Genomic DNA, 57671 nt, shown 5'->3' on the forward strand with positions numbered 1-57671 from the left:
GCATGAGCTGGGGCATGACCATTCGCCGCACCATTCTGCCGCAGGCGATGCGCATCATCATTCCGCCCACGGGCAACGAGTTCATTTCGCTGCTGAAGACCACGTCGCTGGTCGTGGCGGTGCCCTACACCGCGGAGCTGTACGGACGCGCGACGGACATCGCCAACGAGCTGTTCCTGCCGGTGCCGATGCTGCTGGTCGCCGCCACCTGGTACCTGGTCATCACGTCGATTCTGATGGTCGGCCAGCATTACCTGGAGAAGCACTTCGCCAAGGGCGCAACGCGCAATCTCACCGCCCGCCAGCTTGCGGCGCTGGCCGATGCCGAGGGCGTGCCCCCGGTCAACGCCCGCGTCGTGGAGAAGTCCGAGCGCGCCAACTACGAGGAGGATCAGCGATGAGCCCGGCCACCGCACACGGCCCCGCCACCGGAGGCACCGGTGCCGAACGTCCCATGGTCGAGGCGCGCCACGTGCGCAAGTCCTTCGGCCGCCTGGAGGTGCTCAAGGGCATCGACCTGGAGGTGCCCCGCGGCACGGTCACGTGTCTGATCGGCCCGTCCGGTTCGGGCAAGTCGACGCTGTTGCGCTGCGTCAATCATCTGGAGCGGGTCACCGCCGGCCGCTTGTACGTCGACGGCGAGTTGATCGGCTACCGCGAGCGCGATGGCGTCCTGCATGAGATTTCGCCGCGGGAAGCCGCCCGTCAGCGCGCGGACATCGGCATGGTGTTCCAGAACTTCAATCTCTTCCCGCACCGCACGGTGCTGGGCAACATCATCGAGGCCCCGATGCACGTCAAGGGCGTCACGCAGGGCGCGGCCTCGGAGCGGGCGATGGAGCTGCTCAACCAGGTTGGTCTGGCCCACAAGGCCGATGCGTACCCGGTGCAGCTTTCGGGTGGCCAGCAGCAGCGCGTGGCCATCGCCAGGGCGTTGGCCATGGATCCGAAGCTGATGCTTTTCGACGAGCCGACGTCCGCCCTGGACCCCGAACTCGTCGGTGATGTTCTCGCAGTCATGCGCGGCCTGGCCGATGACGGCATGACGATGATGGTGGTCACCCATGAGATGGCGTTCGCCCGCGAAGTCGCCGACCGGGTGGTTTTCATGGACGACGGCACCGTCGTCGAGTCGGGAACGCCCGACGAGGTTCTGGGAAATCCCCGCGAGGAGCGGACGAAGTCGTTCCTGTCGTCGCTGTTCTAGATGTACTGACCGGGGAGGTTAGTTAACCGGGACACCGGTGAAAGACCCCCACACGCGGAATGGGGCCGGTGGTGATTGTAATCGTGCAGCCACCGGCCCATTGTCACTGATGACCCGGGCGGCGACCTCGGAGATGGGATCGCCGTCGTCGACGACGAGGCGGGCTACTTGAAGTCGGTGTCGGGGCGTGAGCGCTGCGTTAGGGTGAGCCACAGAAGACCTCCTGTGTGGCTGGGTTGGATTAAGGCACTTCCCATTCCACATTGGAGGTCTTCGTCATGTGGTCGGATCGCATAGATTCGACCAACGTCTCCGGCCAGTACACCTAGCGGCATGATGACCGAATCCAGCCGAAGCGCTACATGCCGCTTATTGCACCAGGACACACAGCCTATGAACTCATACCCTCCAGCCTGGCGAACGTCATTTCCAACGAAGGAATACTTGCGCAGAAAAAACCAGAAATAGCGAGAGGAGCGCTAGAGCCCCGATGTGATTATCACCTGCAGCAATATTATAGTAAACAATTGTACCAACGGTAACCATCGCAGCTATCGACGCAAGAACCAGTTGCAATAATTGCACGTCACGCAGGCGCCCCATAGCGATCAGGCCAGCCACAAGCCAAAAACAACACAATACAGGCACCATTTCGACACTATCTAAGTAATCACCTAAAATCCAGAAGACACCAGCAGTCAGGGTAGCCAGGGTAAAACTGATCAGAATTTTCCTAGACATCTCGAACCACAATGCCCTAACACTTAACATCTCGCCGACACGGGCAATATCGAACTCCCCATTCGAGAAACCAACTCCTGGCCGATTTTCCTATCCCCGCGCTTTACATCGCGGATATCCGGATCAGTCGGCACCATAGATGACGAATCCCCTAAACCTGATGCGAACCTTCTTAGGAGAAAGATACTCCCAAATAAAGCCGCAGCACAACGGGCGAGGCTCCCCTCGTTGAGGGTTCACGTGACTTCGTGCCCCCAAGGTCCGGAAAGATATTTCCGGTCTCCGAAGACTCTGCTGCCTCGGTACTTTCGGGCGGCGGTCGCGCCTGCCACACCCCCTGGGTTCGATCGCGATCTCGAACAACCGGAAGGCCGCAGCTCGGATCTTCTACTGCGGTTTCGTCATCCTCAACACTGAACTGACCTGACTACACCGAGTCGGAGACATTCCCTAAGCCATCCCCACCAGGCCACGGACCAACGTCACCGCCGCTCCGGTGGAGGCGACGATCAGCGCCAATCGGCGGGCCTTGCGCACGTCGGTGCGCTTGGCGATGGCGGTGCCGACCTTCAGTCCCACCACCATGCCGACGACGCCGATGACCCAAACGTGCCACGGTGCCTGCGGGATGATCGGCTCGGCGGCGGACAATTCCTTCACGGTCAGCGACAGGGCCCCGGAGACGAAGAACAGCGGCTGCAACGTCGCCGCGAACGTCTTCTGCGGCCACCGGCTGGCCTGCGCGTAGACGGTGATGGCCGGCCCGGCGATGCCGGCCAGGGTGTTCATGAACCCGCCGACCGCACCGGAAGCCATCGCGTAGCGGCGGCCGTCGATGCGCACGTGCTCGGGCATGACCGTCGTCACCGTCAGCCCCAGCAGCACGAGCCCGCCGACGATGACCTGCAGCGGCGCCGTCGGCGTGTTGTGCACGACCCAGGCGCCCGGGATCGCCCCGACGAGCATCACCGGGCCGATCAACCAGAACTTCCGCCAGTCGACGTTGTCGCGCACCGACAGCGTCTGGAAGATCGCGTTGACGGTCGCGAGCACGTTGATGATCAACACGCCCGCCACCGGACCGACGATGAGACTCAGCACCGGCGCGCCGATGAGCCCGAGCCCCATGCCGGACACCCGCTGGAGGCACGCCCCCACCAGGGCGACAACGGCGATGACGAGCAACGCCCACGTCGAAAGGTCCATGGCCGGGGATGTTACTCCCCGGCCCGGGAACCGTCCGACGCGGGCGCGGGTCGCGGTGAAGCGGGAAAACGCTAGATGATGCCCTGGGCGAGCATGGCGTTGGCGACCTTCTTGAAGCCGGCGATGTTGGCGCCGACGACGTAGTCGTCCTCGCGGTCGTAGGTGGCGGCGGTCTTGGCGCAGTTGTCGAAGATGTTCGACATGATGCGCTGCAGACGCTCGTCGGTGTACTTGAAGGACCAGGAGTCGCGGGTGGCGTTCTGCTGCATCTCCAGGGCGGAGGTGGCCACGCCGCCGGCGTTGGCGGCCTTGCCCGGGGCGAAGTGGATTGCCGACTTGCGGAAGTACTCCACGGCCTCCGGCGTCGACGGCATGTTGGCGCCCTCGGCGACGTACTTGCAGCCGTTGGCGGCGAGCTTCTTGGCGTCGTCGCCGTTGAGCTCGTTCTGGGTGGCGCAGGGCAGCGCGACGTCGCAGGCGACCTCCCACACGTTGCCCTTGGCGTGGAACTCGGCGCCTTCGGCCTCCTCGGCGTACTCGGCGACGCGGCCGCGGCGGACCTCCTTGACCTCGCGGAGCAGCTCGACGTCCACGCCGTTGGGGGTGGAGACGTAGCCGGAGGAGTCGGAGAAAGCGACGACGGTGGCGCCCAGCTGCTGGGCCTTCTCGATGGCGTAGATGGCGACGTTGCCGGAGCCGGAGACGACGACCTTGGCGCCGTCGAGGGACTCGCCGTGCTCCTCCATCATGCGCTGGGTGAAGTAGACGCAGCCGTAACCGGTGGCCTCGGTGCGGACGAGAGAGCCGCCCCAGGTCAGGCCCTTGCCGGTGAGGACGCCGGACTCGTGGCGGTTGTTCAGGCGGCGGTACTGGCCGAAGAGGTAGCCGATCTCGCGGCCGCCGACGCCGATGTCGCCGGCCGGCACGTCGGTGTACTCGCCGACGTGGCGGTGCAGCTCGGTCATGAAGGACTGGCAGAAGCGCATGACCTCCAGATCGGACTTGCCCTTGGGGTCGAAGTCGGAGCCGCCCTTGCCGCCGCCGATGGGCAGGCCGGTGAGGGAGTTCTTGAAGATCTGCTCGAAGCCGAGGAACTTGATGATGCCCAGGTTCACGCTCGGGTGGAAGCGCAGGCCGCCCTTGTACGGGCCCAGCACGGAGTTGAACTGAACGCGGAAGCCGCGGTTGACCTGAACCTGGCCCTGGTCGTCGACCCACGGCACGCGGAAGATGATCTGACGCTCCGGCTCGCACAGGCGCTGGACCAGACCCATCTCGCCGTACTCGGGGTTCTTGGCGAGGACGATCTTCAGGGATTCGAGGACCTCGGACACCGCCTGGTGGAACTCGGGCTCGCCCGCGTTCCGACGCAGCACGAGTTGGTAGAAGTCGGAGACTCGATCGTCGACGTTCAACTTTTCGCCTTTCTTCGCTCCCGTCCGGCGCACCTGCGTTCGCGGCGGGCCTGGGCCAACCGAAGCGCGGGACCGCGCGCGAGGCGCCGGCCGGGACGGGGAGATGGTTTCTTGCCAACCGGCATTCTTCCACGCTCGTCGCCCCCACGGAAACGGTCGGCGCACTCCGACAGCGCGCCGCCCCCTACCGTCACCCCCATTGTCAACATGGTCAAAACCCGGGGAAATGGACGGATAACGGCCATGAAACACGGGCGTAACATCCGGGGCGGCTGCGGCGGTGCCGTCCGGGGCTTTCAGTGCTTGACGACGACGCGAAGTGATCCTCGTCACCCGGGGCCCGAATCAGGGCCGGACGGCGACCATCCAGGGGTAGCGGGCGACGTTTTCGAGCATGTCGTCGAACTGGCGGAGCACGGGATCGTCGGGAAGCGGGGCGGCGGGGGTCAGCAGACGCGACAGGTCCATGGTCAGGGCGTTGAGGGAGCCCTGCAAGCCGGCGAGGTCGAGCGTGTAGCGGCGCATGACGCGATCGCCGACGGGCTCGTCGGGGTTTTCGCGTTCCCACTGCTCGATCAACTGCTCGTCGACGGGGGCGTCGGAGACGATGACGTCGGCGTCGGAAATCTTGCCCTCGGATTCCAGCTGGCCCAGCCGCGCGGAGAAGGCGCGGGCGAGGTCGTCGGAGTCGGCGGGCGGAACAAGGCAATCGAAGACGATGGCAGGCATGCCGGTAAGGGTACCCTCACTCGGCGCGGTGCGCCATGATGGGGCCATGGACACCAACCCCGCCGTCGACCCGGAGTTCACCGTCATCTGTTGTCCGGACAGTTTCAAGGGCACAGCCACCGCCGACGAAGCCGCCGAGGCGATGGCCGCGGGCGTGCGCGACGCGGGCGCGACGGCGGTCACCGTGCCCATGGCCGACGGCGGCGAGGGCACGGCCGAATTGTTGGCGCGGGCGTGGGCGACCGACGAAGCGGTGGCCCACGACGTCGACGCCGTGGATGCGATCGGCCGCCCGATCACGGCCCGCTGGTGGGAACCGGCGCCGGGCCGTGCGGTGCTCGATCTGGCGTCCGCGTCGGGATTGCCGGCGGTGGCCGACTCCCCCGACGCCCTCGGCGCCTCGACGTTCGGCACGGGTGAGGTGATCCTCGACGCGCTGGACCACGGGGCCACGGACCTCACGCTGTGCCTGGGCGGTTCGGCGACGACCGACGGCGGCGCCGGAATCGCCGTTGCGCTGGGTGGTCGGATCGTCGATGCGTCGGGCCGCGCCGTACCCAGGGGCGGCGGCGCGCTGGCCGGAGCCGACCGGCTCGACCTCACGGGGTTGGATCCGCGCGCCCGGCGCGCCACGTGGACGCTGGTCCTCGACGTCACGACGCCGCCGCGCGACGCCCCGACCGTGTTCGGCCCGCAGAAGGGTGCGACGCCGGAACAGGTCCGCCATCTCACCGAGGCGCTGGTGAATTGGTGCCGCATCTGCGGCGTCGACCCGGATGAAGCCGGGTACGGCGCGGCGGGGGCAACGCCGGTGGGCATCTCCGCGGTGGCGGGAGCATCCCTTTCCACCGAAGGGGGCGCGGCGCTGCTGGGACGCGCCACCGGCCTCGACGAGGCGATGTCCGCCGCGTCATGCGACCTCATTCTCACCGGCGAAGGTTCCGTCGACGCCCAGAGCCACGTGGGCAAGGTCGTCGGCTGGGTCGTCGACCACGCCGGCGCGCCGGTTCACGTCATCGGCGGAGTGGTGGATGAGGAGGCGGTCGTCGTCAAGCACGCGACGGGGGCCACGGCCCTGCCGGGCCCGATGGAGCACACCCGGAAGCAACTGCGCGCCGCCGCATACGAGGCGACGGTGCGGGCGGCGCGGAAAGCGGGGCGGGCGCGGCGGCCGTAATCTGGTGACATGCAGGAAATCGGAACGCCCTTGGTCACCCTGGCGGACGGCACCGTCAAGCAGCTCAACCCCTTCTCCGGCACCCAGGTATGGACCGTCCCCGGTCGCGGCAACCGGCCGCTGGGCATCACCCGCCCCGAACCGAAACCCCTGACCGACGCGGACTTCACCTCCCGCGACGCCTTCGGTTCCGCCAACGCCCTGCAGACGCCGCCGGAAAAGGCCCGCGTCGTCCGCGACGATTCGTCGCCGTCCGGTTTCCGCACCATCTACGGCGTCCATCCCGGACAGCTCCACGAGACGCAGGCGGAGTTCCGGCGCGTGCCCAACCTGTTCGAGATCGTCAGCTACGGCTATTGGGCCGCCAACTACGGCTTCATGCCCGACGACGAAACCCGCCAACGCATGGCCGACTACCTGGCGGACCCGGCCGGCCGCGACCACGTGCTGTCCATCGTGCGCACGCGGCTGAAGGCCGGCGGCATGGCGCCCGAGGCGATCGCGGAACTCACCGACGGTGAACTGCTCGAACACGCTCCGGGGTACTTCGCCGGCGGACACGACGTCATCATCGGTCGGCGGCATTTCGTCGATGGCGCGACCCACGACGACCAGCTGGCGTCGTCGGGCACGCTCACCGTCGACGAGCACCGGGCGTTCATCGACTTCACCGTCGAGTCGATGGCGGATCTGTACCGCCGCAACCGGTACGTGCGCTACGTCGTGGCGTTCCAGAATTGGCTCAAGCCCGCCGGCGCCAGCTTCGACCACCTGCACAAGCAGCTGGTGGCCATCGACGAGCACGGCGAACAGCTCGAGCAGGAGATCCGCCGCCTGCGCGCGAACCCGAACATGTACAACGAGTTCGCCGTCGACTACGCGGCCCGGCACAACCTGGTCATCGCCGAAAACGACCACGCCGTGGCGTTCGCAGGCTTCGGGCACCGCTACCCCACCCTGGAGATCCACTCGAAGTCGCCGACGTGCGAGCCGTGGCGCCAACGGCCCGAGGAGATCGCCGGCATGAGCGACCTCATCCACGCCTGCCACGCCGCCGCCGGCCCCGACGTGCCCTGCAACGAGGAGTGGCATCACCGGCCCATCGACCTCGACGTGCGCATGCCGTGGCGATTGATGATCAAGTGGCGCGTGTCCAACCTCGCCGGTTTCGAGGGCGGCACGAAGATCTACCTCAACACCATCTCCCCCCAGGATCTGCGCGACCGCGTCGTGCCGCAGTTTTACAGGCTTCGCGACGAGGGCCGCATCGCCGGAGACATCCGCATCGCCGTCGAATGCTCCTGCCGCCCCAACTCCCTGCGCTACAACCCGCAGGTGTCCAAGGAACCGCGGCTGTAACGCGGGGCGACGGCGTTCGGGCAGGGTTTCGGGTCCCGCTTTTCGCTTGACGACGCCCGTCGCCCTATTCGTCACTCACCATCTCAATGCCATACCGGGACTTCAGGAACCCGATGAATTCGATTAGCACTCATGGACGCGTCCTCTGACGCGCTCATACAGACGCCCCCATCGAAAACATGTGATCACCCAATGCGATCATTACTCATGATCAGATTGACAACCACCTACCGACTTCAACAAATGAAGCCTCCCCCTTAGACTATCGACCTCTTCCTCCTCGACATCGAGGGACTTCAAGGATTCAAGCTGCTCCGCACTAAACCATACCCTTTCCCAGGCATCCTCATCACTAATTTCAAATACCCGCCGAACGACGGCAAGATTATGGATCACCTCCCCAGTATTCCAATTCAAGGAATCAATGAGGAATCCAACACCCTTAATGTTTTTCGACTCCTCGAGGAGGCGCCGGACAACTGCACAACGATCGATCGCCCAAACTTGAACATAATAAGCATCGATCACATTCTCTTTGGTGAATTGAGAAACCGATTGGGGATCTCCATACCGAAGAGTGCCGAACACATTCCGCGCCCACCTCACTTCCCCCGACGTAATATCTCGAAGAGCTTCAACCCCAAACGTGCGCGCCGCAACACGGTCCGCGCGCTTCGCCAAACCATAACTCCATACGGAGTAAACGATTGCGACCATTCCGACAATTGTCGCAACATCGGCGAAGACCTCGATGACCTTCGTCATCCCACCCTCCAACCTGCACACAGGAATCTCGACTTTACTTCTTAAAGAAGACAGTCCAACGGTCGTCATGTCAAGAGGCTCACGCGGCGATGAATGTACCGATCGGTACACTGGCGTGAGCAAAAACCCCGCCCGGAAACGAGGATCACCGACTCCATGTCCGTCACCCCGCCCACCGACGTCCGCTTTCGCCGCACGGTCCCCGAGGTCATCGCGGACCACGGCGCCGACCTGTCCTGGCAGCAGTCGGTGTACCGGCACCTGCACGCCAACCCGGAGCTGTCGTCCGTGGAGGAAGCCACCGCCGCGTACCTGGCCGATCGGCTGTCCGAGTTCGACTGCAGCATCACCACCGGCATCGGCGGCCACGGCCTCGTCGGCGTGTTCCGCAACGGCGAGGGCCCCACGGTGCTGTTCCGCGCAGACATCGACGCCCTGCCCGTCGAGGAGGCCACCGGCGTCGATTACGCGTCCGTCGCCGACGGCATCTCCCGCGAGGGCGTCGCGTCGAAGGTGATGCACGCCTGCGGCCACGACCACCACATGACGGCCCTGCTCGGCGCGTGCGCCATCCTCGACGCCAACCGCGACGACTGGTCCGGCACCTTCATCGCCCTGTTCCAGCCGGCCGAGGAAACCGCCTGCGGCGCCCAGGCCATGGTCGACGACGGCCTGACCACCATGATCCCCCGGCCCGACGTGTGCCTGGGCCAGCACGTCGTCCCCGGCCCCGCCGGCCGCGTCATGTCCGCCGCGGGCCCCGTCCTCACCGGCTGCGACACCATCACCATCGACATCACCGGGCGTTCGGCCCACGGTTCCATGCCGCACAACGGCATCGACCCGACGTACATCGCCGCGGCCATCGTCATGCGGTTGCAGGGCATCGTCGGCCGCGAGGTCTCGCCCCACGAGTTCGCGGTGATCTCGGTGGGCACGCTGTCGTCGGGCAACTCGAACAACACCATCCCCGGCCACGCCCGCATCGTCCTGAACATCCGCTACTACTCGGACGAGGTCCGGACGATCCTGATCAACGCCATCGAGCGGATGGTCCGCGCCGAGTGCGCGGCCTCCGGCTCCGACGTCGAGCCCCGGTTCACGTACTCCGACCACGGCAACGTCACCGACAACGACCCCGAGGTCTTCGCCGACGTCCGCGCCGCGTTCGACGGCGTCTTCGGCGACGAGTCCGTCACCGCCGAGCGGTGGACCGCCTCGGAGGACTTCTCCGACATCCCCAACGCCTTCGACTGCCCCTACGTCTACTGGACCGTGGGCGTGACTCCCCGCGAGCTGTGGGACTCCGCCGTCGCCGCCGACCGGGTCCTGGAGGACGTGCCCTCCAACCACATGTCGACGTTCCTGCCCGACTACGAGCCCACCGTCGACGCCACCACCCGCGCCGCAGCAGCCGCCGTCCTGGCCTGCCTGCGCAGGTAGTCCTCCTCCCCCGGTTTCCCCTCCCCGGGCCCCGGGGACGACGTTCGCCCCACGGAAAGCGCACCGCCATGCCCCTGCACCTGCCCACCGACCGGATGACCATCGGCCTGGCCGAACCCCTCGCCGGCGGGCGCGGGCCGGTGCCGGATCTCGACGTGCTGCTGCGCGACACGGCCGCCCTCGCCCGGCACGCCGAGGACGCCGGGGCCACCGCCCTGTGGTTTCGCGACGTGCCGCTGCTGGTCGACGAGTTCCGCGACGCCGGGCAGATCCTCGACCCGTTCACGCACATGGCGTACCTGGCGGCGCACACCTCCGCCATCGGGTTGGCCACCGCGTCGACGGTGTTGACGCTGCGCCATCCGATCCACGTGGCCAAGCAGGCCGCCAGCGTCGACCGGCTCTCCGGCGGGCGCGTCGCACTCGGCGTGGCCACCGGCGACCGGCCCGAGGAGTTCCCCGCCTTCAAACGTCGCCGCGCCGACCGCGCCGAGGACTTCCGCCACGCCGTCGACTACGTCCGCGCCCTGTGGCGCACGGGCACGCCCCGCACCCGCGCCAACCGGTGGGGCGGCGTCGACATGGGCATCGAGATGCTGCCCAAGCCGGTCGGCGGCGACCCCATCCCGCTTTTCGTCACCGGCTTCTGCGGCCAAACCCCGGACTGGATCGCCGAACACGGCGACGGCTGGATGTACTACGGGCAGGACCTCGACACCACGGCGAAGCTCGTCCGCGGCTGGCGCGACGACGTCGCCCGGCTATGCGGCACGGATGCGTCCGGCCGCGACGTCGTCAAGCCCTACATCACCACCTTGACCCTGGACCTGCTGCCCGACCCGGACGCCGAGCCGAAGCCCCTGCGCTACGGTTTCCGCGCGGGCCGGACCTTCCTGCTGCGGTACCTCGAACGGCTGGCGGGACTCGGCGTCGACCACGTCATGCTGGGTCTGCGTGCTTCACGACGACCCGTGCCCGACGTCCTCGACGAACTCGCCGAACACGTCTTCCCCCTGTACCCGCGGTAGCCGCCCGGCGCGACGTCAGGCGTCGTATGCCAGGTAGTCGACGTAGCCCTCCGGGCCCTGCGCGTAGATGGTGTCGGGGTCGACGTCGGCCAACGGCAGACCGTCGCGCATGCGGCGCACCAGATCCGGGTTGGCGATGTACGGCCGCCCGAAGCCGACGAGGTCCACCAGTCCGGAGTCGAGCCACTCCTGCGCCGACTGCGCATCCTGACCGCCGGTGAAGATCACGGCGCCGCCGTATTCCTCCCGCATGTGCTCCATGAACCCGCGCGGCACGCCGGGCACCACGACATCGCCCGTCGTCGACGACTGGTCGGCGACGTGGATGAAGTCGACGCCGCGCCGCCCCAGCTCCCGGGCCAGGGTGACGTAGGTGTTTTCGACGCCGTCGTAGAGCGGGATGTCGTTGACGGTGCCGTACGGGGAAATCCGCATGCCGACGGCGAAGTCGACGCCGGGTTCACGGTCGGCGTCGCGCACCGCGGCCAGCACCGCGTCGGTCACCGCCAACGGGAACCGCAGTCGCTTGTCGACGGTCTGCGCACCCCAATCATCCGTCCGGTCATTGACGCCGGGGTTGATGAACTGCTGGATCAGATAGCCGTTGGCGGCATGGATCTCGACGCCGTCGAAACCCGCCTCCACCGCGTGGGCGGCCGCTCGGGCGTAGTCGGCGATGGTGGCGGCGATGCCGTCGTCGTCAAGCCCCACCGGGTCCGAGGCACCCGTGAACCGGGCCTCGCCGCGAGAATCGAAGATGTAGCACTTCGCGCCCCGCGCCGGCGTCGACGTCGAACTCACCGGCGCGGACCCCGACGGCTGCAGCGCCGTGTGCGACACCCGGCCGCAATGCCACAACTGCGCCACCATCCGGCCGCCCTCCGCATGCACCCGGTCGAGGACCTGCTCCCACCCCTCGACCTGCGACGCCTTCCAGATCCCCGGCACCGCCGCGAAACCGCGGGCCACCGGCGAAATGAACGTCCCCTCCGACACGATCAGCCCCGCCGTCGCCCGCTGCGCGTAGTACTCGGCGACCATCTCGTCCGCCACCTGCGACTCCGACCGCACGCGGGTCATGGGTGCCATGACCACCCGGTTGGCAAGCGACATCTCGCCGATGCGGAACGAGTCGAACAGGGTGGGCAACGGGCCTCCTCGAAAACGGCCGCCGCACGCGAGCGCGGACGGTCACCTGACCGGGAACTTTTCCGGTGACCTTAACACCGCCGCGTCCCGGCGCGTAAAGCTGCGGGACACCGCAAAGACCGGGCCAACCCCGGTGCGGCCGCCGACGGGAGTCGGTCGTGGGGCCGACGACGGGGTCGGTCGTCGTCAGTTCTCGTCCGTGCCCGACTCCTCCTGAAGCGATCCGCGCACCGTGACGTCGCCGTCGATGACCGCACCGCCCGGAATATGGAGATTGCCGTCGTCGTCGATGAGCGGGGCCGGCAACGGCTCGCCCTGCTCGTCGTAGCCCGGCGCGGGAGTCGATTCCTGCGACTCCAGGGCATCCGGCGTAAACGCCGGGCTCCACTGGCGGGTACGGGGCTCCGGGCGTGCGGCCGCATCGTCGCGGATGCCCTTGACCAGCGAGATCATCATGGTGAAGCCGAGCACGAAGAACGGCAGGCCGACGACCGTGATCGTGTCCTGCAGCGCGGTGAGCCCCGCCTCGCCGGCTCCGACGAGCAGGATCGCGGCGACCAGGCCGGTCAGCACCGCCCAGACCACGCGCTGCACCGGGTTCGACTTGTTCTCGTCGCCCAGCGCCATCATGTCCAGGACCATCGACGACGAATCCATGGACGTCGTGAAGAAGATGACCACGATGATGACCGAAAACAGCGACAGCACCGGTGCGAACGGGAAGTGCGACAGGAACTCGAACAGCGCGCCGGGCACATCGCCCTGGTCGACGACGACGTCGACGAGCTTGCCGTGCTCCTGCTCCGCGCGGAACGACGCCATGCCGAAGATGCCGAACCAGATCAGCGAAAACGCCACCGGCAGCGCGAGCACGCCGCCGACGAATTCCCGGATGGTGCGGCCGCGGGAAATGCGGGCCACGAAGATGCCGACGAACGGCGCCCACGTGATGGTCCATGCCCAGTAAAAGACGGTCCATCCGCCCTGCCAGCCCGGGTTCTCGTCGAACGCGTCGTTCCACAGCGCCAGGCGCGGCAATTCCGCAAGGTAACCGCCGATCGCCTCGATGGTGCCGCGCAGCAGATACAGCGTCGGGCCCGCGACCAACACGAAGACGAGCAGCAGCACCGCGGCCACGATGTTGAGGTTCGACAGACGCTTGATGCCCTTGTCCAGCCCCAGCGCCACGGACACGCACGCGATGAGCGACACGATGATGATCAGCAGCACCTGGACGCTCACCGACTCATCGAAGCCGTACAGGCGATTCAGGCCGGCGCTGATCTGCATCGTGCCCAAGCCGATGGACACCGCCACGCCGAAGACCGTGCCGACCACGGCTACGACGTCGACGATCCGCCCGATCGGCCCATAGATGCGCGTGCCGATCAGCGGCGCGAGAATCGACGACAACCGCGCGGGCAGCTTCCGCTTGTAGATGAAGTAGGCGAACGCCAAACCGGGCAACGCGAAGATCGTCCACGTGTGCAGACCGAAGTGGTAGAAGGTGAACGCCATCGCCTCGCGGGCCGCGTCGTTGGACAGCGGTTCCGTGCCCGCCCGCGGCGGATTGGCGAAGTGGTTGAGCGGCTCGGCGACGCCCCAGAACATGAGGATCGTGCCGATGCCCGCGGCGAAGAGCATCGCGAACCACGTCGCCGTCGAATGCTCCGGGCGTTCATCGTCGCCGCCGAGGCGGATTCGGCCGAACCTCGACATGGCGATCCAGATGAGGAACACCAGAAACACGGTGATGCCGAGGATGTAGAACCAGCCCAGGTTCTCCTTCAGCCAGTCCGCGGCGGTGGAAAACGTCGCCGTGACCGATTCCGTGGACACCAGCGTCCACGCCACGAAGCCGAGAATGAGGATCACCGACGGCCAGAACACCGGCGGATCGATGCGGAAGGGGACCTTGCGACCGCGGGTGATGTCCCCCAGGCCGTCGTCGTCGGGGACCGCCTCCCCCGGTCTTCCGTCACGTGGTCTGCTGCCTTTGTTTTTGTCGGATTCTGGCAGGGACACGGCAATCACCTCAGGGTCAATCGGTCGGTCGACTGTCCCTTCTCACATGACCATCATTCACCTTCGGATACAACCCGAGCGGGCAGAATCGTTACCGATTCTTGCCCGTTCCGGCGCACTTCCCCGCCCTGCGGTCAGGCCTCCAGGTAGGTGATCAGGCCGGTCTGCGCCGGGTGCGCCAACAGCTGGTGACGCGGGACCACGCGCACGGCGTACCCGAAGGTGCCCGGACGGTCGGTGCGGATCGTCGCCGAATAGCGGCCCTGCCCGATGTGCTCCATGACGTGGATCGCGGTGTCGGACAGTTCCGCGCCGACGCCGCCCTCGCCGTCCGCATCGACGTCCACGTCGCCGACGATCGCTTCGACGCGCACGTCCTCGTCGGCAAGCGTGCCCAACTCCACGTCGACGCAGACGCGAAAATCCTTGCCCGCCAGCACGCGGGTACCGGGTCCGACCGGCTCATCGTCGCACCGCACCCGGGTCAACGTGACGTTCGGCCAACCCTGCTTCACGTGGGCCAGCCAATTGACGAACTGACGCGCCGTGTCGTCGTCGGCGGAGATCAGGCGGCTGGCGTGATCCGCCGGCCGGTAGTAGCCCTCGACGTAGTCCCGGAGCATGCGGGTCGACGTCACCTTCGGCGACAGCGTCGTCAGCGACGCACGGATCCGGTCGACCCACGCGCGCGGAATGCCGTCGGAGTCGCGGTCGTAGAACATCGGCGCGATCTCCTGCTCCAGCAGGTCGTAGAGCGCCTGCGACTCGAGCTGGTCCCGGTACCCCGGGTCATGCGACTCGACGGTCGGGATGGTCCAGCCGTTGCCCTCCTGCGGCATTTCGTCCCACCACCCGTCGGAGATCGACAAAGTCAGGCCACCGTTCATGACGGCCTTCATGCCGGACGTGCCCGACGCCTCCTGCGGGCGAATCGGGTTGTTCAGCCACACGTCCGCGCCGGAGACCAGATGCGACGCCAACTCCAGGTCGTAGTCCGGCAGGAACAGGAAACGATCGCGCACGCCGGCGTCGTCGGCGAAACGGATGAGCTCCTGCATGAGCTGCTTGCCGCCCATGTCGCGCGGGTGCGCCTTGCCGGCGATGACGAACTGCACGGGACGATCCGGGGCGAGCAGAATCTCGCGCAGGCGGTCCGGATCCTTCAGCATCAGCGTCAGCCGCTTGTACGTGGACACCCGGCGCGCGAACCCGACGGTGAGCGTGTCGGGGTCCAGGACGCGGCGGGTCCACGCCAGCTGCGCCTCGTCGAGGCCGCGGTGGCGCCACGAATCGTGGATGGCGGCGCGGGCGACGTCGACCAGGTCGGCGCGCATGGAGTTGCGGGCGGCCCACAGTTCCGCGTCGCCGGCCGCCTCCGGGTGATCCCACGTGTCGGCGACGGCGACGTCCGCCCCACCGGAAACCTTCTCGATGATCGGGCCCATCGCCGGATGCGCCCACGTCGGCAGGTGCACGCCGTTGGTCACCGAGCCGATGGGGACCTCGTCGGGCTCGTAACCCGGGTACAGGCCCCGAAAGTTCTCGCGCGAAATCTTGCCGTGCAACCGTGCGACGCCATTGGCCCGCTGCGACAACCGCAGACCAAGGTGCGCCATGTTGAACCGGTTCGGGTCTTCCTCGGCACCGAGCTCCAGGATGCGGTCGACGGGCACGCCCGGGCACAGCCGCGAGGTGCCGTCCCCGCCGGCGTCGACGTGACGACGGACCATCTCCCGATCGAAGCGATCAATGCCCGCCGGCACCGGGGTGTGGGTGGTGAAGACGCTGCCGGCTCGGGTCATGGCCAGCGCCTCATCGAAGGAGGACCCCTCGTCCATGCGCTCGCGGATGCGCTCCAGCCCCAGGAATCCGGCGTGGCCCTCGTTGAGGTGGGCGACGCGGGGGCGCATCAAACCGCGGGAATCGCAGAAGGCGTTGACGGCGCGCACGCCGCCGACGCCGAGGATGATCTCCTGGCGCACCCGGTGCTCGTCGTCGCCGCCGTAGAGACGGTCGGTGATGCCGCGCAGCTCGGCGGGGTTGGCGTCGACGTCGGTGTCCAGCAGGATCAGCGGCACGCGGCCGACCTGCGCCACCCACAACGCGACGGTCACCGTGCGGTTGTCCGGGAAATCGACCTCGACGTGGAGGTGAGTGCCCGAACCGTCGCGCAGCTTCTGCACGGGCAGCGCCGCCGGCGGATGCTCGACGTAGGACTCCTCCTGCCACCCGTCCGCCGACAGCGCCTGGGTGAAGTACCCGTTGGAGTACAGCAACCCGACGCCGATGAGCGGCACGCCCAGGTCGGACGCCGACTTCAGGTGATCGCCGGCCAATACGCCCAGGCCGCCGGAGTAGATCGGCAGCGACGGATGGATGCCGAACTCCATGGAGAAGTACGCGGCGATCGGGTCGGTGGGCATGCGGTTGGTGGCGCCGGTGGTGGCGACGTCGGCGATCTGATGCTCGGCGTGGGTGTCCTGGAACCACAGCGAATCCTGCAGGTAGCGGTCCAGGTCGTCGGCGGCGGCGCGCATGCGGCCGACGAAGTCCTCGTCGGCGGCCAGTGCCTCGAGCGTCGACCGCGGGCTGGCGTGGAGCAGGGCCATCGGGCCGTTGACGCGCGACCACAGGTCCGGGTCGATGCCCTCGAAAAGTTCGCGCGTGGGGCGGTGCCACGACCAGCGCAGATTCATGGCCAGCCGAACCAGCGGCTCAAGGGCGGACGGGATGTTGTAGGAAACCGCGACGGTGCCAGTAGCCTTCATGAACCGAACCTAACCCCAATCGGACGACCCCGCCACAGCAGCGGATTCGGCTGCCATGACGGGGTCGACTACGTGGGGTCCGGGCGGGTCCGTGCAGGTCCGGGGCGGATCCGTTGACTCCGACGCGGCCCCGTTCGGGTGGGGACGCCCGCGCCGGAGACGGGGCTACTCCGCCTTGATGTCCTCGCCGAGCATGTGGACGTGGACCAGGTTCGTGTTGCCCTCGTTGCCCGGGGGCGAGCCGGCGACGACGACCATCATGTCGCCGGAGTGGTACTCCGGCATGGCCAGCAGCGCCTCGTCGACGGTGGCCATCATTTCGTCGGTGGTGCGGACGTCGCGGGTGAGGAACGTCTCCGCGCCCCAGGTCAGCGCCAGCTGCGAGCGCACCGACTGGTGCGGGGTGAACACCAGCAGCGGCAGGCGCGAATGCAGGCGGGCGACGCGGCGGGCGGTGTCGCCCGAGGAGGTGAAGGCGACGAGGGCGCGGGCGTTGAGGCGCTCGCCGATGTCGCGGGCGGCGTAGGAGATCACGCCGCGCTTGGTGCGCGGGACGTGCGTCAGTGCGGGCACCTCGCCGTCGCGTTCGGCGGCGGTGACGATGCGGGCCATGGTGCGCACGGTGGTCTCCGGGTACTTGCCCACCGATGTCTCGCCGGAGAGCATGACCGCGTCGGCTCCGTCGAGGACGGCGTTGGCGACGTCGGAGGCCTCGGCGCGGGTCGGGCGGGAGTTGACGATCATCGAGTCGAGCATCTGCGTGGCGACGATGACCGGCTTGGCGTTTTCGCGGGCGATCTGGACCGCGCGCTTCTGCACCAGCGGCACGTCCTCCAGCGGGACCTCGACGCCCAGGTCGCCGCGGGCGACCATGACGGCGTCGAACGCCAGGATGATCGCCTCCAGCGCGTCGACGGCCTCCGGCTTCTCCAGCTTGGCGATGACGGGGACGCGGCGGCCCTCCTCGTCCATGATGGCGTGGACGAGCTCGACGTCGGACGGCGAGCGAACGAAGGACAGGGCGATGAAATCGACGCCCAGGTTCAGGGCGAAGCGCAGGTCGCGGACGTCCTTTTCGCTCAGCGCCGGCACGGAGATGTCCATGCCGGGCAGGGAGACGCCCTTGTTGTTGGACACGGGGCCGCCCTCGGTGACCTCGCAGATGACGTCGTTGCCCTCGACGCCGATGCACTTCAGACCGACCTTGCCGTCGTCGACGAGCAGGCGGTCGCCGGGCTTGGCGTCCTGGGCCAGGTTCTTGTAGGTAGTCGACACGCGGTCGTGGGTGCCCTCGACGTCATCGACGGTGATGCGGACGACCTCGCCGTCGGCCCAGTACGTCGAGCCTTCGGCGAAGCGACCGAGTCGGATCTTGGGGCCCTGCAGGTCGGCGAGGACGCCGACGGCGTGACCGGTGGCGTCGGAGGCTTCGCGGACCCAGCGGTAGTTCTGCTCGTGGTCCTCGTGCTCGCCGTGGGAGAAGTTCAGGCGGGCGACGTCCATGCCGGCGTTGACCAGCCCGGTGATGCCTTCCAGGGAGGCGACGGCCGGGCCGAGGGTACATACGATCTTCGTTCGTCTTTGCACGGTCCCCACCCTAGCCCTCTACGGCGGCGTCCGCGCCGTGGCTCGCCCCGCCGCGCACTTCTTCGGGTGCTTCACGACGTCGATTCCGCAGTGCGACGACGAATGCGCATGCGATGAGGAACACCACCGTGGAGGTGACGGTGTTGATGCGCAGGCCGCCGAAGACTTCGGTGGCGGCGTCGGTGCGCATCAGTTCGATGAAGAAGCGGCCGAGGGTGTAGCCGGCGACGTAGAGGGCGAAGACGAGGCCGCCGCCGAGGCGGAAGCGTCGGTCGAGCCAGACGAGCAGGAGGCAGATGGCGACGTTCCACACCAGTTCGTAGAGGAACGTCGGGTGCACGACGGCGAGGACCTCTCCGGTCGACGTGCCGGTGACCGGGGCCGGATTGCCGGCTTCGTCGACGCGACGGTAGATCTCCAGGCCCCACGGCAGGTCGGTGGGGCCGCCGTAGAGTTCCTGGTTGAACCAGTTGCCCAGGCGGCCGATGCCCTGGGCGAGGATGATCGTCGGGGCCACCGCGTCGAGCATCGGTGCCACGGGGACCTTCCGGTACTTCAGCATCAGCCAGCCGGCCGCCGTGCCCAACGCGACGGCGCCCCAGATGCCCAGGCCGCCGGCGGTGATGTTGAACGCCTGCCACGGGTTGGCGCCCTCGCCGAAGTACTTCCGCCAGTCCGTCATCACGTGGTAGATGCGGCCGCCGATGATGCCCGCCGGGATGGCCACGATGGCCACGTCGAGGACGATCTCCGGGTTGCCGCCGCGATCGGCGTAGCGGCGCTTGGACCACAGCACGGCGATGATGATGCCGGCCAGGATCGACAGCGCGTAGCCGCGCAGCGGGATGGGCCCGAGCTGCCACACGCCCTGCGGGGGCGAGGGGATGTTGGCCAGGAGGTCGACGGTCACGCCCGCTCCCCCGCCCGCACGCCGGCGGCGAGTTCCTTCGCCAGGGCGACGAGATCGTCGCGACCGGCGGCCGCGGCCTTGATGAGGGCGGAGCCGACGATGACGCCGTCGGCGAAGCCCGCGATCTCCTTGGCCTGTTCACCGTTGGACACGCCCAGGCCGACGCACACCGGCAGGTCGGTGTATTCGCGGGTGCGGGAAACCAGCACGCCGGCGGCCGAGTCGACGGCCTTCTGAGCGCCGGTGACGCCCATGTGGCTGGTGGCGTACACGAATCCGCCGGAGGCCGCGGTGGTCAGCGCGATGCGCTCGTTCGACGACGACGGGGCGACGAGGAAGATGGTGTCCAGCCCGTGCTTCTCGGCCGCGGCGAGCCAGCGTTCCGCCTCCTCCGGGATCAGGTCCGGGATGATCGCGCCCAGGCCGCCGGCGGCGGCGAAGTCCTCGGCGAACTTTTCGGGACCGTACTGCAGCACCGGGTTCCAGTACGTCATGGTCACGCACTTGCCGCCTGCGGCGGTGACCTCGCCGACGACGCGGAAGAGGTCCTTGATGCGGAACCCCGCGTCGAGCGCGATGTCGGCGGCCTCCTGGATCGTCGGGCCGTCCATCATCGGGTCGGAGTACGGCAGGCCGACCTCGATAACGTCGGCGCCGGCGTCGACCACGGCGTTGATGGCGTCGATCGACCCTTCGACGGTCGGGTACCCGGCGGGCAGGTACGCGATGAAGGCGGCGCGGTCCTCCGCGCGCACCCGGGCGAAAACGTCTGCGAGGCTCACTTGCCCTGCTCCTTCTTCTCGTCGCTCAGCTGGTCGCTCAATTCGTGCTCCGCGGTGTCCGGACCGGTGGTCTGCGCGGGCGTGCGGATGGACTCCGGGTGCAGGTCGAACCACCGCGCCGCGGTGTCGACGTCCTTGTCTCCCCGACCGGAGACGTTGACGATGAGGACCGGCTCGCGGCCCAGCTCGTCGCGAAGCTTCCCTGCGACGACCCGCGCCGCCGCGACCGCATGCGCGGATTCGATGGCGGGGATGATGCCCTCGGTGCGGGACAGGTCGCGGAAGGCCTCCATCGCCTGAGTGTCCGTGATGGGAACGTACTGCGCCCGGCCAGAGTCGGCGAGCATGGAGTGCTCCGGGCCGACGCCCGGGTAGTCCAGGCCGGCGGAAATGGAGTGCGACTCGATGATCTGGCCGTCCTCGTCCTGCATGAGGGCCGCGAAGGAACCCTGGAAGACGCCCGGGTTGCCGCCCGCGGAGATCGGGGCGGCGTGGCGACCGGTCTCGATGCCGTCGCCGGCGGCCTCGGCGCCGATGAGGCGGACCGACTCGTCGTCGATGAAGTGGTGGAACAGACCGATGGCGTTGGAGCCGCCGCCGACGCACGCGATGACGGCGTCGGCCAGCTCGCCGGTGGCGGCGAGGATCTGCTGACGGGCCTCGGCGCCGATGACGCGCTGAAAGTCGCGGACCATCGCCGGGAACGGGTGCGGGCCGGCGGCGGTGCCGAAGCAGTAGTACGTGTCGTCGGCGTTGGCGACCCAGTAGCGCATCGCCTCGTTGATCGCGTCCTTCAGGGTGCGGGAACCGATCTGCACCTCGATGACGTCGGCGCCGAGCAGACGCATGCGGGCGATGTTGAGCGCCTGGCGCTCCGCATCGACCGCCCCCATGTAAATGCGGCACTCCAGGCCCAGCAGCGCGCACGCCGTCGCGGTGGCCACTCCGTGCTGGCCGGCGCCGGTCTCGGCGATGATCTTGGTCTTGCCCATGTTCTTGGCCAGCAGCACCTGGCCGAGCACGTTGTTGATCTTGTGGCTGCCCGTGTGGTTGAGATCCTCGCGCTTGAGCCACACCTGCGCGCCGATCATCTCGCCGAACTTGGCCGCCGGGTACAGCGGCGACGGGCGGCCGGTGTAATCGCGCTGCAGGCGATCGAGCTCGGCCAGGAAGGCCTCGTCGGCCCGGGCCTTGGCGTAGCCCTCCGTGACTTCGCCGATGATGGACATCAGGGCCTCGGGGATGTAGGTGCCGCCCCACTGGCCCCAGTGGCCCAGCTCATCGGGCTCATGGTCGGTGGTCCGGGAAATGACCTCGCCCACCGTGGGCAGACGGCCGCCGGCGACGTCCTGTTTCTTGAAATCCTGATCGTTCACCCGACCATTGTGACGCATCGGACCCCGATGCGCGGGCACCGGGGTCCGGCCGGGTCGTCGCTACGCGCGCGAGGCGGGGTGCTGCCCGGCGGCGACGAGACGGCGGCAGGCCTCGCCCGGATCGCCGGCGGTGACCAGGCCCTCGCCGACGAGCACGCAGTCGGCGCCCTGGTCGGCGTAGGCCCGCAGGTCCTCCGGCCCCTTGACGCCCGACTCGGCGACCTTGACCACGGAATCCGGCAGCATCGGGCCCAGCTGCCCGTAGACGCCCATGTCGACGTCGAGGGTCTTGAGGTTGCGGGCGTTGATGCCCAGGATCTTCGCGCCGGCGGCGAGCGCACGGTCGACTTCTTCGGCGGTGTGCGCCTCGACCAGCGCGTTCATGCCCAGCGACTCGGTGCGGTCGAGCAGCGATTCCAGGGCCGGCTGGTCCAGCGCGGAGCACATCAGCAGCACCAGGTCGGCGCCGTGGGCGCGGGCCTCGTGGACCTGGTACGGCGTGACGATGAAGTCCTTGCGCAGCACCGGGATGTCCACTGCCGCGCGCACGGCGTCGAGGTCGGCCAGCGATCCGCGGAAACGGCGCTCCTCGGTGAGGCAGGAGATGACGGCGGCGCCGTTGTCGGCGTACTGCTTGGCCAGCACTGCGGGCTCGGGGATGTCGGCCAGTTCGCCCTTCGACGGGGAGGCGCGCTTGACCTCCGCGATGACCTGCACGCCCGGGCGCGACAGCGCTGCGACGGCGTCGAGGGCCGGCGGGGCGTCGAGCGAGCGGGCCTTGATCTCCTCGTAGGGAACCTTCGCCTCGCGGGCGGCCAAATCCTCGCGCACGCCGGCGATGATGTCGTCGAGAACCGTTGCCATGGTCAATCCCTTCGTCTCGGTCCCGTGGCGGGCGGTGCCGCGGGTCCGCTGAAGTCGGTTGCATCCGCAGTCGAATCCGCGGAATCGTTTGCGGATGAATGTTATCTGTCGGTGCCGCGGGCGTCGGGCCCGGGGTCGTCAATCGCGCGCGGCGTCCCCGTTCCCGCTCGTCGCGTCCCCATCGGTCGGGTCCACGTCCGTCGGGTCCACGTCGGCCGCCTCCGCGTCCACCTCATCCATGTCGGTGGGGTCCACGCCCGCGTCGAGCGCGTCCCACAGGACGCGGCCCGACTCGGGCTCGTGGGACAGGTCCTCGCGGACTCGTTCGCGGCGGACCTCCGGGGTTTCGTACGCGCCGGAGCGTCGCTTTGCGACGTGTCCGCCGGGACGCACCAGCAGCAGCACGCCGCCGAGCACTCCCAGGGCTGCGGCGATGATGGACAGGATGGGCCCCAGGTTGTGGATCTGCAGGTCCTGGATCTGCGCCCAGTCCGACACCGTCACCGGCGCGTTGGCCCGTTGGGTCGCCGCACCGGACGACAGCAGGTCCAGCGCCCGTTCGGGGTCGGCGCCGGCGGTGAGCAGCTGCAGCGGCGACCACGCGGCCGCGGCGGCGATGACGGCGGCCAGGCCGCCGACGATGCGCCGGCCGATGCCGCCCATGATCAGCGTCGCGGCGACGGCGGCGGCCAGGGCCAGTGCCAGCGCGGTGGACTCCGGCGCCCACGTCGCGCCGACGAGGTCGTTGACCGCCTCGCCCGACTTGTCGTCGAACGTGGTCACCGTCAGCCATGCCGCGCGTCCGGCCAGCCACAGGCCCGCCGCCGACGCGAGCGTCAGCAGCAGCGCGATGCCGGGACGGCGATCGGACTTCTTCTCGGCGGACTTATCGGTCATCGGATCCCCCGTTTCCCGTGGCGTCGCGGATGGTCTCGGCGGCGGCGACGGCGCGCAGCACGGCCGCGGCCTTGTTCCGGGTCTCGGCGTCTTCGGCCTCCGGGTCGGAGTCGGCGACGATGCCGCCGCCGGCTTGCACGTACACCGTGCCGTCCTTGATCAGGCCGCTGCGGATGGTGATGGCCTGGTCGGTGTTGCCCCTGAAATCGAAGTAGCCGACCGTACCGCCGTACACGCCGCGGCGGGTGTCCTCCAGCCGGTCGATGATGGCCAGCGCGCTCGGCTTCGGAGCCCCCGACAGCGTGCCCGCCGGGAACGTCGCCGCGAAAGCGTCGACGGCCGTGGCATCGTCGGCCAGCGTGCCCGTGACGGTGGACACCAAGTGCATGACGTGCGAGTACCGCTCGATGTGACGGAAGTCGTGGACCTTCACCGTGCCCGGCTCGCACACGCGGCCGAGATCGTTGCGGCCCAGGTCGACGAGCATGAGATGCTCGCTGTTTTCCTTCTCGTCGGCCAGCAGCTCCTTTTCCAGCAGGATGTCCGCCTCGACGTCGTCGCCGCGCGGGCGAGTGCCGGCGATCGGATTGGTGACCACGCGGCGCCCCTTCACCTGCACCAGCGACTCCGGCGAGGAACCCACGATCTGGAAGGCCGTCTCCGACATCGACTCGTCGGGCACGTTGATCAGGAACATGTACGGGCTGGGGTTGGTCATCCGCAGCATGCGGTAGATCTCCAGCGCGGTGGCGTCGGTGTCCATCTCGAAGCGCTGCGAAAGCACGATCTGGAACGCGTCGCCGGCGCGGATGTGCTCCTTGCACGTCTCGATGCGCCGCATGTGTTCCTCGGGCGTGCGCTGGCGACGCACCTCCGGTTCCGGCAACTCCACCACCGCCGGCGGCGTCGACAGCGGTGCGGCGAGCTTGGCCAGCATCGCGTCGATGCGGGACACGGCATCGTCGTAGGCGGCGTCGACGCGCTCATCGGAGCCGTCCCAGTTGATCTGGTTGGCCACCAGCCACATCACGCCCTCGTGGTGATCGACGACGGCGAGGTCCTCGACCAGCAGCTGCACCATCTCCGGCACGTCGAGATCATCGACGCACGTGTCGGGCAGCTTGCGCTCGATGAAACGGATGATGTCGTGTCCGAAATAGCCCATCAGGCCGGAAGTGAACGGCGGCACCGAACCGGCCGCCACGGCGGCGTCGTCAAGCGGAAGCTCGCTGTGCAGCAGCCGCAGGGTCTCGCGCAGCGCGACGAGCGGATCGCCGCCCTCGGGCGCGCCCTTCGGAGCCGTTCCGATCCACCGGGCCTCACCATCGACGACGGTCAGCGCCGTGCGCGAACCACAACCGATCATCGACCAGCGCGACCACGACTGCCCCACGTCCGACGACTCCAGCAGGAACGTGCCGGGGCGGTCGGCGGCGAGCTTGCGGTAGGCGGACAGGGCGGTTTCGCCGTCGGCCAGCACCCGCTTGATCACCGGCACCACGCGGTGGTCCCGCGCCAGGACGCGGAAGCGCTCCCGGGAGGTCATCGAAGTTCGCGTCGAGGTTCGCGTCATGGGTCACATCATGCCAAACGGCGACGGCCCGGACGGGACTCGGGCCGGTCCCCGACGGCGCCGCCCGGTCGACGGTCCCGGAATCGGCCCGACTAGATCAGCGGATCGACGTCGAAGCAGGAATGCGCGCCCGTGTGGCAGGCCGCGCCGGTCTGCTCGACGGTGACCAGGACCGTGTCGTGGTCACAGTCCAGGGCGACGTGGAGGACCTTCTGGAAATGCCCCGACGTCATGCCCTTGATCCAGTACTCGCCGCGCGACCGCGACCAGTACGTGCCGCGGCGGGTGCCCAGCGTGTACGCCAGCGCATGGTCGTCCATCCAGGCCAGCATGAGCACCTCGCCGGTGCCGGCCTCCTGCACGATCGCGGGCACCAGGCCGACGTCGTTGCGCTTGAGGCGGGCGGCCAGGTCGGGGGCCAGATCCCACGTGGACGGGTCGTCGGGGTTTCGCGTGCCGACGGTCAACGTCGGCCCGTTCACCGCATCCGCGCTCATCGACGGACCTCGATGCCGGCGTCGGCCATGGCGTCCTTGACCTCGCGGATCGAAACCTCGCCGAAGTGGAAGATCGACGCGGCCAGCACCGCGTCGGCGCCGGCGTCGACGGCCGGAGGGAAGTGCTCGGCCGCGCCCGCGCCACCGGAGGCGATGATCGGCACGTCGACGGCGGCGCGAACCTTGCGCAGCAGCTCCAGATCGAAGCCATCCTTCGTGCCGTCGCCGTCCATGGAGTTGAGCAGGATCTCGCCCACGCCGAGCTCCTCGCCGCGACGGGCCCACTCGACGGCGTCGATGCCCGCGGACTTCGAGCCGCCGTGAGTGGTCACCTCGAAACCGGAGGGCTGGGGCTGTCCTCCCTCGGGCACGCGGCGGGCGTCGACGGACAGGACGATGCACTGGGCGCCGAAACGCTGCGACAGCTCGCGAAGCAGCTCCGGACGGGCGATGGCGGAGGTGTTGACGCTGACCTTGTCCGCCCCCGCCCGCAGCAGCTGGTCGACGTCCTCGACGCTGCGGACGCCGCCGCCGACGGTCAGCGGAATGAAAACCTGCTCGGCGGTGCGGCGCACGACGTCGAGCATGGTGCCGCGACCGTCCTTCGAGGCGGTGACGTCGAGGAAGGTCAGCTCGTCGGCGCCCTCCTCGTTGTAGCGGCGCGCCAGTTCGACCGGGTCGCCGGCGTCACGGAGGTTTTCGAAGTTGACGCCCTTGACCACGCGGCCGTCGTTGACGTCCAGGCAGGGGATGACGCGGATCGCGACGGACATGGGGTTCTCCTCTTGGTAGTGGTGATTCTGCTGGTGCGGACGTGAGCTTGGCTCAGGCCCGGAAGTCGGTGGGCGGCAGCAGGCCGCGGATGATGTGGAGCAGGCCCGCATGGACCTCCTCCGTGCCGGCGAGAACGCCGACGGAGCCGACGCGCCACGGCTCGCCGGTCAGGTCGGTGACCACGCCGCCGGCTTCGCGGATGAGCAGCACACCCGCGGCGTTGTCCCACACGTGCGGGGAAAAGGTCACCGTTCCGCCGAAGGACCCGGCGGCGGTGGCGGCCAGATCGACGCCGACGGATCCGGAGATGCGGATCGTCGGATAGCGGTCCCCCACCGCCGACAGCAGCAGCTGCCGCCAGTCGCGGGGGAAGGTGCCGTCGTGGCGGGCGATGACGGAACCGAAGGCGATGGACACGGGACGGCCGGACTTGGGGTCCATGTGGACCTCGCGGCCGTTGACGCGGGTGCCGCCGCCCAGTGTCGCGGTGACACGGCGGCCCAGCAGCGGCATCGACGCCAGCGCCACGATGGGTTCGCCCTTGTGCACCAGCGCCACGAGAATCGCGCACATGGGGAAACCCGCCGCATAGTTGGTGGTGCCGTCGATGGGATCGACGACCCACACGGTGTCGGGGGTCGGCCCGTCGTCGCCCACGCCGTACTCCTCGCCGTGCACGGGGAACCCGGTGAAGTGCAGGAGCAGCTCGCGAAGACGACGCTCGATGGCCAGGTCGATTTCCGTGGCGAAGTCGCCGCGGGCCTTGGTCACCAGAGGGTCGGCGCCGAGGTTGACGGTGAAGAGGTCCTCGACCTCGTCGACCGCCGCCTCCGCCATCGCCAGCAGGGCCCGGGGTTCCAGATCCGCCATGGTCGAGTGACCTTTCCGCGTTGGTGAGCGCTGGTCGTTGGTTGGCGCTGGTCGCGCCGATGTGCGTGGGCCGACGCTAGGAGCGCGCCACCGCCAGGGCCTCCTCCAGCGTGAACCGGCCGGCGTAGAGCGCCTTGCCGATGATCGCGGAGTCGACGCCCTCGGACACGAGGGTCTTGATGGCCTCGACGTCGGCCAGGGAGCTCACTCCGCCGGACGCGACGATCGGGGCGTCGGTCGCCGCGGCGACGTCGCGAAGCAGATCCAGGTTCGGTCCGGCCAGGGTGCCGTCCTTGGACACGTCGGTGACCACGAAACGGCTGCAACCCTCGGAGTCGAGACGCTCGAGCACCTCCCACAGGTCGCCGCCGTCGGAAACCCAACCGCGGCCGCGCAGGCGCCACTCGCCCTCGATCTGGCGGACGTCCAGGCCGATGGCGACGCGATCGCCGTAGCTGCCGATGATCTCCTTGCACCACTCCGGATTCTCCAGGGCGGCGGTGCCGATGTTGACGCGACGGCAGCCGGTGGCCAGCGCCGCCTCGAGTGACTCGGTGTCGCGGATGCCGCCGGACAGCTCGACGTCGATGTCGAGCTTGCCGACGACGTCCTTGAGCAGCTCGTAGTTCGAGCCACGCCCGAAGGCGGCGTCGAGGTCGACGAGGTGAATCCACTCCGCACCGGCGTTCTGCCAGTTCATGGCGGCGTCGAGCGGCGCACCGTAGTGCGTCTCGGAACCCGCGGCACCCTGGACCAGGCGGACGGCCTGTCCATCGGCGACGTCAACGGCGGGCAGGAGGGTCAAGGTCATGGCGGTGTATCGCTCCCCGGGAGTCGGTGGTCATGTCGGCGTGCAACTCGGCGGGCGTCGTCGATGATCGGCGACGTCCGCCCGAAGTTCCGTTGTGAAGTATAGGCGAGCGCCCCGGCACGGTGACCGGGGCCGGGCGGCGCGGCGCCGGGTCAGCGCAGAGTGTCGACCCAGTTGCGCAGCAGGGCCAGACCCGCGTCGCCGGACTTTTCGGGGTGGAACTGGGTGGCCCACAGCGGGCCGTTTTCCACTGCGGAGACGAAACGGTCGTTTTCGTGGGTGGTCCAGGTCACCAGCGGAGCGGCGATGCGGGAGTCGGCGTCGAGCTCCCAGCGGCGGGCGGCATAGGAGTGCACGAAGTAGAAGCGCTCGTCGTCGATGCCGCGGAACATCTCGCTGCCCCCGGGGACGTCGACGGTGTTCCAGCCCATGTGCGGCAGGATCGCGGCGTCGAGACGTTCGACGGTGCCGGGCCATTCGCCGCAGCCGGGCGTTCCGACGGCGCGCGCCGACGAGTCGACCTCGTCGGCGTGGATTCCCTCGGCGTACTCGACGCCGCGGTCGAAGAGCACCTGCATGCCCACGCAGATGCCGAACACGGGCCGACCGCCGGCCAGCCGGGAGCCGATGAGGCGCGGGCCCTGCACGCGGTGGAGGCCCTCCATGCAGGCGGCGTAGGCGCCGACGCCGGGGACGAGCAGCCCGTCGGCGTTCATGACGATGTCCGGTTCGGCGGTGACGACGACGTCCACGCCGGTGGAGGCCACGGCGCGCTCGGCGGAGCGCAGATTGCCGGAGCCGTAGTCGAGGATTGCGACGGTGGTCATGGGGGAATCATAAATGGTCGTTTCGCCTCTCCCCCGCACCGCCCCGACGCGCTGCCGCCCCACCGGGAGGCACGACGCCTGAGAGATGCTAAGGTTAACGGCAGGTTAACTTTCATTTAACTTCATGCCAATCTGTGCAGCTCGGCACCGCTTGAATCGCCCTCCGACGGGCACCGGGCGCGCAGAGAAGCACACGACCTCCCGGGAAAGGGGCCCCGATGACCAACCCGCTGCTCAACCGCCAGTTCGAGATCGTCCGCGAGGACATGCACCGCCTCTACGGATCGCTCCACACCGCCGACCACATTGACGCGCTCATGGACGCCACCATCGCCGAGCGCACCGCCGGAGCCACGGTCGACACCTTCCTCCCCGTCATCGTGGAGCGCATCGTGTCCGAGAAGCTGGAACAGCAGGCGGCCGACGCCGGCGTCGCCGACCCGAAGCCCCGCGAGGAAATCCTCTTCGTCTGCCAGCGCAACTCCGGCCGTTCCCAGCTCGCCACGGCCATCACCTCGTGGCTCGTCGGCGACCGGATCTTCGTCCGCACCGTGGGCCTGGAACCGGTCGGCGGCATCAACGAGACCGTTTTGAAGGTCCTCGCCGAGCGCGGCATCCCGGCCGATCACCTGCACCAGACGGAAATCGTCGCCCGCACCGTCCACCGCGCCGACGTGGTCGTGCTCCTGGGCGTCGACGAGCGCCCCGACATTCCGGGCGACCGTTACGTCGAGTGGGACATCGCCGATCCGGAGAACGCCTCCATCGAGGAGGTCCGCGCCATCGCCGACGACGTCGAGCGCCATGTGCGCGCGCTGCTCGCCGACATGGGCTTCGACGAGGCCCTGTCCGCGTAAAACATTCCTGCGGGCGCACCACTTTACGACGGCGGCCCGACGGGCTCACGCCCTGGTCCGCACATTCAGCGCCGGCGAACATGCGGCCGCCACGACGCCGAGCACCAGCAGCAGGCCCAACGCCCACTGCAGCCCGATTCCGGTCGCCGCGACGCCGATGGCGGGGCTGGTGACCAGGAATCCCATGCGCATCATCCACCCGACGAGAGTGACGCCGGCGCCGTCGGACACCCCGGGCAGCGCGGCCGCCGCCGCGAACGCGGAGGGCACCAGCGTGGCGCAGCCGAATCCGGCCAACGCGAACCCGCCGAGGAGAACCACCGGGGACGACGCCGCACCGCCGACGAGGACGAGCACGCCGCCGACCGCGATGAGCACGCCACCGGCACCGGCGACCCGTGCCCGACCGCAACGGTCGATGAACGCGTCGCCGAGGAACCGGCCCAGCGTCTGCGACGACAGGAACGCCGCGTAGGCGATGCCGGCCGATGCGGCGGCGAGTCCGGTCAGCTCGTGGGCCGCCAAGCCTCCCCAGTTCTGGCCGAGGTCCTCCACCGCCGTGCCCGCCGTCGCCACCGCGGCCAACGGCAGCACCGCCAGCAACGCCGATCGCAGCGCCGACGGCTTCGGCGCGGAATCGGTTGTGGCGGCGTCGGCATCCGGGTGGGCGTCGTCAAGCAACTCCCGCGGCAGCGGCGCGGCGCGGTCCCCCACCAGCCACGCGCCGAGGGACGCCATGGCCAGGCACACCGCCGACGACACCGCCAGATGCACCCCGACGTCGTTGCCGGACATCGCCGACCAGGTGGCGATGGCGCCTCCCGACGCGGCGCCGAGGCTCCAGAACGCGTGCAGCCGGGAGATGATCGACTTGCCCGCCCGATCCTGGACGCGCGTGCCGGCGACGTTCTGGCCCACGTCGGCGGTGGCGTCGACGATGCCGAACCCGAACAGCAACACCGCCAGGGCGAGGCCGCCGGAGATCTGCCCGATCAGGGTCATCAGCACCGCCATGATCAGCGTGCCGCCGACCGAAGCGAACAGCGGGCCGCGCCACGACACGACCCGCGCGGGAAGCGCCGACGACACCAGCGAGCCCACCGGCATGGCGGCGACGATGAACCCGAACTGCAGGTCCGTCAGGCCCCATTCCTCGACCAGCGTCGGGTACCACGGAAGCAGCGAGGCGAAGATCGCGCCATTCGACGAGAACATCAGCGACGTGCCGGCGAAGCCCCGGCTCATCACGGCCACGGGTCAGCCCCTGCGGCGCGGCTTGACGACGGCACCGCCCAACTTGCGCAGCGTCGCACGGGTGTTGTGGATCTCGGCCACGCGATGCGCGCCGATGACCTGGTCGAGGATCGCCGCGATGAGACCCAGCGCCATCAGCCCCGCGGCGGCGACGAACACCGCCGGATACGGCTGCAGCGCCACGCCCGCGACGAGGCCCAGGATGAACGACCCCAAACCCGTGCCCGAGTCGAACGCCATGTTCCAGTAGGCGCTGGCCTCGGCGGTGCGCTCGCGCGGCAAACGGGCGAACATGAGCAGCAGTGCCTCGTTCTGCACGATGCCGAACCCGGCGCCGTAGAACGCGGCCGCACCCAGCAGCCACCACGCGGACCAGCCGGCGGACACCACCAGCGCGATGAACGCCAGACCCAGCACGCCGGCGGTCAGCGCCCCGATGAGCAGCGTGCCCGCCCGGCCCTTGCGGTCCGCCCACACGCCCGCGATGTACCGGAAAACCATCTGGGAGCCGCCCATCACCGACAACGCCCCGCCGGCGACGAACGCGCCGGCGACGAGGTCGATCTCCTGCGCCGCCGGGGCCAGGAACGCCGAAATGCCGCCGAAGCCCATCGCCGTGGTGGCCATCGCCAACGCCGGCACCGCCACGAGCTTCCACGTGGGCACCGGCGCCGCCGGACCCGGATCGCGGGCGGGCAGCTCGGCGCCTCCCCACGACTTCTTCCCGCGGCGATCCTGCTTGGCGGCGGCCTTGATCTTGGGGATCAACAGCGCCATCGCCGAACCCACCAGCGAAATGATGCCGCCCAGGACGTACACCCACTGGTAGCTGCCCGTCCAATGCGCGATGGCCAGACCCAGCGGCAGGCACGTCAACTCTGCGACGCCCACGGCCACGCCGAGGGTGCCCGACGCCTTGCCCAGGAACTTCAGGGGCACCAGCTCGGCGATCAACGCCGACTCCGCGACCGTCAGTGCCCCGAAGCCCATGCCCCGCACCACCGCGATGGCCAGGACCAGGGCGGCGTCGGTGCCGAACAAGTGGAAGAACGTCGGCAGGCCCAGCAGCAGGCCGGAGACGAACATCGTCGCCTGATAGCCGTACTTGCGCAGCATCCTCGGCGTCTGCGTCTGCGTGAGCACCGTCGCAGCCATGAACACGCCCGTGTACGCGCCGGCCAGGCCCGTGCCGCGGCCGTCGTCGAGGATCGCCTGCGGGATCACCGGCAGCAGCAGCGACCAACCGCCGAACGCCGCCAGCACCGCCACCAGAGTGGGGACGAGCCCGGGTGCCTTCCACATCGAGTCGATTTCCGTGGAGCCCCCGGCGGCCTGCGCCCGTTGCGTCATGTCAGCTCATCTCCCCTTCCTCCGGTGTTGCGCCGGCATCGGCCACCGGCGCAGGCCGGTGCCTCACGTCATGGTCATGGTCATCGAAATCGTCGGCGACGTCGTCGCCGTCAGCCCATCTCGCCGATCAGCCACAGGATCGCGCCGGCCAGCGCCAGCACGGCGAGGAAGCCGAGCACGATCGTGCCCACCCTCGACCCGGCCTGGTAGGCGGACCAGGCGCCGCCGACCAGCAGACCGGCGAGGATGAACAGGAAAATGGTGGACAGGTCCGTCGCGCTCACAGCGTTCCCTTCGTCGACGGGATGCCCTTGACTCGGGGATCGGGCTCGCACGCCGCGCGCAGGGCGCGGGCCACCGCCTTGTACTCGGCTTCGGTGATGTGGTGAGGATCGCGACCGTACAGGCAGCGGACGTGAAGGGCAATCCGCGCGTTGAGGGCGAAGGACTCGAAGAAGTGCTCGTTGATCACCGTGGCGTAGTGGCCGCCGATGACGGCGGTGAGCATCTGGTCCGGCTCGCCGGTGATGACGAAGTACGGGCGGCCCGACACGTCGACGACGGCGTGGGCCAGCGTTTCATCCATGGGGATGTAGGCGTCGGCGAAGCGGCGGATGCCGGACTTGTCGCCGAGGGCCTGCGCGAACGCCTGCCCCAGGACGATGCCGGTGTCCTCGACGGTGTGGTGGGCGTCGACGTCGGTGTCGCCGTTGGCGTGGAGCTTGATGTCGAAGCTGCCGTGCGCCGTCAGCGCGGTGAGCATGTGGTCGAAAAACGGCAGGCCGGTATCGATGTCGGCCTGGCCGGTGCCGTCGAGGTCGACGGTGCACACGATGGAGGACTCGCGGGTCGCGCGCTCGACGGTGCCGATGCGGGGCTTGTCGCGGTGGGTGGGATCGGTCATTGTTCTACGTCACTTCTCCTGGTTGTCGGTGGCGGCGATGACGGCTTCGGCGGCGTCGAGCAGGGCGTCGTTTTCCGGCGGCAGGCCGATGGTGGCGCGCAGACGACCGGGCACCCCGACGTCGCGGATGAGCACGCCACGCTCGAGGAAGTCGTTCCATGCGGTGGCCGCGTCGTCGAAAAGCCCGAAAAACACGAAGTTTGCGTGTGATTCGATGACGTCGTAGCCCAGCTCCTCCAGCCGGTCGACGACCCGGTCGCGTTCCGCGGCGAGCTTGTCGACGGTGCCGAGGGTCTCGGTGGCGTGGCGCAGGGCGACGGTCGCCGCGGCCTGCGTCAGCGTGGACAGGTGGTACGGCAGGCGCACCAGCAGAACCGCGTCGACGAAGGCGGGGTCGGCGACGAAGTAGCCGAGGCGGCCGCCGGCGAAATCGAAAGCCTTGCTCATGGTGCGGCTGACCACCAGCTTGGCCGGGTACTCGGCGATGAGGCCGACGGCCGAAGGCTCGTCGGTGAACTCGGCGTACGCCTCGTCGACGATGACGATGCCCGGCGCGGCGTCGAGGATGGCCCGCAGGTCCGCCATCGGCGTGAGGTTGCCGGTGGGGTTGTTCGGCGAGGTGACGAAGATGACGTCGGGCCGGTGCGTTCGGATCGCGGCCAGCGACTGCTCCATGTCGATGTCGAACGTCGCGGGGTCGCGCGGGACGGCGAGGAACTCCGTTTGGGTGCCCGCCGCCAGGATGGGGTGCATGGAGTAGCTCGGGGTGAAGCCCATCGCCGTGCGGCCGGGTCCGCCGAACGCCTGGAGCAGCTGCTGCAGGATCTCGTTGGAACCGTTGGCGGCCCACAGGTTGGCTTCGCCGACGTCGACGCCGGTGCGGGCGGTGACGTAGTCGGCCAGGGCCCGACGCAGGACGACGGCGTCGCGTTCCGGGTAGCGGTTGAGGTCCGAGGCGACCTTGCCGATCTCCCCGACGAGTTCGTCGATCAGCGCATCCGACGGCGGGTAGGGGTTTTCGTTGGTGTTGAGCCGGACGTCGACGTCGAGTTGCGGCGCCCCGTAGGCCTCTTCGCCGCGCAGTTCGTCGCGAAGCGGCAGGTCGGCCAGGGTGATTCCGGTGTCCTTCAACGATTCTCCTCCGGTGGTCGTTTCGTCTTCGTCGTGCTTTGCGACGCTCATCGGTTCTCCGCGGCGGCCGCCGGGTCTTCGAAGCGGGCGCGGATCGCCTCGCCGTGGGCGGGCAAGCGTTCGGCGTCGGCCAGCGCCACCACCGTATCGGCGACGCCCTTGAGCGCGGCCTCGTCGTACTCGACGACGTGGACGGCCTTGAGGAACGTGTGGGTGGACAGGCCCGAGGAATGGCGGGCGGTGCCCGACGTCGGCAGCACGTGGTTGGAGCCGGCGGAGTAGTCGCCCAGCGGCACCGGGGAGAAGTTGCCCACGAAGATCGCGCCGGCGTTGGTGACGCGATCGGCCATCGCGGCGGCGTCGACGGTGTGGATTTCCAGGTGCTCGGCGGCGTAGGCGTCGGCGACCTTGAGGCCGACCTCCATGTCGTCGACGAGGACGATGCCGGACTGCGGGCCCTCCAGCGCCTCCTTGACGCGGTCTGCGTTGAGGGTGATTCCGTAGCGGGCCTCCACCTCGCGGTCGACGGCCTCGGCGAGTTCGACGGAGTCGGTGATGAGCACCGACGCCGCCATGACGTCGTGCTCGGCCTGGGAGATGAGGTCGTAGGCCACGGCCACGGGGTCGGCGGTGGAGTCGGCCAGGATCGCGATCTCCGTCGGGCCGGCCTCGGAGTCGATGCCCACGACGGAACGGCACAGGCGCTTGGCGGCGGTGACGAAGATGTTGCCGGGGCCGGTGACCATGTCGACGGGCTCGAGGCCGGCGGACTCGTCGCCGTAGGACAGCAGCGCCACGGCCTGGCCGCCGCCGACGGCCCACACCTCGGTGACGCCGAGCAGGGCGCAGGCGGCGAGGATGGTCGGGTGCGGCCATCCGCCGAAGTCGGCCTGCGGCGGCGAGGCGACCACCAGCGACTCGACGCCGGCGGCCAGCGCCGGGATGACGTTCATGAGCACGCTCGACGGGTAGACGGCGTTGCCGCCGGGCACGTACAGGCCGACGCGGCGGACGGGGATCCACTTCTCCTTGACCACGCCGCCGGGCACGACGTCGACGGAGACGTCGGACGGCTTCTGGGCCTCGTGGAACGTGCGGATGCGCGCGATGGATTCCTCCAGGGCGGCGCGGACGTCGGCGTCCAGTCCCGCGAGGGCGTCGGCGATGACCTCGGCGGGGACGACGAGGGACTCCGGCCGGATGCCGTCGAACTTCTCCGAGTACCGCATCGCCGCTTCCGCGCCGTTGGCCGCGACGTCCTCCACGACGGGGCGGACGGTCGGCAGCATCGAATCGACGTCGGCGGAACCGCGGGGCAGCGCCCGGCGCAGTTCGGCGGTGGAGGGGACGCGACCGCGCAGGTCAATGGTGGACAGCATCGGGGCAGACGCCACCTTTCGGGAAGTGCTCATGTGCTTGGTCTGGGGACGGCATTCATCATAGTTGCCGGTCGCGGGCGCCCCGGGAGCGGGCCGCGCCCGCACTCCCCGGGGGCCGGCCGTCTCGCCCGATCTTTTCCGGATCTTCCGTTTTCCGTTGCGCTCGGGCCGGACGATCCGCCACAATCATCCGCATGTCCAGGACCGATGGCAGAGACCTCGCAGAGTTGGCGCGCCGCGCGCTATCCGCCGCATGGGACGGCGATCCGCGTGCCGCCCGTCTGGCCGCGGCGGAGTTCGCCGCCTCGGGTCACGCGGCCGTCGCGACGCCCCCGGAGGATCTCGACGAGGACCTGCACGGCGCCTACCACGGGCTTCGGCGATCGGTGGCCGAGGCGCTCGACATGGAGGAAGCCGCGCATTCGGCGGCGATGGCGTGGACCGGATGGGCGATGACGAAGCAGAACAACGCCCAGGAGCTGCGCGCCCGCTCCCGCTTGGCCGTCGACGAGGCGAACCGGTGGTTGCGTTTCGTCGACGACGGTTCCGCCGGCGCCGACGTGTCCGACATTCCCCTGCTGGCCCGGATCGTGCGGGGTCTGCCCGGCCGCGAGGGCGAGCCGCGCCCGGCGACGGAACCGGCCGACCCGTTCCTCGTCGACGCGATGCTGCAGACGGAGGCCGCGGCGACGATGGTGCGCCGCCCCGACATCGCCGAGCCGCTGGCCAATTGGTTGCGCGATCAGTCGGAGGCTGCGGGTGCGGAGAACCTGTCCGACGCGGTGACGCTCATCGACGCCCGTCGTCTCCACGCCATCGGGGATTTGCCCGCCGCGGCCCGCCTGTGCGCGGCGGCTGCGGCAGATCCGGTGGGCGAGCCGGTCACCGCCGTCATCGATTTTCGCCGCGAGCTGGCGCTGTACTCCATCGATGCGCGCCAGGACGAAACGGCCGCCCGCATGTTGGGCATGGTCGCCGATGCGGCGCAGGCGGCGGGCCTGACCCTCGATTTCGTCGCCGCCGCCCGTCTGGCCGCGCCGGTGCTCGATCGTCTGGATCGCACGCGCGAGCGTCGGGCCCTGGCCAAGGCCGCGTTGGCCGCCGCCGAGGGCTTCCCCGAGTCGCCGGCGCTGGCGGAGGTTTCCGCGGCGGCGCGATAGCCGCTTTGCTTTCCCGGTCGCCCCGGCCCCACAATGGCCGAATGACCTGGTGGGATGAATCTCTTGACGCGTCGGCCCCGATTCCGGCCCGGCGCCCCGTTTCCGATCCGCCCGCCGTTCCGTCCGAATTGCCGGATCTGCTGGAGTTTTCGCGCACCGCGGCCCGCACCCTGGACCACGTGTCCAGTTGGCGGGCGGTGACCGCGTTCGCCCGGGATCATTGGCTTGACGACGCCGACGGGGTGTCCGAGGAGCTCCTCGGCGAGTTTTACGCCCTGCGCCACGCCACGGCGGATCAGCTCGAGCTGGCCGACGAAGCCGAGGAGGCGCGCCGCGAATGGCTCGATTGGGCGATCCGCACCAACCGGCCGGCCGCGGCGTTTCATGCCCGGTCCTTCGGCGCCTTCGCCGAGGCGGAGAAGTACATCGACGCCCACCCGGCCGGCGGTCGCCCCGCCGACGCCGACGTGCCGCAGCTGACCTCGTTGACCCGCGACATCCTGGATCTGCGGCCCAGCGGACCCGAGGCGTACCAATTCGCGTTGTCGGCCGCGGTGGCCGGGGCGTCGGCATCGCTGGCGCGGCGCCCGGATCTGGCGCAGGCGCTGTCCCGGTGGTCGGCCGAGTACGCCCCGCCGCGCACCGGCGACGACGACCGGCGGCTGTTGGAGGCGCAGGTCGCCCATGGCCGCGGTGACCTCGTGACGTCGGCCAAGATGTGCGCCGCGGTGGCCGACTCCCCCGCGTCCGAACCGGTGACCAGCACCATCGAGGCCCGGCAGATGCTGTCGCACCTGTCGCTGGAGGCCGAGGAGCCGGCCGAGGCGGTGCGCCAGCTGACGCCCGTCGTCGAGGTCGGCCTCGAGTACGACCTCGTGGTGGGCACGCTGCGGTCGGTGCGGCTGCTGTCGGCGCTGCTCAACTCCGACGGCGACTACGCCCGGGCCGCCGAACTGGCCGCGGCGGCGCTCGACGCGGCGTCGGGCATGCCCGTCAACGGTCTGGTGATGGACCTGCGGCTGATCCTGGCCCGGTCGCTGCTCGACTCCGGCGACGACGACGCCGCCCTGTCGCACGCGGTGCCGGTGGCCCAGTGGTCGTCGTTGACCAGCGACGAGGAACGCACCGACGCGGCATTCACCATCGCCGCCACCGCCGCGGGCAGGTCCGGTGACGCGGGGCGGGCGGCGGATCTGCTCGTCGAGCACGCCGAACACCTGGGGCGCCTCGGCGACGGCGAAGGGGCGTCGCGGGCGTTGCGGCAGGCCGCCCGCAGCGCGGTCCACGCCGACCCCGACCGCGCGGAGGACCTCATGGTCGCCGCCCGGGACCTCATCACCGACGGTTGGGCCATCGCCGATTGGCACGACGACCTCGCCTACGTCTACTGGGCGTCGTCGCGCGAGGACCTGGCGCTGGGCCACGTGGACACCGCCGCGGCCGGGTACCTCGAAGCCGGCGACGGCGAGGAGGCCGCCCGGGCGTTGCTCACCGGCGTGCGCTGCTGCCTCGACCGCGACGACGCCTCCGGGGCCCGCCGTTACGCCGGGCGCATCGCCGAATTGTTGCCCGGCGACGCCTGGGCGGGTCACCCGGTGCGCGAGGCGCTGGCCGTCCTGATGGAGTGATCCGGCGGTGGACCGGGGCCGGTAGGATCAACGGCCATGCGCACCCCCACCGACATCTTCGAGGCCGCGTCGGCCCTGGCCGCCGACGGCAAGCTCTGGTCCGCCGCCGACACGCTGATGGCCGGTTTCGCCGATCTCGGCGACGCCGCCGACGCGCCCAACGCCGATTCGCTGGGCCGCCCGATCCGGGGTTCGGCGCCGAAACTCATGGACCGCGCCGCCGATTACCTGGACTTGCTCGATACCCTCGAGGCCGACGATCCGGACGCCATCGACGCCGAGGTCGCCGCCGCCACCCCGCCGCGCCACATGCGCTGGGCCCAGTGGCACGCGCTCAACGGTCAGGCGGAGGTCCGCCGCGGCCACCCCGGCCGCGCCGTCGATCACCTGGAGCTGTCGGCCGGCCTGTTCGGCTCCGACGGCATGCGCGCCCAGGAGATTCCGCTGCTGGCGCAGATCTCCCTGTGCCAGCTCGAATGCGGCGACGTGCCCCGGGCGGAGGATGCGCTCAACCGCGCCCTGACCGCCAAGGCGGCGTTGGGTGCCTCGGACCCGGCTGCGGCGGCGAAGTTCGCGGGACTGCTCGACGACGTCGCGGCGCGGATCACCGCCGAGCTGCGACCGTGATCGCACCCGGCGCCGGAACCTACGGGGCCTAGAAGTCCAGGCCCAGGTCCAGCACACCGGACGAGTGGGTCAGCGCGCCGACGGCGAGGAAGTCGACTCCGCAGGAGGCGTACTCGCGGGCGACCTCGAGCGTGAGCCCGCCGGAGGACTCCAGCTGCGTGGCCGGCGAGACCTGGGCGCGACGCTGGACGGCGATCTGGGTCTGCCACACCTCGAAGTTGTCCAGCATGACCAGTTCGGGCTTCATTTCCAGCACCTGGTCGAGCTGGGTGAGGTCGTCGACCTCGATTTCGCACTTGAGCTCCGGGTAGGCGCGGCGCACGCGTTCCAGGGCGGGCACGACTCCCCCGGCGGCGGCGACGTGGTTGTCCTTGATCAGGGCCTCGTCGCCCAGGCCGTTGCGGTGGTTGACGCCGCCGCCGCAGGTCACGGCGTACTTCTGCAGGTTGCGCAGGCCGGGGATGGTTTTGCGGGAGTCCCGGATGCGGGCGCCGGTTCCATAGACGGCGTCGACCCAGCGGCGGGTGGCCGTGGCGATGCCGGAGGCGTGGGTGACGATGTTGAGCAGCGTCCGTTCGGCGGTGAGCAGCCCGCGGGTGGGGGCCTCGATCTCTGCGACGACGGTGCCCGGGGCGACGCGGCTGCCGTCGTCGACGAGGATGTCCACCTCGAAGTCGTCGGCGATGACCTCCTCGAGCGTCCAGCGGATGGCGGCCCCCGCCGCGATGATGCCGTCGACGCGCGAGACGACCTTCGCCCGCGACCGCTGAGTCGGCCCGACGGTGGCCAGCGACGTCACGTCGGGGCCGTAGGCCAGGTCCTCCTGCAGTGCCGTGCGGATGAGGCCGCGGGTGATTCTTTCGTCCAGCATGGGAATTCGCGCTCCTTGGCTTTCGTCGGGTCTGGTGTGGTCGTCGGTTTCGGTCGGTGGCGGGGTCGAGCGGTTCGGATCGGGTCGGGTCGGTTCGCGGTCGGTTCCGTTGCTTTGCGACGCCGCCCCGGTTACTCGTCGAGCCGCGTGTGGCAGCCCAGGGTGGTCGGTCGTGCGGCCGCCGCGGCGACGATGGTGCGCGCCACGGCGACTTCCGCCGAGTCGGGCAGGGCCGACAGGGCGTGTGCGGCCCGCGCCAGGGATTCGGCGGTTCGGGTGACTCCCGCGCCGTCGGTCATGGCCCGTTGCAGGCGGTCGAGATCGCGGGGCCACGGGCGCGGGCGGATGCGACGGCGTCGGATGTCCGCGGGGTGCTGCTCCCCCAGCGTCCCGGCCCCGATCGCCGCGGCGGCGTCCTCGGCGACGGCGCGGCCCACGACGAGACCCTCCAACAGCGAATTCGACGCCAGCCGGTTCGCGCCATGCAGGCCGGTGCGGGCGCACTCTCCCGCAGCGTAGAGCCCCGGCACCCGGGTGCGTCCGTTGACGTCGGTGGCGATTCCGCCGCAGGAATAGTGCACGGCGGGTGCGACGGGCAGCAGATCCTTCGCCGGATCCAATCCCGCGGTGGCCACGCCCGCGGTGACCGTCGGAAAGCGCTCGCGGACGCCGGGAATGTGCCGGGCGTCGAGGTAGACGCAGTCCTCGCCGAGCTCCCGCAGGCGCGTGGCGATGGCCCGGGAGACGATGTCGCGCGGCGCCAGGTCACCGCGCGGGTCCACGCCCTCGGTGACGGAGCGGCCGCGGGAGTCGACCAGGCGGGCGCCCTCGCCGCGCACCGCCTCCGAAATGAGGGGGCGGCGGCCGCGGCGCTCCCGATCGAACAGCACGGTCGGGTGGAACTGGATGAACTCCATGTCCGCCAGCTCCGCCCCCGCATCGAGCGCCAGGCACTGGCCCTGGCCCAGCGCACCGTCGGGCGCGGTCGTGGCGCGGTAGAGGTGGCCGACGCCGCCGGTGGCGATGAGCGTCGCCGACGCCAGCACCGCCCCGAGGCCGCGGGGGTCGCGGATCAGCGCGCCGTGGGCGCCGTCGTCGTCGACGATGATCTCCTCGGCCACCGCATTCTGCAGAACGCGCACCCCCGTCACCGCCGCTTCCAGGCACCGCTGGATCTCGGCGCCCGTGGCATCGCCGCCGGCGTGGATGATGCGGCGGTGGCCGTGACCGCCCTCGCGGGTGCGCGAATACCGGCCGGCGTCGCCCGGATTGGTCTTCGGATCGAACAGTGCGCCCAACGAAATGAGCCATTCGACGGCGTCGGCGCCCGCACCGATGATGGCGCGCACGGCGTCGCCGTCGCAATGCCCCGCACCGGCGTCGAGCGTGTCGGCGACGTGGGCCTCGACGGAATCGGGACCCTCCGGGCCACCGTCGCCGCCCGGTCCCTCCGGACCCTCGGGGGCGTCGTCGAGCCCCACGACGGCCAGTCCGCCCTGGGCGAGATTCGTCGCCGCCCCCGCAAAACGCAGATGCCGACGCGCACCGGCGGACCAGTGGCCCTTGTCCACGAGCAGGACGTCCAACCCCAGTTCCCGGGCCCGGCGCACCGCGGACAATCCCGCGACGCCGCCGCCGATCACCAGCAGATCGCACCGGTCCGACCAGTCGAAACCGGCCACCGGGTCACGTCCCGAACCGGAGCCCGCGGCCACGACCTACTCGCCGCCGCCCGGATTGCCGATGGCGATCATCCGCTCGACGGAGGCACGCGCCTTGTCGGAGACGTCGGCGGGCACGGTGACCTCGTCGGCGCCCTCGGCCAGGCAGCGCAGCAGGGCCGCCGGGGTGATCATCTTCATGTAGGAGCAGGAGGCTCGGTCGTTGATGGCCTCGAACTCCACGTCCGGGGCGGCCTTACGCAGCTGATGCAGCATGCCGACCTCCGTGGCGACGAGCACCTTGCGCTCGGAGCGATCCTCCGCGCGCTGCGCCTCGCGCTGCGCCGACGCCAGCATCTCGCCGGTGGACAGCATGTGCACGCGCTCGGGCTCGATGGTGCCCTCGCCGGCCAGGTAGATCGCCGAGTTGGCGCACCCGCACTCCGGGTGGATGTACAGCTCGGCGTCCGGGTTCTCCTCCGCCCGGCGCGCCAATTCGTCGCCGTTGATGTTGGCGTGGACGTGGCATTCGCCGGCCCAGATGCGAATGTTGTCGCGGCCGGTCTCGCGCTTGACGTGGGCGCCGAGGAACTGGTCCGGGTTGAACAGGATCTCCTTGTCCTCCGGCAGGGACCGGACGACGTCGACGGCGTTGGAGGAGGTGCAGCACACGTCGGTCTCCGCCTTCACGTCGGCGGTGGTGTTGACGTAGCTGACCACCAGGGCACCCGGGTGCTCGGCCTTCCACTCGCGCAGCTCATCGGCGGTGATGGAATCGGCGAGAGAGCAGCCGGCGCGCTCATCGGGGATGAGCACCGTCTTGTCGGGGCTGAGGATCTTCGCGGTCTCCGCCATGAAGTGGACGCCGCAGAACACGATGACGTCGGCCTCCGTCTCGGCGGCCACGCGGGACAGGCCGAGGGAGTCGCCGACGTAATCGGCGATGTCCTGGATCTCCGGCAGCTGGTAGTTGTGCGCCAGAATCACGGCGTTGCGTTCGCGGGCCAGGCGGCGGACCTCGTCCGCCCATTCCTGCGTGGCCTCGACGCCGGTGTAGCCGCCCTCGGCGTCGACGACGGATGCCGCCAACGCGGACTCGAGGGGCTGAAGGGTCGCGCTGTCCTGCGCGGACGCGGGGGTGGTCACATCGGCTCCTTGGCTGGAAAGGATCTTGTTGCCGCCGATATTAGCTCGTGGGTCGGCCGCCTCCCGCATCACCGTCGCCGCCGGGCCCGGGGCGGGGATCCTCCCCCGGCCTCGGGGCCAGGAAGAACAGGCACCAGTAGGCCAGCATCGCCGCGAACGGCGCGACGAGCAGCGCGACCGGCGAGTCGAACGCGGGCAGCACGTCCACCGACGAACCCGGCGCGACGGCATCGAGGTCGGGCTGGCGCATCCCGGCGAGCAGGTTTCCCGACGCCCATTGCACCGCGGCCATGGCCAGCGCCGCCACTCCGACCCAGGCCTCCATGGCCAGGCCGCGGGCCGTCGGAAAGCGCTTGTGCGCCATCGAACCCAGGACCAGCCCCAGCACCAGGGCGATGCCGGTGAACCACAGCAGCGCCGAAAACGCCGCGTCGAGGCCGTCCTGCCGCACCGCCAGGCGGCCGCCTTCGAGGAAGGTGACGGTCTGCATGGGGCGGACCAGCGCCCAGACGACTCCGCCGAGCGCGCCGCCGAGCAGCGCCGAAAACAGCACGGCCGACGCGTCGCCGATGAAGCGGGGCGGGCGGCGGGTGGGCCGGGCGGCCTGCGCGGGGGTCTGCGGTTCCATGGGGGAAAATGTACCCGTCCCGGCGCCGGGCCCGCTTCCGGCGTGCGGGAGCGTGACGACGACACCCTCCCGAACATTGTTCAATAGATGGTTTATCGTGGGAACATGACCGATGAACGCACCGGCCGCTCCCACCTTTCGGAACTGGGGGAACTGACCCGTTCGCGCATCGCCGCGGGCCTGCACCGCACCCTGTCGCCGCGACCGCCCGGGCCGGCCGAACTGCTCGACCTGGCGTCGAACGACTACCTGGGCATGCACTCCCACCCCGCCGTCGTCGACGCGGCGACGGCCGCCCTGTACGACTACGGGCTGGGGTCGACGGGATCGCGCCTGGTCACCGGCGCGACGGTCGTCCACGACGAGTTGGAGGGCGCGCTGGCCGCGTTCATGGGGTTCGGCTCGGCGCTGACGGCCTCGTCGGGGTACATGGCCAACCTCGCGGCGGTGACGGCGCTGGCCGGGCGCGGCGATCTCATCGTCTCCGACGGCGGCTCGCATGCCTCGCTCATCGACGCCTGCCGACTGTCCAGGGCCAGCGTGGCGGTTACCCCTCTCGGCGACGTCGCGGCGATCGAGGAGGCGTTGGCCTCGCGCACGGAAGCCCGCGCCCTGGTGATCTCCGACGCCGTGTACTCCACGTCCGGTGACGTCGCCGACGTCCGGGCCTTGTACGACGTCGCCCGCGCGCATGGTGCGGCGCTGCTCGTCGACGAGGCACACGGGCTGGGGGTCGTCGGCCCCGGCGGGCGCGGGGCGGTGGCGGCGGCCGGACTGTCCGGCGCGCCGGATCTGGTGGTCACGGTGACGTTGTCGAAGTCGCTCGGCGCCCAGGGTGGCGCGATTCTTGGTCCTCCCCAGCTGCGCGACCATCTCATCGACGTCGCGCGGCCCATCATCTTCGACACCGCCCTCGCCCCGCCCGCCGCCGCCGGGGCGCTGGCGGCGTTGAGTCTGCTTGCCGACGATCCGTCGCTGCCCGCATCCGTCCTGCACAACGCAGAGGCCATCGCGGACGCGTGGCGGGTTCCCGCTCCCCCGTCGGCGGTGGTGCCCGTGATCCTGGAAGATCCGGTCCGGGCGGTGGCCGCGCGCGACAATCTGCGTGCGCGCGGCGTGCTCGTCGGGGTGTTCCGCCCGCCGAGCGTGCCGCCGGGAGGTTCGCGGCTGCGCATCACGGCGCGGGCGAACCTCACGGCGGAAGAACTTCGGCGCGCCGCCCCGCGCCCGGGCGACGTGCCGCCGGCCTAGACCCGGCGAGATTCGATCAGCGGCGTTCGAGCAGCGCCGAGTCGAGCTCGCCGTGGCGCGAGCAGCGCGCGGACCAGCCGTCGGGCCGGACCTGCACGACCATGCGGCGCCCGCACAGACGGCAGTAACGCGGGGCCTCCAGCCCGGCGCGGGCGGAGTGGCTCAGCGGCCGCTCCTCCCCCGCCGCCAGGTGTGCGCCGGTGAAGGGGTCGTATTCCGGCGGGTCGCCGAGCAGCGTCGCCTTCAGCAGCTCCGTCGAGTCGGGGTTCGAGCCCCGGCGCGCCGTGGTGCGCGCGGTGGTGGCCGCCATGGCTAGACCGTCGCGTTGAGGGCCTTGATGGGCAGGCGGATCTTGCCCAGCATGTCCAGGTCCTGCTCGGCCGGGCGGCCCAGGGTGGTCAGGTAGTTGCCCACGATGACGGCGTTGATGCCGCCGAGCAGGCCCTGCTCCGCACCCAGGTCACCGAGGGTGAGCTCACGGCCGCCGGCGAAACGCAGGATCGTCTTCGGCAGCGCGAGACGGAACGCGCCGATGGCGCGCAGGGCATCCTTGGCCGGCAGCGGCTCGCGCCCCTCGAACGGGGTGCCCGGGCGCGGGTCGAGGAAGTTCATGGGCACCTCGGTCGGGTTGAGCGCCGCCAGGTCCTGCGCGAACTCGGCGCGCTGCTCCAGGGTCTCACCCATGCCCAGGATGCCGCCGCAGCAGACCTCCATGCCCGCTTCGGCGACCATGCGCAGGGTTTCGGCGCGGTCCTCCCAGGAGTGGGTGGTCACGACGTTCGGGAAGTGCGAGCGGGCGGTCTCCAGGTTGTGGTTGTAGCGGTGCACGCCGACCTTGGCCAGGCGGTCGACCTGCTCCTGGGTGAGGATGCCCACCGAGGCGGCGACGTTGATGTCGACCTCTTCATGGATGGCCTGCACGGCCTGCTCGAGCTGGGACAGCAGGTTCTCGTCCGGCCCCTTGACTGCGGCGACGATGCAGAACTCGGTGGCGCCGGTCTTCTGGGTCTGCTTGGCGGCCTCGACCAGGGCCGGGATGTCCAGCCAGGCGTTGCGCACGGGCGACTGGAACAGGCCGGACTGCGAGCAGAAGTGGCAGTCCTCGGGGCAGCCGCCGGTCTTCAGCGAAATGATGCCCTCCACCTCGACTTCCTCGCCGCACCACTTCAGGCGGACCTCGTGGGCGAGGGCGAGCAACTCGTCGACCCTGTCGTCGTCAAGCTGGAGCACTGCGAGGGTTTCGGCATGGTCGAGGCCTTCCCCTCGGCCGAGCACCTTCTCGCGGGCGATCTCGAGAATGTCGGCGGAGGAATTGTCGGTCATGGGTTCTCCTGGCTGGTGGGTGATTCGGCGATGTGCGGCACCGCCGACCGGAAACGTGGCCGCCGCAGGCTCCGCGGGGCGCGATCGTCATGTCGAAGGATGTTTGGAGACGAATGTACCCCGCTCACGAACGTCGTTCAAGAAATTGGCCGAACCCGCCCCCTCCCTTTCCGATAACGTGGATTCCGTGCAGCTCACCAAGGACATCATCATGGGTGCGGCAATGGAGATCCTCGACGAATACGGACTCCAGGACCTGACCATCCGCCGCCTGGCCCGCCACCTCGACGCGGCCGCCGGCGCCATGTACTGGCATTTCCCGTCGAAGCAGGCGCTGCTCGGCGCGGTCGCCGACCAGCTGCTCGCACCCCTGTCCGAGCTGGAGTCCACCGGAAACTGGCCCACCGACGTCACCGCCTTCGCCACCGCACTCCACGAGTGCCTGACGTCGCACCGCGACGGCGCCGAGGTCGTCTCCGCCGGCCTGGCCACCGACACCGTCTCCGTACGACCGGCCTCGATTCTCGTCCCCTTGCTTTCCGACGCCCCGATCGGGGAGGAATTGGCCGTCGACGCCGCGGCCACCCTCGTCTACTTCATCCTCGGCTCCACCGTCGACGAACAGACCGCCGCAGAATTGGCCAGGGTCGCGGACAACCCGACCGACCCCACCGCACACGGCCGCCGCATCCGCCACGGCGTCGACCTGATCATCGCCGGCATCGCCGCCGGGGACTCCTGACGCCGACACGCCGAACGCTCCCAGCACCTCACCCGACCCGCACACCGCTCACCCCGAGGCCGGGCCGTCGTAAAGCACATCCCATGAATCCGTAACGCACCAAAGGTTTCGTCGGCGCGTATAACCCGGCCCCCTCCCGGTATGGTTATCGACATGACAAACGCGAACATCGACGGCGAGTACCAGGTCTGGCCCGGCGACCCCTACCCCCTGGGCTCCACGTACGACGGCGCCGGCACCAACTTCGCCCTGTTCTCCGATATCGCGGAAAAGGTCGAACTGTGCCTCATCAGCGAGGAAGGCCAAGAAAAGCGCATCCCCCTCGAAGAAGTCGACGCCCACATCTGGCACTGCTACCTGCCCGGCATCATGCCCGGCCAGCGCTACGCCTACCGCGTCCACGGCCCCTACGACCCCGCCAACGGCCACCGCTGCGACCCCAGCAAACTGCTCGTCGACCCCTACGCCAAAGCCTTCGACGGCGACTTCGACGGCCACAAGTCCCTGTTCAGCTACGACCTGGACGACCCCAGCAAACGCAACACCGACGACAGCCTCGGCCACACCATGACCTCCGTCGTCATCAACCCCTTCTTCGACTGGGCCACCGACCGCCAGCCCAAGCACCCCTACTCCGAAACCGTCATCTACGAAGCCCACGTCAAGGGCATGACCATGACGCACCCGGACGTGCCCGAATCCCTCCGCGGCACCTACGCCGGCCTGGCGCACCCCGCGATCATCAACTACCTCAAGGACCTCGGCGTCACCGCCATCGAACTGATGCCCGTCCACCAGTTCCTCCAGGACGACCGCCTCCGCGACCTCGGCCTGCGCAACTACTGGGGATACAACACCTTCGGCTTCCTCGCGCCGCACCAGGACTACGCGGCGTCGACCAAGCCCGGCGGCGCGGTGTCCGAGTTCAAGGGCATGGTGCGCGCGTTCCACGACGCCGACATCGAGGTCATCCTCGACGTGGTCTACAACCACACCGCCGAGGGCAACCACATGGGCCCGACCATCTGCTTCCGCGGCATCGACAACGCCGCGTACTACCGCCTCGTCGAAGGCGACAAGCAGCACTACATGGACTACACGGGCACCGGCAACAGCCTCAACGTCCGCCACCCGCACTCGCTGCAGCTGATCATGGACTCTCTGCGCTACTGGGTCTCCGAGATGCACGTCGACGGCTTCCGCTTCGACCTCGCCTCGACGCTGGCCCGCGAGTTCCACGACGTCGACCGCCTGTCCGCGTTCTTCGACCTGGTCCAGCAGGACCCGATCGTCTCCCAGGTGAAGCTCATCGCCGAGCCCTGGGACGTCGGCGAGGGCGGCTACCAGGTGGGCAACTTCCCCCCGCAATGGACCGAATGGAACGGAAAGTACCGCGACACCATCCGCGACTACTGGCGCGGCGAACCGTCGACCCTGGGCGAATTCGCCTCCCGCATCACCGGCTCGTCCGACCTGTACGCAAACAACGACCGCCGCCCCACCGCGTCGATCAACTTCGTCACCGCCCACGACGGCTTCACCCTCAACGACCTGGTCAGCTACAACCACAAGCACAACATGGCCAACGGCGAGGACAACCGCGACGGCGAATCCCACAACCGCTCGTGGAACTGCGGCGTCGAAGGCTCCACCGACGACGAGACGATCCTGCAGCTGCGCGGACGGCAGCGCCGGAACTTCCTGACCACCCTCCTGCTGTCCCAGGGCACCCCGATGATCAGCCACGGCGACGAAATGGGCCGCAGCCAGAAGGGCAACAACAACGTCTACTGCCAGGACAACCAGCTGGCGTGGATGGACTGGAACCAGGTGCGCACCAACTCCGAGCTGGTGGACTTCACCCGCTTCCTGCTGAAGCTGCGCGCCGACCACCCGGTGTTCCGTCGCCGGCGCTTCCTCAAGGGCGGCCCGCTGGGCGCCGAAACCGACGACCGCGACATCGCCTGGCTGACCCACGAGGGTCGCGTCATGACGCAGGACGACTGGGACTTCGACTTCGGCAAATCGCTGATGGTGTGGCTCAACGGCAAGGCCATCGACGAGCCCGACGCCCGCGGACACCGCATCGTCGACGACACCTTCATGCTGTGCTTCAACTCCCACCACGAGGATCTGATCTTCCAGATCCCGGGCACCGAGTACGCCTCCGAGTGGGAAGTGATCATCGACACCACCGAGCTGACCGGGCGTCCGACCCGCGAGCGCCTGGTGCACCCAGAGGGTGAGCTGCGCGTTCCGGCGCGTTCGACCGTCGTGCTGAAGGAGAAGCTCTAGTTGTCGTGTCCCGTGAGGTCGTGAACGACTTTCGCGGGAGTTGAGCCGCCCAGTGCGCTATGGGGTCGGTGGTGATTGCAGTGATGCAGCCACCCCGGATACTGCCGCGCACGGGCGGCTTCGCCGTCGCAAGTATCGGCCCTCGCCGCCGTCGGTACCGGCGTAGGCGCATTCAGCGGCCACCGTCCGGTTGAACCGCTCGACCGTGCCGTTGGTCTGCGGCCGATGCGGACGCGTGAAGATGTGTTTGATCTGCTGGGCAGCAAGCACGTCGTTGAACAACCGCGACCGGTACGCCGGGGGTTTCCGTCTACGCCAAGCGCGAGCAGGCAGCGGCGCAGTACCGGGTGGGCCGTAGAGGTCGAGACGTGGAATCGTTCGGCGGCTCGGGCGCAGTTCCATCCGTCGTCGACGATGAGTTGGGCCAGGCACTCCTCGCCCGGTAGGCAACGTTCGCGACCTACCGGGTCACAACAGTTAGACGACAAATGCAGCCACGGATTTTCTCGTCCTGGGCTTTTATCGACGTCCACTCGGCATGAGGCTGCATTTGTCGTATTCAGGCCCTTTCAGACGCCCCCATCGGGTCTCCAACCATCCGGGCACGCTCCTGCCGGCTGTTTCTCACGCGGTCTCCATCCGCCGGGTCGCCGCCGACCATCCAAGAAAGAGATGCTTGACGACGGCCGTCGCAAAGCCTGAAACGGCCCAAAGGGGGCCGACAAAACACGGGGACCACCACCCCCACCCCAAACCACGGGATCCAAAACACGGGGACCACCCCCCTCACTCCAAACCACGGGGTCTAAACCACGGGATCGATGGCGACCCCGTGGCTTGGAGCCGAAAAACGACCGACCCCGTGGTTTGGACCCCGTGGTTTAGGGATGAGGTGGTCGATGGACGGCTGTTCCTGGGTGACCCCGTGGTTTGGACCCCGTGGTTTGGGTCCGAGCCGGCCAGAAGGCGCCTACTGCGGTCAACCGAGCCGGCCAGAAGGCGCGGAGGGGCGTCCTGAAGGCGAGTGCGGCAGCACGGCGGACCCCCTCCTCCACGGCGCGCCCGAAAATCATGAAGCGACGCATCCCTTCACGGGGTGCGCCGCTCGGCTCTTCTCGTCGTCGGAGTTCGTCTGCTTCGACTCGACTCCGGAGTTGGTCTGCTTCGGATCGTCTCCGGTGTTCGTCTTCTTCGGTTTCGCACCGGAGTTAGTTCTTTGCTTCCGCTCCCGGGTGCGTGTTCGTCTTCTTCGGTTGTCGGGCTTCGGGGCCGGACCGGTTTAGGCGGCCTGCTCGTGCCAGTAGTCGGCGCCGGTGCCGAAGTAGTCGCCCAGGCGGCGGGCGAGGTCGTCGGTCAGGTTCGTGCGGCCGGAACGGAATCGCTCGAGGGTCGAGCTGGGCACGTCGATGGCGACGGCCAGGCGGTAGATGCTCAGGCCGCGGGGCTCGAGGAAATGCTCGTCCAGGATGGTGCCGGGGTGAGTGGAGACTGCGTTGGTCATGCGTGCTCTCCTTGCGGGATCGTGGCTGGTGATCAGTCGATTTTCTTCTCGAGGTTGCTCGGATTTTCCGAGGTTGCGATGGCCGGATGGGTGCCCGGTCGCTCGCGACGGTGAACAGGGTAACCCCGGAACACCCCGCTTGCCGAACGGACATTTGAGGGTCGGAAAATGTGTGAACGTTTCTTCCGCAAACCATAGTGAGTCATGGATCACACACGTGCAACACCGTTACCCCCGTCACACCTCCGGCGGCGGCGGGATCAGGCCGCGGCGGCCGCTAGGCTCGTGGGCATGCAGGTTCTCGACTTCCGACTCTCCGGCGCGGTCGTCCGCGTCACTCCGGGTTCGCCGGCCACCGTTTCGGTGCATCGCATCGCCCGGACGCGCAGCACCGACGTTTCCGGCGCCACGGCTTCGCTTTCCGACGCCGCCGGCGGGGCGTCGCTGACCGAACCGGGGCGCATCCTCCCGGGCCGCATCGATTTCGGCGGCGACCTGCCCTCCGCCCGGGTGACGCCGTCGACTCTGGCGGCTGCGCGCGCTCTGATGGACGTGTTCGGCGCCGGACCGGATCTCGATGCCGGCGCGATCGAGGGTTCCGAGTACGCGGTGGTCGTCGACGATGCCTCCGGTGTCGCGCCGGCCACCGTCGCGGCAACCGGCGCCTCGAACTCCACCGACGCCACCGCCTCCACCGGTTCCACCGACTCCCCCGGCGTCCCGGCGCCGAAGCTCGGCGGGGACATCCCCGACCCGGATTTCTTCGCCTTCGACGTCGAGACCGCCAACGCCGACGAGGGCTCGGTCATCCAGTTCGGCCTCGCCGCCGTGCGCGACGGGAAGGTCACCGCCACGTACTCGTGGCCGTGCAAGCCACCGGCCGGCCTTGAGGACTTCGACGAGGCCAACATCGCCGTTCACGGCATCACGCCCGCCGATGTGGTCGACGCGCCGACCTTCTCCGAACGCGCCGAGGAGTTCGGTCGCCTCGTCGACGGCACGCCGGTGGTCGCCCACAACGCCAAGTTCGATTTCACGGCCCTGAAGCGCGGATGCGCGGCCGCGGGCATCGACGTCCCCGACGTCGCCTACGCCTGCACGTACGAGTGGGCGCGGCGCGTGGGGCTGCAGGTGGAGAATTACCGCTTGACGACGTTGGCCCGCGAGGCCGGAGCCGCCGACTTCGCGCATCACGACGCTTGCGACGACGCCGTCGCGTGCGCCGAAGTCGCACTGTGGCTCATGCGGGAACACCCCGGCGACGAACCGACGCTCAACCCCGTGAAGTACACGGAGAACCTGGGCATGGAAATGGGGATGCTCTTCGGCACGCGCCTGGTGCCGATGCGGACCACGGGGCGGTCCCAGGTCGGTGGCGCGGGGGCGGGCCGTCGTCACGCGGGAAGCCGGGGACGCTCCGGCGGCGCCGCCCGGGACCGCCGGGCGAAGTGGGATGCCGTCAAGGCCCCCGACGTCATCCCCGCCAAGAACGAGGACGCCGACTCGAACGGATTGCTCTACGGGCAGCGGGTGACGCTCACCGGCGATTTCGCGCCCTACGACAAGGGCCGGCTGTGGGAGCTCATCGCCGACGCGGGCGCCGACATCAACAAGGGCGTGACCAAGAAGACCACCATCCTCGTCGCCGGCCCGTGGGATTCGATGACCTCCAAGGAAAAAAAGGCCCGCGAATACAAGGAACAGGGCCAGAACATCGAGATCTGGGACGAGAAGCAGCTTTTCACCGTCCTCGGCCTCGAGGAGGAACCGCCCTTCTAGACGACGCCCGGACGGCGCCCGGGCGACGCCGACGACGGCGGCCTCCCCCGGAATCACCCCCGCGAAAAATAAACGGAACCGTTCCGCGCTGCGGCGCGTCCAAACACGTGACATCGTCCCCCTTGCAGGAGGTCTTCACGTGCACAGGCCCGTTCCCGAACTTCGCCCCGCAACCTGGTTGACCACCGCCCCCGCAGACGTCGATTGGCGCGACGCGGGCGGCGGGTTGGTCGGCGTCGTCACCGAACCCGGATACTGCGTCGAGGCGGCGGCCCGCGTGCTGATGGAACGCCACATCGCCCACGGCAAACTCCACCTCACCGCCCGGCCCGCCGCCGCGGTGACCGGTGCCGACGAATCCGACCTGAGCCGGGGCATCCAGATCGGCTCCCCCGCCGCCCGCCCAACCGGCTGGCTGGCCGAAGTCAGTTCCCTCCTCGAACTCGACGGCCACCTGCGTCGGCTCTTCGCCGCCCGGCCCGTGTACTTCCCCGCCTCCGTCGAGCACCTGCTGGCCATGCCCGCCGACGCCGACCTGACGCGCGCCTACCTGTGGGCGGCGCGGTCCTGGCGGGCGGCCGACGACCCCGTGTCCCCGCTGGCGTTCACCCTGGGCGACGACCGTCTGACGGTCCACGCGCCCGAGGAGGGCCGGGGCGACCATGCCACCCACCGGGCGGCGGTGCTGCTGGCGGCCGGGCAGGGCAGGCCCGATTCCAACTACGATGGTGCCGGCGGCCGCACCGGACGGCCCCGGGTCCCCGCCCGCTGAGCCCACGCTTCGACGGCCGGGGACGATCGGGGCCCGGCCGGTGCGGCGGGACCGACCGCCCGGGCGCGACCCGAACATCCGACGACCCGGGCAACCGACACAGAAAGGCGCGTGACCAGGTTCCATGAACCGACTCCCCATCACCTCGACCTACCGACTTCAGCTGCGGGGCCCCAAGGCGGATGCGGAAGGCCGGGCATTCACGTTCGCCGACGCCGTCGAGCAGGTCCCCTACCTGGCCGAATTGGGCATTTCCCACCTGTACCTGTCGCCGATCCTGGCGGCGGTGCCGGAGTCGAACCACGGCTACGACGTCATCGATCCCACCGTCGTCAATCCCGAAATCGGCGGCATGGCCGGCCTGCAGGCGCTGGCGGAGGCCGCGCACAAGGCGAACATGGGCATAATCATCGACCTGGTGCCCAATCACCTGGGCGTGGAGGATCCGCAGCTCAACGAGTGGTGGTGGGATGTCCTGACCAATGGCCGCGACTCCCAGTTCGAGCCCTACTTCGACATCGACTGGCACGAGGACAACGGTGCCGGCGGCAAGATGGGCCTGCCGGTGCTCGGTTCCCCGGAGGACGTCGACAAGCTGGAGATCGACCGCTCCGGCGACGAGCCGCTGCTGCGCTACTACGACCACGTCTACCCGGTGAAGCCCGGCACCGACGAGGGCACTCCGCAGGAGATCCACGATCGCCAGTCGTACCGCCTGATGTACTGGCGCGACGGCATCATCGGCTACCGCCGCTTCTTCTCGGTGAATGGCCTGGCGGGCATCCGCCAGGAAAATCCGGTGGTGTTCGAGCACACGCATCGCATCGTCCGGGAGCTCATCGCGGCCGACATCATCGACGGCGTGCGCATCGATCATCCGGACGGTTTGTCCGATCCGTTCGGGTATCTGTCCGAGCTGCGCCGTTTGCTTGGCGACGACAAGTGGCTGGTCATCGAGAAGATCCTCGGGCCCACCGAGCCGTTGGATCCCCGCCTGGACGTCGACGGCACCACGGGCTACGACGCGCTGCGGGAGTTCGACAACGTGTTCATGAACCGCGATTCGCGTGACGCGATGAGCATGTTGGCGCTGCAGGAGTCGGGGTCGACGTGGGACAAGTCGGCGGTGCACGCCGCCGAGCGGGCCCTGAAGCGCGACGTCGCCGCCCATGAGCTGGCGGCGGAGGTGCGTCGCCTGGCGCGTGCCCTGCGGCGCGACAACTGGTCGACCGGAGGCCACAACGTCACCGAAGAGGAGCTCATCGACACCATCTGCGAGCTCGTCGCCGCGATGCCCGTCTACCGCGCCGACTACGTGTCGCTGTCGCGCGTGACGTCGTCGGTGATCCAGCAGATGGTCGCCCGGTTCCCCTCCCGCGTGTTCGCGCTGGACCTCATTTCGGCGGGCCTCATCGCCCAGGGCGAGGCGGCCACCCGGTTCGCGCAGGTCTGCGGTGCCGTGATGGCCAAGGGCGTGGAGGACACGACGTTCTACCGCGCCTGCCGCCTGATCAGCCTCAACGAGGTCGGCGGCGATCCGGGCCGGTACGGCATGTCGGCGGCCGAGTACCACCTGCTGCAGTCCGAGCGCGCCCGCCTGTGGCCGCGCACCATGACGGCGCTGTCGACGCACGACGCGAAGCGCGGCGAGGACGTCCGCGCCCGCATCATCCAGATTTCCGACATCGTCGGCGATTGGGCGGAGAATGTCCGCGACTGGTCGGCGGTCACCCCGGCGCCGGACGGTGCGACGGGCTATTTCCTGCTGCAGAACATCATCGGCGTGTGGCCGGCCGACGGCGAGATCACCGAGGAGTTCCGCGCCCGCCTGCACGCGTACGCGGAGAAGGCGATGCGCGAGGCGAGCATCCACACCACGTGGACGGAGCAGAACGCCGACTTCGAGCTGCAGGTCCTGCGCTGGATCGATGCGCTTCTCGACGGCCCGCTGCGCGACCGCATCACCGAGTTCGTCCAGTCCATCGACCCCGCCGCCCGCGTGACCAGTTGGGGCCGCAAGCTGCTGCAGCTGACGTCTCCGGGCATCCCGGACACCTACCAGGGCACCGAGTTCCTGGAGGACGCCCTGGTCGACCCGGACAATCGCCGTTTCGTCGATTACGACGCCCGCGCCCGGGCGCTCGAGAAGGTCCGACGTGGAGAGGTCGATCCCGAAGACGGCGACGTCGTCAAGCTCATGGTCACCCACCATGCGCTGACCCTGCGCAACGAGCGACCCGAATCCTTCGTCGGCGGCACCTACCAGCCCGTGTTCGCCGAAGGCGCCGGCGAACGGTACCTGGTGGGCAACGCGCGCGGCCCGGTCGGCGGAGCGCAGGACGTGATCACCCTGGTCACGCGCCGCCTCATCGGCCTGGAACGCGACGGCGGGTGGGGCGACACCACCATCACCCTGCCGGAGGGCATCTGGACCGACCGCTTCACCGGCAACGCATGGTCCGGCACGGTGACGGTCGCGTCGGTGTTCGGCACCTTCCCGGTGGCGCTGCTCGTCGCGGACCCGGAGGCGTAGGCGGCGGCCGTGTCCACTTCGAAGCCGAAATCGAAGCCGAAGGCGAAGTCGAAGGGCAACACCCGGTTGCGGGAACTGCACGCGCGCTACGACGAGTGGACGGCGGCGCATCCGCGGGCGCAGGACGACTTCGAGGCCGCCATCGGGGAATTGCTTTCCGACGCCGGCCTGGCGTTCGACAACGTCACCGCCAGGGTGAAGACGTGGCGGTCGCTGCGGCTCAAGGCCCTGCGGCGCACCGACGGCGGCGACTTCGCCTACCCCGACCCGTGGAATGACATCCACGATCTCGTCGGCGTGCGCGTGACCACGTACCACTCCAACGAAATCCCCTCCGTGCTGGCGGTTCTGGGGGATTCACTGGAGGTGCTGCGGACCATCGACAAGACGGCGGAGACGCGGATTTCCGGCCAGTTCGGCTACGGCTCGCATCATCTGGTGTGCCGCGTCGGGGACAACGCTCCCCCGGGTCTGGCGCCGTACCACGGCCAGCAGTTCGAGGTGCAGGTGCGCACCGTCTTGCAGCATGCGTGGGCGGAGTTCGAGCACGACATCCGGTACAAGTCGCCGGATGGTGTCGTCGACCCGCGCATCGACCGCGCGTTCGCGCTGGCGGCCGGGTTGATCGAGCTGGCGGACCAGCAGTTCGACCAGGTCGCGGCGATCCTCGACGAGGAGCACGGCGAGGGTGCGGCGACTGCGGACGGGGAGGCCGACGATGATCGGGCCGCCGCCGATGCCGTGGAGTTCGGAGCGGAGACGCTGCCGGGGCTGCTGACGCTGTTGCTGCCGACCGTGCCGCGGTCGAAGTCGGAGCATTACGCCTGGTTGGAGGAGCTTCTCGACGCCAACGGGGTGACCACGGTCGGGGATTTGCGAGAACTGGTGGCGCCCGAGCGCGTCGCCGCCGTGGAGGCGGCGCTGAATTACCGGTTCCAGCCCGGCCACGTGCGCATCATCGACGATCTGCTGCTGGCGGCCTTCGGCTCCGATCACGTGGCCCGCACGGGCAAATCCGGGGCGCACCCGGCGCAGCGCCCGGCGAGGCTGCGGTCGCGGCTGGGTCAGATGCGCAAGGCCGGGGTGGTGGGTTAGCGGAGGTTGGTGCTCATCGTGCACCGCACGAGCCGACCGGCACCAAACTCAGTGCTGCACGAGTGATCGTGACACCGCTTTTGCGCGGAAAGCTCCCCACGCCAGATATCCGGCTCCGCACACGATGAAGGAGCAGAAGATAGCCGCAGCCAAAGTCAGCGACACCGAAAGCGACAGCCCCTCGATGGCATAATTTGCGGACGAACCGAGGATGGCGACATGGACCATCGAGCTGAAAACCGCAAAAATAGCCGCTAGCACTAGCCCAATACCCACGAATAGAAGTGGAACGCCCGCGAACCGAACCAGGCAAATCCGAGCTTCCGGAAACCCGATCTTCCGTAGCCGGTCGGATGTAATGGAAACCTGGTCCGCAGCCATCAGAAACGATGTAAGCGACAGTGTGCCTACGAAGAACAAGGGCAAGCCCAGCATCACCAGAAAGTCCCAGTTTTGAATGCCTCCCCCCGTCTGATTCAGCGCGTAAGCCTCCGTGTGGGAGACGGACAGAACGATGGCGGGAATACCGAACACGTAGGCCAGAGGCAACGCGATGGACTTCGTAGCAGCGTGGAGCTCCGCCGAAAATGCGCCCAAGACAGCCACTGCAGGATAGCTGCCGGCCCATCGAGCAGTCATCTTTTCAAAACCCCTGACGATGTACAGGATCGATCGACTGCACAGCCAGAACAATGCGAAGACCATCCCCAGGATGACGAACAGGCCAGCTTGAGCTCCGGCGCGGGCCGCCATGATCAAAAGCACGATCGGCAGCACCGCAACGGAATCACCCCAGCGCAAGCACCCGGTGCCGATGAGCGTGACCCGCACGGGTTTCACGCCCGACCCCTGGACCTTCTGCCGCCGTGCATAACCGAGAAACACCATTACGCCGACGATAATGACGCTAAAGCTACCGATCAGCGCAGCGACAAGGATTGAACTGAGCGCTATAGGCTCAAAAAACCTTGCCGGATACAAGAGGTCATCAGAGTCTCGGCGAT

At 69.1% G+C, this 57671-nt stretch carries 52 protein-coding genes and 1 pseudogene (2 of these 53 cut by a window edge); 17 read left to right on the forward strand and 36 right to left on the reverse strand.

Features of this window, described 5'->3' with window-relative positions:
- Together CFREN_RS07920 and CFREN_RS07925 are read left to right on the forward strand one after the other, a co-directional pair.
- Positions 1–401, forward strand: partial view of an amino acid ABC transporter permease gene (locus CFREN_RS07920; protein ID WP_035122556.1) — the end only. The gene continues 577 nt to the left of window position 1, outside the view; the window shows 401 of its 978 coding nt (coding positions 578–978); its start codon lies off the left edge, out of view; it ends in the stop codon at positions 399–401.
- A 53-nt stretch (positions 402–454) separates the two neighbouring features.
- Complete coding sequence (locus tag CFREN_RS07925; RefSeq protein WP_209654619.1) at positions 455–1207, forward strand: amino acid ABC transporter ATP-binding protein; 753 nt, start codon at positions 455–457, stop codon at positions 1205–1207.
- Here the strand turns inward: CFREN_RS07925 and CFREN_RS07930 are convergent.
- The 5 genes from CFREN_RS07930 to CFREN_RS07950 form a co-directional block, all read right to left on the reverse strand.
- Positions 1204–1314 (reverse strand): integrase core domain-containing protein, encoded by a 111-nt coding sequence (locus CFREN_RS07930; RefSeq protein WP_371327322.1) that lies wholly within the window; start codon positions 1312–1314, stop codon positions 1204–1206. The two genes, CFREN_RS07925 and CFREN_RS07930, sit on opposite strands and share 4 nt — an antisense overlap.
- A gap of 316 nt (positions 1315–1630) precedes the next feature.
- Positions 1631–1948, reverse strand: coding sequence for a hypothetical protein (locus CFREN_RS07935; RefSeq protein ID WP_141742975.1), 318 nt, complete (start codon positions 1946–1948; stop codon positions 1631–1633).
- A 450-nt stretch (positions 1949–2398) separates the two neighbouring features.
- Positions 2399–3154, reverse strand: a complete 756-nt coding sequence (locus CFREN_RS07940; RefSeq protein WP_070520446.1) for a sulfite exporter TauE/SafE family protein — start codon at positions 3152–3154, stop codon at positions 2399–2401.
- 71 nt (positions 3155–3225) lie between these two features.
- Positions 3226–4569 carry an NADP-specific glutamate dehydrogenase gene (gene gdhA, locus CFREN_RS07945; RefSeq protein ID WP_070520542.1) on the reverse strand — a complete coding sequence of 448 codons (1344 nt, stop codon included), beginning with the start codon at positions 4567–4569 and terminating at the stop codon, positions 3226–3228.
- A 345-nt stretch (positions 4570–4914) separates the two neighbouring features.
- Positions 4915–5298: a hypothetical protein gene (locus CFREN_RS07950; RefSeq protein WP_035122552.1), complete on the reverse strand. Its 384-nt coding sequence runs from the start codon at positions 5296–5298 to the stop codon at positions 4915–4917.
- A gap of 46 nt (positions 5299–5344) precedes the next feature.
- Here CFREN_RS07950 and CFREN_RS07955 point away from each other — a divergent pair, with 46 nt between their 5' ends.
- Positions 5345–6475: a glycerate kinase gene (locus tag CFREN_RS07955; protein WP_209652698.1), complete on the forward strand. Its 1131-nt coding sequence runs from the start codon at positions 5345–5347 to the stop codon at positions 6473–6475.
- Between the two features lie 9 nt (positions 6476–6484).
- Positions 6485–7834 (forward strand): DUF4921 family protein, encoded by a 1350-nt coding sequence (locus CFREN_RS07960; protein WP_209652695.1) that lies wholly within the window; start codon positions 6485–6487, stop codon positions 7832–7834.
- A 201-nt stretch (positions 7835–8035) separates the two neighbouring features.
- Here the strand turns inward: CFREN_RS07960 and CFREN_RS07965 are convergent, their stop codons facing one another.
- Positions 8036–8599: a hypothetical protein gene (locus CFREN_RS07965; RefSeq protein WP_209652693.1), complete on the reverse strand. Its 564-nt coding sequence runs from the start codon at positions 8597–8599 to the stop codon at positions 8036–8038.
- A gap of 156 nt (positions 8600–8755) precedes the next feature.
- Here CFREN_RS07965 and CFREN_RS07970 point away from each other — a divergent pair, with 156 nt between their 5' ends.
- Together CFREN_RS07970 and CFREN_RS07975 are read left to right on the forward strand one after the other, a co-directional pair.
- Positions 8756–10042 carry an amidohydrolase gene (locus tag CFREN_RS07970; protein WP_209652691.1) on the forward strand — a complete coding sequence of 429 codons (1287 nt, stop codon included), beginning with the start codon at positions 8756–8758 and terminating at the stop codon, positions 10040–10042.
- Between the two features lie 68 nt (positions 10043–10110).
- Positions 10111–11070 (forward strand): TIGR03571 family LLM class oxidoreductase, encoded by a 960-nt coding sequence (locus CFREN_RS07975; protein ID WP_209652688.1) that lies wholly within the window; start codon positions 10111–10113, stop codon positions 11068–11070.
- 15 nt (positions 11071–11085) lie between these two features.
- Here CFREN_RS07975 and CFREN_RS07980 read toward each other — a convergent pair whose 3' ends face one another.
- The 15 genes from CFREN_RS07980 to hisH all read right to left on the reverse strand — a co-directional run bounded on the left by CFREN_RS07980 (position 11086) and on the right by hisH (position 28780).
- Positions 11086–12219 carry an alkene reductase gene (locus CFREN_RS07980; protein ID WP_244979514.1) on the reverse strand — a complete coding sequence of 378 codons (1134 nt, stop codon included), beginning with the start codon at positions 12217–12219 and terminating at the stop codon, positions 11086–11088.
- 186 nt (positions 12220–12405) lie between these two features.
- Positions 12406–14109 carry a BCCT family transporter gene (locus tag CFREN_RS07985; protein ID WP_083291294.1) on the reverse strand — a complete coding sequence of 568 codons (1704 nt, stop codon included), beginning with the start codon at positions 14107–14109 and terminating at the stop codon, positions 12406–12408.
- 269 nt (positions 14110–14378) lie between these two features.
- Positions 14379–17012 (reverse strand): alpha-glucan family phosphorylase, encoded by a 2634-nt coding sequence (glgP, locus tag CFREN_RS07990; RefSeq protein WP_209652686.1) that lies wholly within the window; start codon positions 17010–17012, stop codon positions 14379–14381.
- Positions 17013–17177: 165 nt separating this feature from the next.
- On the reverse strand, positions 17178–18599 hold the full coding sequence (gene pyk, locus CFREN_RS07995; RefSeq protein WP_070520549.1) for a pyruvate kinase: 1422 nt from the start codon (positions 18597–18599) through the stop codon (positions 17178–17180).
- Between the two features lie 10 nt (positions 18600–18609).
- On the reverse strand, positions 18610–19509 hold the full coding sequence (gene lgt / locus CFREN_RS08000; RefSeq protein ID WP_209652683.1) for a prolipoprotein diacylglyceryl transferase: 900 nt from the start codon (positions 19507–19509) through the stop codon (positions 18610–18612).
- Positions 19506–20291, reverse strand: a complete 786-nt coding sequence (gene trpA / locus CFREN_RS08005; RefSeq protein ID WP_070520470.1) for a tryptophan synthase subunit alpha — start codon at positions 20289–20291, stop codon at positions 19506–19508. Before trpA ends, lgt begins: the two co-directional genes overlap by 4 nt.
- Positions 20288–21685 carry a tryptophan synthase subunit beta gene (gene trpB / locus CFREN_RS08010; RefSeq protein WP_083291291.1) on the reverse strand — a complete coding sequence of 466 codons (1398 nt, stop codon included), beginning with the start codon at positions 21683–21685 and terminating at the stop codon, positions 20288–20290. Before trpB ends, trpA begins: the two co-directional genes overlap by 4 nt.
- 42 nt (positions 21686–21727) lie before the next feature.
- On the reverse strand, positions 21728–22531 hold the full coding sequence (trpC, locus tag CFREN_RS08015) for an indole-3-glycerol phosphate synthase TrpC (RefSeq protein WP_070520472.1): 804 nt from the start codon (positions 22529–22531) through the stop codon (positions 21728–21730).
- Between the two features lie 138 nt (positions 22532–22669).
- Positions 22670–23428 carry a TIGR02234 family membrane protein gene (locus CFREN_RS08020; RefSeq protein ID WP_070520474.1) on the reverse strand — a complete coding sequence of 253 codons (759 nt, stop codon included), beginning with the start codon at positions 23426–23428 and terminating at the stop codon, positions 22670–22672.
- Positions 23418–25001, reverse strand: coding sequence for an anthranilate synthase component I (locus tag CFREN_RS08025; protein ID WP_209652681.1), 1584 nt, complete (start codon positions 24999–25001; stop codon positions 23418–23420). The genes CFREN_RS08020 and CFREN_RS08025 overlap by 11 nt, the downstream gene beginning before the upstream one ends.
- Before the next feature lie 92 nt (positions 25002–25093).
- Entirely contained in the window at positions 25094–25498 is a 405-nt protein-coding gene (gene hisI, locus CFREN_RS08030) for a phosphoribosyl-AMP cyclohydrolase (protein ID WP_070520480.1), read from the reverse strand.
- Entirely contained in the window at positions 25495–26271 is a 777-nt protein-coding gene (gene hisF / locus CFREN_RS08035; protein WP_035122541.1) for an imidazole glycerol phosphate synthase subunit HisF, read from the reverse strand. The genes hisI and hisF overlap by 4 nt, the downstream gene beginning before the upstream one ends.
- A gap of 52 nt (positions 26272–26323) precedes the next feature.
- Positions 26324–27142, reverse strand: coding sequence for an inositol monophosphatase family protein (locus CFREN_RS08040; protein WP_209652679.1), 819 nt, complete (start codon positions 27140–27142; stop codon positions 26324–26326).
- A gap of 76 nt (positions 27143–27218) precedes the next feature.
- Positions 27219–27953 carry a bifunctional 1-(5-phosphoribosyl)-5-((5-phosphoribosylamino)methylideneamino)imidazole-4-carboxamide isomerase/phosphoribosylanthranilate isomerase PriA gene (gene priA / locus CFREN_RS08045; RefSeq protein ID WP_070520486.1) on the reverse strand — a complete coding sequence of 245 codons (735 nt, stop codon included), beginning with the start codon at positions 27951–27953 and terminating at the stop codon, positions 27219–27221.
- A 152-nt stretch (positions 27954–28105) separates the two neighbouring features.
- A complete protein-coding gene (hisH, locus tag CFREN_RS08050; protein ID WP_209652677.1) occupies positions 28106–28780 on the reverse strand; it encodes an imidazole glycerol phosphate synthase subunit HisH in 675 nt (224 codons plus the stop codon).
- Positions 28781–28998: 218 nt separating this feature from the next.
- Here hisH and CFREN_RS08055 point away from each other — a divergent pair, with 218 nt between their 5' ends.
- Positions 28999–29637, forward strand: coding sequence for an arsenate-mycothiol transferase ArsC (locus CFREN_RS08055; RefSeq protein ID WP_209652674.1), 639 nt, complete (start codon positions 28999–29001; stop codon positions 29635–29637).
- Between the two features lie 45 nt (positions 29638–29682).
- Here the strand turns inward: CFREN_RS08055 and CFREN_RS08060 are convergent, their stop codons facing one another.
- The 6 genes from CFREN_RS08060 to hisD all read right to left on the reverse strand — a co-directional run bounded on the left by CFREN_RS08060 (position 29683) and on the right by hisD (position 35655).
- Positions 29683–30882 (reverse strand): MFS transporter, encoded by a 1200-nt coding sequence (locus CFREN_RS08060; protein WP_239252148.1) that lies wholly within the window; start codon positions 30880–30882, stop codon positions 29683–29685.
- A gap of 12 nt (positions 30883–30894) precedes the next feature.
- Positions 30895–32241, reverse strand: a complete 1347-nt coding sequence (locus CFREN_RS08065) for an MFS transporter (protein WP_244979513.1) — start codon at positions 32239–32241, stop codon at positions 30895–30897.
- Positions 32242–32351: 110 nt separating this feature from the next.
- Complete coding sequence (locus tag CFREN_RS08070; RefSeq protein ID WP_198028681.1) at positions 32352–32525, reverse strand: hypothetical protein; 174 nt, start codon at positions 32523–32525, stop codon at positions 32352–32354.
- Positions 32522–33145 (reverse strand): imidazoleglycerol-phosphate dehydratase HisB, encoded by a 624-nt coding sequence (gene hisB, locus CFREN_RS08075; protein WP_209652672.1) that lies wholly within the window; start codon positions 33143–33145, stop codon positions 32522–32524. Before hisB ends, CFREN_RS08070 begins: the two co-directional genes overlap by 4 nt.
- A gap of 9 nt (positions 33146–33154) precedes the next feature.
- Positions 33155–34327 carry a histidinol-phosphate transaminase gene (locus CFREN_RS08080; RefSeq protein ID WP_209652670.1) on the reverse strand — a complete coding sequence of 391 codons (1173 nt, stop codon included), beginning with the start codon at positions 34325–34327 and terminating at the stop codon, positions 33155–33157.
- Positions 34324–35655: a histidinol dehydrogenase gene (gene hisD, locus CFREN_RS08085; protein WP_209654611.1), complete on the reverse strand. Its 1332-nt coding sequence runs from the start codon at positions 35653–35655 to the stop codon at positions 34324–34326. Before hisD ends, CFREN_RS08080 begins: the two co-directional genes overlap by 4 nt.
- A 194-nt stretch (positions 35656–35849) precedes the next feature.
- Here hisD and CFREN_RS08090 point away from each other — a divergent pair, with 194 nt between their 5' ends.
- The 3 genes from CFREN_RS08090 to CFREN_RS08100 are packed head-to-tail and all read left to right on the forward strand — an operon-like array spanning position 35850 to position 39070.
- Complete coding sequence (locus CFREN_RS08090; RefSeq protein ID WP_209652668.1) at positions 35850–36815, forward strand: hypothetical protein; 966 nt, start codon at positions 35850–35852, stop codon at positions 36813–36815.
- 41 nt (positions 36816–36856) lie between these two features.
- Positions 36857–38443 (forward strand): hypothetical protein, encoded by a 1587-nt coding sequence (locus CFREN_RS08095; RefSeq protein ID WP_209652666.1) that lies wholly within the window; start codon positions 36857–36859, stop codon positions 38441–38443.
- 36 nt (positions 38444–38479) lie between these two features.
- Positions 38480–39070 carry a hypothetical protein gene (locus CFREN_RS08100; RefSeq protein ID WP_209652664.1) on the forward strand — a complete coding sequence of 197 codons (591 nt, stop codon included), beginning with the start codon at positions 38480–38482 and terminating at the stop codon, positions 39068–39070.
- A 28-nt stretch (positions 39071–39098) separates the two neighbouring features.
- Here the strand turns inward: CFREN_RS08100 and nadC are convergent, their stop codons facing one another.
- The 4 genes from nadC to CFREN_RS08120 form a co-directional block, all read right to left on the reverse strand.
- A complete protein-coding gene (gene nadC, locus CFREN_RS08105; RefSeq protein WP_070520513.1) occupies positions 39099–39941 on the reverse strand; it encodes a carboxylating nicotinate-nucleotide diphosphorylase in 843 nt (280 codons plus the stop codon).
- A gap of 131 nt (positions 39942–40072) precedes the next feature.
- A complete protein-coding gene (nadB, locus tag CFREN_RS08110) occupies positions 40073–41656 on the reverse strand; it encodes an L-aspartate oxidase (protein ID WP_209652662.1) in 1584 nt (527 codons plus the stop codon).
- A gap of 3 nt (positions 41657–41659) precedes the next feature.
- Positions 41660–42748: a quinolinate synthase NadA gene (gene nadA / locus CFREN_RS08115; protein WP_425321485.1), complete on the reverse strand. Its 1089-nt coding sequence runs from the start codon at positions 42746–42748 to the stop codon at positions 41660–41662.
- 40 nt (positions 42749–42788) lie between these two features.
- Positions 42789–43376 carry a hypothetical protein gene (locus tag CFREN_RS08120; protein WP_070520521.1) on the reverse strand — a complete coding sequence of 196 codons (588 nt, stop codon included), beginning with the start codon at positions 43374–43376 and terminating at the stop codon, positions 42789–42791.
- Between the two features lie 105 nt (positions 43377–43481).
- Here CFREN_RS08120 and CFREN_RS08125 point away from each other — a divergent pair, with 105 nt between their 5' ends.
- Positions 43482–44627 (forward strand): 8-amino-7-oxononanoate synthase, encoded by a 1146-nt coding sequence (locus CFREN_RS08125; RefSeq protein ID WP_209652657.1) that lies wholly within the window; start codon positions 43482–43484, stop codon positions 44625–44627.
- Positions 44628–44643: 16 nt separating this feature from the next.
- On the opposite strand, the gene bsaP is transcribed toward CFREN_RS08125, so the two are convergent.
- Both bsaP and bioB read right to left on the reverse strand, forming a co-directional pair.
- Positions 44644–44937, reverse strand: coding sequence for a biotin synthase auxiliary protein BsaP (gene bsaP / locus CFREN_RS08130; RefSeq protein ID WP_070520527.1), 294 nt, complete (start codon positions 44935–44937; stop codon positions 44644–44646).
- A 2-nt stretch (positions 44938–44939) separates the two neighbouring features.
- On the reverse strand, positions 44940–45950 hold the full coding sequence (bioB, locus tag CFREN_RS08135; RefSeq protein WP_209652655.1) for a biotin synthase BioB: 1011 nt from the start codon (positions 45948–45950) through the stop codon (positions 44940–44942).
- Between the two features lie 187 nt (positions 45951–46137).
- Here bioB and CFREN_RS08140 point away from each other — a divergent pair, with 187 nt between their 5' ends.
- Both CFREN_RS08140 and glgX read left to right on the forward strand, forming a co-directional pair.
- Positions 46138–46692 (forward strand): TetR family transcriptional regulator, encoded by a 555-nt coding sequence (locus CFREN_RS08140; RefSeq protein ID WP_070520555.1) that lies wholly within the window; start codon positions 46138–46140, stop codon positions 46690–46692.
- 153 nt (positions 46693–46845) lie between these two features.
- On the forward strand, positions 46846–48987 hold the full coding sequence (gene glgX / locus CFREN_RS08145; protein ID WP_209652651.1) for a glycogen debranching protein GlgX: 2142 nt from the start codon (positions 46846–46848) through the stop codon (positions 48985–48987).
- On the opposite strand, the pseudogene CFREN_RS08150 reads toward glgX, so the two are convergent.
- Positions 48984–49281, reverse strand: a pseudogene (locus tag CFREN_RS08150) (integrase core domain-containing protein); the annotation flags it as partial. The gene glgX and the pseudogene CFREN_RS08150 overlap by 4 nt on opposite strands.
- 985 nt (positions 49282–50266) lie before the next feature.
- A complete protein-coding gene (locus tag CFREN_RS08155) occupies positions 50267–50488 on the reverse strand; it encodes a HigA family addiction module antitoxin (RefSeq protein ID WP_209652647.1) in 222 nt (73 codons plus the stop codon).
- Positions 50489–50779: 291 nt separating this feature from the next.
- Here CFREN_RS08155 and CFREN_RS08160 point away from each other — a divergent pair, with 291 nt between their 5' ends.
- The 4 genes from CFREN_RS08160 (at position 50780) to CFREN_RS08175 (ending at position 56667) form a co-directional block, all read left to right on the forward strand.
- A complete protein-coding gene (locus CFREN_RS08160; protein WP_209652644.1) occupies positions 50780–52267 on the forward strand; it encodes a 3'-5' exonuclease in 1488 nt (495 codons plus the stop codon).
- Positions 52268–52406: 139 nt separating this feature from the next.
- A complete protein-coding gene (locus tag CFREN_RS08165) occupies positions 52407–53039 on the forward strand; it encodes a hypothetical protein (RefSeq protein ID WP_141743068.1) in 633 nt (210 codons plus the stop codon).
- A gap of 124 nt (positions 53040–53163) precedes the next feature.
- Positions 53164–55572 (forward strand): malto-oligosyltrehalose synthase, encoded by a 2409-nt coding sequence (treY, locus tag CFREN_RS08170; protein ID WP_209652642.1) that lies wholly within the window; start codon positions 53164–53166, stop codon positions 55570–55572.
- Positions 55573–55581: 9 nt separating this feature from the next.
- Positions 55582–56667, forward strand: a complete 1086-nt coding sequence (locus CFREN_RS08175) for a GTP pyrophosphokinase (protein ID WP_209652640.1) — start codon at positions 55582–55584, stop codon at positions 56665–56667.
- A gap of 48 nt (positions 56668–56715) precedes the next feature.
- On the opposite strand, the gene CFREN_RS08180 is transcribed toward CFREN_RS08175, so the two are convergent.
- A protein-coding gene (locus tag CFREN_RS08180; RefSeq protein WP_141743067.1) for a hypothetical protein crosses the window boundary here: on the reverse strand, positions 56716–57671 show its 3' portion. It continues 421 nt past the right edge of the window; 956 of the gene's 1377 nt are visible here — the last part of the coding sequence; its start codon lies off the right edge, out of view; it ends in the stop codon at positions 56716–56718.

Source organism: Corynebacterium freneyi, from assembly GCF_030408835.1.
Taxonomy (GTDB): domain Bacteria; phylum Actinomycetota; class Actinomycetes; order Mycobacteriales; family Mycobacteriaceae; genus Corynebacterium; species Corynebacterium freneyi.

Coding starts and splice junctions, on each gene's coding strand:
- CFREN_RS07925 (WP_209654619.1), top strand. CDS start 455: ATGGTCGAGGCGCGCCACGTGCGCAAGTCCTTCGGCCGCCTGGAGGTG.
- CFREN_RS07935 (WP_141742975.1), bottom strand. CDS start 1,948: ATGTCTAGGAAAATTCTGATCAGTTTTACCCTGGCTACCCTGACTGCT.
- CFREN_RS07940 (WP_070520446.1), bottom strand. CDS start 3,154: ATGGACCTTTCGACGTGGGCGTTGCTCGTCATCGCCGTTGTCGCCCTG.
- CFREN_RS07950 (WP_035122552.1), bottom strand. CDS start 5,298: ATGCCTGCCATCGTCTTCGATTGCCTTGTTCCGCCCGCCGACTCCGAC.
- CFREN_RS07955 (WP_209652698.1), top strand. CDS start 5,345: ATGGACACCAACCCCGCCGTCGACCCGGAGTTCACCGTCATCTGTTGT.
- CFREN_RS07960 (WP_209652695.1), top strand. CDS start 6,485: ATGCAGGAAATCGGAACGCCCTTGGTCACCCTGGCGGACGGCACCGTC.
- CFREN_RS07965 (WP_209652693.1), bottom strand. CDS start 8,599: ATGACGAAGGTCATCGAGGTCTTCGCCGATGTTGCGACAATTGTCGGA.
- CFREN_RS07970 (WP_209652691.1), top strand. CDS start 8,756: ATGTCCGTCACCCCGCCCACCGACGTCCGCTTTCGCCGCACGGTCCCC.
- CFREN_RS07975 (WP_209652688.1), top strand. CDS start 10,111: ATGCCCCTGCACCTGCCCACCGACCGGATGACCATCGGCCTGGCCGAA.
- glgP (WP_209652686.1), bottom strand. CDS start 17,012: ATGAAGGCTACTGGCACCGTCGCGGTTTCCTACAACATCCCGTCCGCC.
- trpB (WP_083291291.1), bottom strand. CDS start 21,685: ATGCGTCACAATGGTCGGGTGAACGATCAGGATTTCAAGAAACAGGAC.
- trpC (WP_070520472.1), bottom strand. CDS start 22,531: ATGGCAACGGTTCTCGACGACATCATCGCCGGCGTGCGCGAGGATTTG.
- CFREN_RS08020 (WP_070520474.1), bottom strand. CDS start 23,428: ATGACCGATAAGTCCGCCGAGAAGAAGTCCGATCGCCGTCCCGGCATC.
- CFREN_RS08025 (WP_209652681.1), bottom strand. CDS start 25,001: ATGACGCGAACCTCGACGCGAACTTCGATGACCTCCCGGGAGCGCTTC.
- hisI (WP_070520480.1), bottom strand. CDS start 25,498: ATGAGCGCGGATGCGGTGAACGGGCCGACGTTGACCGTCGGCACGCGA.
- hisF (WP_035122541.1), bottom strand. CDS start 26,271: ATGTCCGTCGCGATCCGCGTCATCCCCTGCCTGGACGTCAACGACGGC.
- CFREN_RS08040 (WP_209652679.1), bottom strand. CDS start 27,142: ATGGCGGATCTGGAACCCCGGGCCCTGCTGGCGATGGCGGAGGCGGCG.
- priA (WP_070520486.1), bottom strand. CDS start 27,953: ATGACCTTGACCCTCCTGCCCGCCGTTGACGTCGCCGATGGACAGGCC.
- hisH (WP_209652677.1), bottom strand. CDS start 28,780: ATGACCACCGTCGCAATCCTCGACTACGGCTCCGGCAATCTGCGCTCC.
- CFREN_RS08055 (WP_209652674.1), top strand. CDS start 28,999: ATGACCAACCCGCTGCTCAACCGCCAGTTCGAGATCGTCCGCGAGGAC.
- CFREN_RS08060 (WP_239252148.1), bottom strand. CDS start 30,882: ATGAGCCGGGGCTTCGCCGGCACGTCGCTGATGTTCTCGTCGAATGGC.
- CFREN_RS08065 (WP_244979513.1), bottom strand. CDS start 32,241: ATGACGCAACGGGCGCAGGCCGCCGGGGGCTCCACGGAAATCGACTCG.
- hisB (WP_209652672.1), bottom strand. CDS start 33,145: ATGACCGATCCCACCCACCGCGACAAGCCCCGCATCGGCACCGTCGAG.
- CFREN_RS08080 (WP_209652670.1), bottom strand. CDS start 34,327: ATGAGCGTCGCAAAGCACGACGAAGACGAAACGACCACCGGAGGAGAA.
- hisD (WP_209654611.1), bottom strand. CDS start 35,655: ATGCTGTCCACCATTGACCTGCGCGGTCGCGTCCCCTCCACCGCCGAA.
- CFREN_RS08090 (WP_209652668.1), top strand. CDS start 35,850: ATGTCCAGGACCGATGGCAGAGACCTCGCAGAGTTGGCGCGCCGCGCG.
- CFREN_RS08095 (WP_209652666.1), top strand. CDS start 36,857: ATGACCTGGTGGGATGAATCTCTTGACGCGTCGGCCCCGATTCCGGCC.
- CFREN_RS08100 (WP_209652664.1), top strand. CDS start 38,480: ATGCGCACCCCCACCGACATCTTCGAGGCCGCGTCGGCCCTGGCCGCC.
- nadC (WP_070520513.1), bottom strand. CDS start 39,941: ATGCTGGACGAAAGAATCACCCGCGGCCTCATCCGCACGGCACTGCAG.
- CFREN_RS08120 (WP_070520521.1), bottom strand. CDS start 43,376: ATGGAACCGCAGACCCCCGCGCAGGCCGCCCGGCCCACCCGCCGCCCG.
- CFREN_RS08125 (WP_209652657.1), top strand. CDS start 43,482: ATGACCGATGAACGCACCGGCCGCTCCCACCTTTCGGAACTGGGGGAA.
- bsaP (WP_070520527.1), bottom strand. CDS start 44,937: ATGGCGGCCACCACCGCGCGCACCACGGCGCGCCGGGGCTCGAACCCC.
- bioB (WP_209652655.1), bottom strand. CDS start 45,950: ATGACCGACAATTCCTCCGCCGACATTCTCGAGATCGCCCGCGAGAAG.
- glgX (WP_209652651.1), top strand. CDS start 46,846: ATGACAAACGCGAACATCGACGGCGAGTACCAGGTCTGGCCCGGCGAC.
- CFREN_RS08155 (WP_209652647.1), bottom strand. CDS start 50,488: ATGACCAACGCAGTCTCCACTCACCCCGGCACCATCCTGGACGAGCAT.
- CFREN_RS08160 (WP_209652644.1), top strand. CDS start 50,780: ATGCAGGTTCTCGACTTCCGACTCTCCGGCGCGGTCGTCCGCGTCACT.
- treY (WP_209652642.1), top strand. CDS start 53,164: ATGAACCGACTCCCCATCACCTCGACCTACCGACTTCAGCTGCGGGGC.